This is a genomic window from Aliagarivorans taiwanensis DSM 22990, assembly GCF_000429505.1.
In the GTDB taxonomy this organism is placed as follows: Bacteria; Pseudomonadota; Gammaproteobacteria; order Enterobacterales; family Celerinatantimonadaceae; genus Aliagarivorans; species Aliagarivorans taiwanensis.
The window spans coordinates 1-57,671 of the sequence record NZ_KE386912.1; the positions used below are offsets into that span (position 1 = coordinate 1).

Here is a 57,671-nt window from a genome sequence, read left to right on the forward strand (position 1 = left end):
AGCCGTAGCCTTTTTCAAAATGGTGTTCTCTTCTTCGATACGACGAAGCTGCTTCTTTAGCTCCCGGATTTCGACTTGTTCCGGCGTCATGGGAGAAGCCTTTGGGGATTTGCCCGCTCGTTCATCTTTAAGCTGTCTCACCCACTTATCCATGGTGGATTTACCCACATTCATCGCTTCAGCAGCTTCACGAACACTATAGCCTTGGTCAAGAACTAACTGGGCTGATTCGAGCCGAAACTCGGCACTATAAGTTGGTCTGGTACGTTTTGTCATGGTTCACCTGTATTGTTGCGAGGCGATGATATCACCTCTAATCAGGTGGCCAAATTTAGTGTGCCACTACAATCACCACCTCCATAGGAGGTGGTTTAATACTGATAATAAAAAGGCGTAACCCCAGTTACGCCTTTTTGATACTAACGTCTTCACAAAGCTTTAAGCGTTAGCGTCTTGCTCTTCCAACTCAAGCTGTTCACGTTGAGTATGTTCCAGCGCGCTTTGGGCTTGTCCGCCCAGCAAACGTTGGTCAACATCGATGTTATCAAGCTGTTTACGGGCCGCATCAACCTGCAGGTTTTGCTTGCTCATCTTCATTAGCGCTTCTTCTTCTGCATCGTTGTGAGAGACGATAGTAGAGCGTGAAGATAGCTTGCTGATCAGCTGGTGATAGATCTCGTCAGCCGTAGCGTCGTCAGTATGCATCGACATAATGAAACGAGGATATTGCAGCTTGGTGCCACCGGTACCCGCAAAGGTCGATGTAATCACCCGCGATACGTAAATCTGCGGGTGCAAGGTGGTCACGTGGCTTTGGATTTCCTCAGAGTTCGCATCATGGATGCTGCCGCCAACCCGACGTTTGGTCATCTGAGTCGTACCTTGACACTTAAAGTGGATCAGGGTCGATTCGAACAGGATCTCACTCCAGAACGGATGGCTAAGATTGCTCAGCAAACGACCGAAGGTGGCCAATAGGAAAGCCGCAATCAGCGTATTAAAGAACGCAAAACCATTGCCCACAACGCCTTGGATGAACTCAAACTGTTGCGCATCACTCAAGGTTGAAGGATCAGCCGACGCTTCATAGGTGTTGATTGCCTCAACCAAGCTATGGGTACCCCAGAACACGGCAACCCCAGCAATGAGCAACAGAGCTTGTGACAGGCTAGTTGCCACAATGCGCAGCTTCTTGCCCAAAGGCTCGTCGTTCTTAGCCAGTACTTCAGGCTGGATCTCTTGCAGGGTATCGCCGCGGAACTCACCGGTTTGCTGATTCTGCTGTGGAGCAAGTGGCTTATAGATACGGTTTGGCACCCCAAACTTACGGCGCTTCTCCATAATCTGCTGGCTAAACTCGGTGAAGATATCTAGCGGCTTAGCACGGATCGACTCGGCAGCAGGGCGTTTTTGCGTGACTTCGGTAATGGGGTTCGCTTCACGGGTGCGCAGACCAGTCAGGGTTAGCAACAAACCACAGCTCGCCACCACCAGTACGAACAACAGCGCCAACCAAGGGCCATTACTGTAGTTCTGGTTGGCCGCTTGGATAAACTCGAAGCCAATATCCACTTGGCTGAAGTCTTGGCCTTTTAGCAGGGCTGCAATATCTTGTAGCGCCTGTTGCTCGCGTTGAAACAGCGACGATACCCCGCTAATAATAAGCGCTGGAACGATCGCACAAAAAGCGATGGCCTTAGCCAAACCACCGGCACCAATGGTGTCGATGCTGCGCGCTTGAGCGCGGTTAATTGGGCGGCCCGCTTTGCGCCAAACCAGAATCAGATACACCAGCAAGCAGAACGAGAACAGCGGCATCATTACCGTACCGGTTGCTCCCACTAAACCCACAGACGTGGTAAACAGCAGCAAAGCAAAACATAGCAATGCCACAGCAGTCTGAATGAACGCCCCAGTCAGTCGTTGCGCCAAGTTAATGATGGGGTAAGGCACAAAGGTGATCTTAGGGAACAGCGTATGCAGCAGTCGCGCAGCCAGTCCTTTAGGCTCAAGGAAGGTGTAGTTCTTGCTGCTCTCCAGCATCGACTCCATCTGCTCTTGGTTAAAACCTAGGTCGCTTTGCTCTGCTCGGGCACTGTCTTGGTTACTTTGATGATGGTTGTAACTCAGCGATGTTGGCGCAGAGCGACCGACCATAAAGCGGGTCAGTTGCATCAAGCCGCGGCCTAGAATCCACAAACCATCGGCTAAGAACGTAAAGCCCAACAGGGCATAAGTCCAACCGGTCATCGGATATTCTTGCACCCAACCAGCAACGTTGGTCAGCAAGTAGATCCCCAGCAAGCTGGTTAGTGCACCGCGCACTGCGCGCAAGCTACCTTCAAATTTAAAGGGATTCTTGATCCCCAGGCTCTGGGAGCCGTGTTCAAAAGACATCTAGTTATCCTTACATCATTGGCTGGAAGCCATCCTGGCTTGCCGGGGTTGGTTCAGGGCTTGCCGAAATACCGAGATCAGCAGGGCTTGCCACCATAGAGCGATCAATTTGCGTACATACCTCGCGGATATGATCGGCAAAAGCGGCGTTCGCCGCTGCTTTGGTTTTGGCCACCGGGAGGTTGTAAGCGAGTTTAGAAATCACATACCCGACACCGCCACCAACAAAACCGTGCCACACACTGCCATAACGGAGATCGAAGAAATTCGTAACCAGATGGACGGTATCCATCAGGATGTAAGGCAAGGAGGTGATAAAGCCGAGTACGTTGCCATATAGCAAAGCCTCCCCCGCCCAGGTGCTCCACCAGAATGCCAACAAAGTGGTAAGGAAAGTAAGTAATCCGCTAAAACGCTTCACAAAGCCCACGTAGCCAGAAAGCTTTAGCATGCGGAATGCGCCATTTTCCTTGGCGTACTCACTGGTGTAGCCCATAAAGTCGTTCGAATGCAGCATGTAGAGCATGTTGTAGATGCCGCCATTGTTACCATCTACACCCTCAATGAGGGTGATCTCACGCGTTGTGGGTGGAATATCAGCATTGAAATCAGTTTTGATGGTTTCAACTTTGCCGCCAGCTTTCTCTAAATAAATAGTCTGGCGACCATCGAACGTTTTTGCTCCACCAAAAAGCCCAGTAATGGTGTTGAACTTAATCTGGTACTCTTTTTTGCCAACCTTGAGCAAAGAGGTATGTGTTTTTTCCATGTTTTCACGCTTTAAAATTATTGGAATAGAAGAATTATTTTTATTAGCCACGCTGGGTTTTACTAAATGATAAAAGAGGATTCAAGTAGATAACGGCTTATTCACCACAATGCAGCCGCCACCTGATATATACGTCACATATATTTGATTTACATGGCGATTTTACAGTCAGCAACGGGAAGGTAGGGAGCGAAAATAGTGGTGTAGCGGCATGCGCTTATCAGTAACCACTTACTTCAATGGGTAACCGCGAAAACTAAAGCAAATAGGAATAATACAACTAAAAAGGTGGCGCTTTAATTAGCCGTTTAAACGCGGCCAAACCAAGGCTAAGGGGAGAATGTTTTATGACATTTTCACTTCTTTACAATTCTTGACAGCACTAGACCTGCCCCCCAAGTACAATATCCCAGCATTCACTTTCAGCGGTTCAAACTATGTGGTTACGATTTGCCATCCCGCCAGTTCTGGCGCTCTCACTTATTGCCCTACTTTGGTACAACGCCGACTCAGAGGCTGCGCCGCAGCGTCGTCAGGCGCGGGTACTCAATGTGCTGACCGAAGAGGTGCAAAGCCACCAGCTAAACCAGCAGCTCAACCTGATCGGCACGCTTGATGCGGCCCGCTCGGTAGAGATTGCCGCGGAGGTGAATGCCAAGGTCGAAACGCTGCCGCTAACATCGAACCAGAGCGCCCAAAAAGGAGAGCTGTTGATTCAGCTGGATGCCACCAAGGCGATGGCTCAGCTCAATGAGGCGCGCGCCTTCCACCAAGACGAACAACGTAAGCTGGGGGAATACCAGTTGCTGCTAAGCCGTAAAGCGATCTCGCAAGCGGAATATGATGCCCAAAAAGCCGCGACTGATATTGCCCTGGCGCGTTTGGATGTGGCTAAGGCCGAGCTGGAAGACTACAGCCTGCGCGCCCCCTTCGATGGCGTGATTGGCTTGATAGATATCAGCGAAGGCAGCTTGGTTAATGCCAACCAAGGGCTGCTGAGCTTCGATGACCTGTCCAAACTGCACCTCGATCTCAACGTCCCCGAACGTTACCTAAGCCAGCTACATATCGGTATGCCGATTCAGGCCACCAGCAGTGCATGGCCGGGCCGCCACTTTAGCGGCGAGATGCAAGCCATCGACCCACGCGTCGACAGCGACAGCCTGAACCTGCGCGTACGTATTGCCTTTGATAACCCAGAGCAGCTTCTCAAACCGGGTATGCTGCTCTCTGCCACGCTGGCGCTCCCCACTGCCGAACAGCCGATGGTGCCGGTGCAAGCGATTGAGTACTCGGGTACCCGCCGCTATGTGTATGTGATTGACCAGCAGCAAACTGCAGTGCGCACCGAGGTGGAACTGGGCCAGCGCATCGACAACGCAGTACTTATTCAGCAAGGCCTACAAGGCGGCGAGCGAATTGTCGTGCAAGGCTTGGTGAATATTCGTGATGGCGCGAAGGTCGACGACTTAGCAATCGCCGCTGAAGGCGAACCAAGCGAGCGTCAACGCCCAGCACAAGGAGCGCGAGGCTAATGCTGCTTTCCGATATCTCGGTTAAACGCCCTGTTGTTGCCATCGTACTCAGCCTGCTGCTGTGTGTGTTTGGCTTGGTCTCGTTTAGCCAACTGCCGGTTCGGGAGATGCCCGATGTAGAAAACCCGGTAGTCACCATTACCACCCGCTACAGCGGTGTGGCCGCGAGCATTATCGACAGCCAAATCACCTCAGTGATTGAAGATCAGCTCACTGGTATCTCCGGTATCGACAAGCTGGAGTCGGTCTCCCGCCCCGGCATGTCGCGCACCACCGTGACCTTTGAGATGGATTATCCGCTGACCGAGGGCCTAAGCGATGTACGTGACGCGGTAGCGCGGGCGCAAAACCGCCTGCCGGATCAAGCCGACAACCCTATCGTTTCCAAAGACAACGGTAGTGGTGAGCCCTCGATTTACCTGAACCTCAACTCCACCCTGCTCGATCGCCAGGAGCTGACCGATTACGCCAACCGTATCCTGATTGACCGCTTAAGCCTGGTCAGCGGCGTAAGCTCGGTAGAGCTAAGTGGCGCGCTTAACCAAGTGATGTACGTGGAGCTGGACCCCATCCAGATGGCTGGCCGGGGCATTACCCCTAGCGATATCGTCAGCGCCCTGAATCGCGAAAACATCGAGCAGCCCGGCGGCGAGATCCGCAACGACGCCACCTCGATGTCGGTTCGTACCGATCGGCTGTACAACCAAAGCGTCGACTTTGAATACCTGCAGATTAATAACGACGGCCGCCAACCGATCTACCTGCGAGATGTGGCGCGGATCTTTGTTGGTGCCGAGAACGAGAACTCAACCTACAAAAGCGATGGCATCCTTAACCTCAGTTTGGGGATTGTTACCCAGCTCGACGCCAACCCGCTGGATGTGGCCAAAGACATCACCCAAGAGGTGGAGAACTTCCAAGAGTTCCTGCCTGCCGACACCGAGCTATACATCGATTACGACTCCACAGTGTTTATCGAACAGGCGGTGACCGAGGTCTATCAAACTCTGGCGATGACCGGCGCACTGGTGGTGCTGATCCTCTATGTCTTCTTGGGCCAAGCGCGCATTACCCTGATCCCAGCGGTCACCGTGCCGGTATCACTGATTGCCGCCTTTATCGCCGCACAAAGCTTTGGCTTCTCGGTCAACCTTATTACTTTAATGGCGCTGATTCTGGCGATTGGCTTGGTGGTGGACGATGCCATCGTGGTGGTAGAGAACATCTATCACCATATCGAGCAGGGCCAACCGCCGCTGCTAGCCGCCTACTACGGCACCCGCGAGGTGGGCTTTGCGGTAATTGCCACCACCTTAGTGCTGGTGATGGTGTTCCTGCCGATTGCCTATATGGATGGCATGGTGGGCAAGATCTTTACCGAGTTTGCCGTATTGCTGTCGGTGGCGGTGCTGTTCTCCTCACTGATAGCGCTTACCCTCACGCCGGTGCTGGGCAGCAAGCTGCTGAAAGGCAAATCGCGCCCCAACCCCATCACGTCGGCGGTGGACAAAGCCTTCGCCTGGCTGCTACCGCGCTATCAGCACCTGCTGCGCTGGGTGATTGGCTGGAAGACCCTGGCACCGAGCATTCTGGTGCTGTGTATCGTGGGAAGTGCCTATCTGGCGCAGCAAGTCCCCGCCCAGCTAGCCCCGGAAGAAGACCGCGGCGTGGTGTTTATCTTTGTAAAAGGCGCCGAGGGCACCTCTTACGATCGCATGAACCACAATATGGAAGCGGTCGAGCAGCGGCTGATGCCACTACTCGGCCAAGGGGTAATCCGCTCGTTCAATATGCAGGCACCCGCCTTTGGTGGCCGCGCCGGCGATAACACCGGCTTTATCATTGTGCAGCTGGAGGATTGGACTCAGCGCACCATGAGCGCCCAACAAGCCATGGCGATGCTGAATAAGCAGCTCACTGGCATGCCAGATATCTTCTTCAGAGTATTACCACCGGGCTTTCGTGGCGGCTCCAGCGAGGCGATCCAGTTTGTATTGGGCGGGCCGGACTACAGCCGGATCAACGAGTGGGCGGAGAAGCTGATGCTGGAAGCCGAGCAGCTGCCAGCCATTGAAAGCCTGGAGCTAAGCTATTCCGAGAAAACCCCCGAGTTAGTGGTGAGTATCGACCGCGCCCGCGCCGCCGAGCTGGGGGTGAGCATTAGCGAAGTCTCCACTACCCTCGAGGTGATGCTGGGCGGACGCACCGAGACCACCTATGTGGATCGCGGCGAAGAGTACGATGTGTATCTGCGCGGCTCAGAGCGTAACTTCAACAACGCCAACGACCTGAGCAAGATCTACCTGCGCGCCAACAACGGCACCCTGCTGACCTTAGACAGCGTTGCCCAAGTAGAAGAAGTGGCCAGCTCACGCCGCCTTGAGCGCCTGAACAAGCAGCGGGCAATCACCCTAAAAGGCAACGTGGCCAGCGGCCATACTCTGGGCCAAGCGCTGGATGGCTTGGAAGCACTGGCCGTGGAGATGCTGCCCAACGATATCAGCATCGACTACAACGGCGAGTCCAAGGACTTCCGCGACAACCAGAGCAACACCGTGTTGGTGTTCGGCTTAGCGCTACTGGTGGCTTACTTGGTATTGGCAGCCCAGTTCGAGAGCTTTATCAACCCACTGGTGGTGATGTTCACCGTACCGATGGGGCTGCTCGGTGGCCTGGCCGGGTTGATGATTATGGGCGAGAGCCTGAATATCTACAGCCAGATCGGCATGCTGATGCTGATCGGCATGGTGACCAAGAACGGCATCTTGATTGTGGAATACGCCAACCAGTTGCGCGACCGTGGCATCGATTTTAACGAGGCGATTGTGCAGGCCTCATCACGCCGCCTGCGGCCGATTCTGATGACCGCCTTTACCACCATCGCCGGTTCGATCCCGCTGCTGCTCAGCACCGGAGCAGGCGCAGAAAGTCGTATGGCGGTGGGTGTGGTTATCTTGTTCGGTATGGCCTTTTCCACCGTGGTGACCTTGGTGGTGATCCCAGCGATTTACCAACTACTGGCACGCCATACCCATAGCCCGGGTTTTGTGAGTGAGCAGTTGGCCAAACTGCATTCTCAACAAGAGCAGGTTCAACAAGAACAGTCGCAACAAGAGCAGGCTAAACACGATCGGCCATCACCAGCAATGGATTAACAGCAAGCGCGTTTTGCTATAGAGTTTGAAAGGTGGCTGATGGCCACCTTTTTTGTCTCTCTGAGCGATGTTAAGGATAACGCTATGCTCAAGCTGCTTGCGCGCCTCGCCATGTCTGGCTCGGTGCTGATTGCACTACTGATTCTGATTCAAGGCTGGCTGCCCGACCTGCTGCCCGGCATCGTGATTAGCTATGCACTGGTCTATGGCCCGCGCTGGATTTGGCTGCTGCCGGCAGTGTTGGCGCTGCTGTTGATTGTCAAACTCAAGCCGCCGGCACGTATTCTTAGCGTGTTGAGTCTGGCGGTGATTATCCGCTTTCAGGACCTGCAGCTTTCCTTCCCCAGCCCCGGCTATCCGCAGCTGCGGGTGATCACCTTTAATGCCGGGCAAGGCTCCTTCGCACCCTTCCTTAAAGACTTGGTGGATTGGCATGATGCCGATGTGGTGCTGCTGCAAGAAGCCGGTGAGAGCTTTACCAAGCGCGCCTTTGGCGATGAGTGGTACACCCACTGCCATTTCTGGAAGTGTGTGGCCAGTCGCTACCCGCTAGAGCACACCGGCTTGCTGCACCTTAATGCCGAGGCCGAATGGGGCCACTTTGCCGCGATGTACCAGATCCAATGGCAAGGCCAGATAATTAATCTTGCCAACGTTCACCTGGCCACCCCGCGCCCGGTGTTGGAAACCCTGCTAAACCTCAGCCCCGACCCACAGATGGCCAGCTCACACCACGAGAAGCGTCGCCTGCAAGCCTCATTTCTATCTAGCTGGGCCAAGCAGAATCAGCCTGTGATTGTCGGTGGTGATTTTAATATGAGCGAGCAAGACACGCTGTATCGCGAGTTCTTTAGCGGCTTTGGCAATGCCATCGACCAAGCCGGCAGTGCGGTGAATTACACCAAGTACACCTCATGGCACGGCACGCGTATCGATCATGTATTGTTCGGGGAGGACTTTCGCGCCAATCAGGCTGAGGCACTGGAGGCAATTGGTGGCGACCACCGGGCGGTGCTCGCCGCGTTAAGTTTAAAAGAATAGTCTGCAGCCTTGAGGTCTCAACAATGTGAAAAAAGCCTCCGAACGAGGAGGCTACTCAGTGATGAGCCTTCAGCCAGCGTTTTCCAGCAGGTTTTGCTCGTAGCGGTACAACTCCAACAGTGCCAAACGGTGCTCAACAAAATCGAACACATTATTGGCCAGTGACAACTTAAAGTAGCTGGCCGCCAAATCATACTGCTGGGCACGTTGGGCTTGCTTGGCCAAGTAGAAGTAGGCTTCACACAGGCGCTCAGCCAACTGGCGGTTATCGCCGCCCATCATCGCTGCCAGCTCCAAGAACTCGGTTTGGGTTAGCTCACCGGCGTACATCGCCACAATCTGCCAGCCCCAGTCGTCGGTTTGGAAGGCGCGCAGGCTGCTTTGTAGCTGCTCTAAGGCCGCCGCATCATCCACATCACGGTGAATCAGATAGCGCCATAGCACCCGGTAGGGGTCGCCAAGGTCTTGCTCTGCGTAGGTATCGATATCGGTCAGGGCCAACTGTGGTTTCATTGCATAGCTCAGCGCGACCGAGCGATAGAAGTAGGCAAAGCCGTAATCGGGGTAGAGTTCGATGGCCGAATCGAAGGATTCAAAGGCCGACTCGAAGTCTTCTTGCAAGATAAAGTAGACACCGAGGAAGTTGTACACCTCGGCAAAGTCGGGCTTAAGCTGCAGGGCGCGATTAAAATCAAGCCGCGCCAGTGAGCGCAGGCCGACCCGGTCGAACACCAGCGCGCGCTCGTAGTAAAGCTGAGCGGTTTCCTCTTGGTCATACTCGCCCGAGTTGAGCATCTGGCCCAGTCGCGCCAGCGCCACTTCCGATTGCTGATTAACCTGCAGAGGCGTTGCGAGTACCACCGGCGGAGATTCTTCTTGTCCAGTTAATGTACAGCCTGCCAGCCCCAGCATGACCAAGGCAATGAACAGCCCTTTAAATGGAAGTTGATACATATATCTCCGCTAAGTCCCTAAAAGCTTGAATGGTCTTGGCACTACCCTAGCAAGAGCAGGGGCGAAGTGGAACACCCACTTCGCCCCTGACCAAGTAAAATAGCGCTTTTGTTAGTTTGGACCGGATTGAGCCGACCAGCCGTCTCTGGATGCAGCCGCTCGCCTCGACAGCGATCCTATGCGCGTTTAATAGTTTGCAGTATCCAGATCGTCGAAGGACTTCACCAGATCGTCCAGTGCTTTGATCTGCTTAAGGAAGGGCTCCAACTTGCTCAATGGCAGCGCGCTTGGGCCGTCACACTTGGCGTTATCTGGGTCTGGGTGAGCTTCCAGGAACAGACCGGCCAGGCCAGTCGCCATACCGGCGCGGGCCAGATCCACCACCTGATCACGGCGGCCACCCGAGGCCGCACCCAGCGGATCGCGGCACTGCAGCGCGTGGGTCACATCGAAGATAACCGGCGCGCCGCCGCTAACCTTCTTCATCACGCCCATACCCAGCATGTCTACCACTAGGTTGTCATAGCCGAAGTTTGTTCCGCGATCACACAGGATGATCTGGTCGTTACCGCACTCTTTGAACTTATCCACGATATTGCCCATTTGGTGCGGGCTTAAGAACTGCGGCTTCTTCACGTTGATAACTGCGCCGGTGCGCGCCATCGCTTCGACCAGATCAGTTTGACGCGCCAAGAAAGCAGGCAACTGAATCACATCAACCACCTCGGCCACCGGAGCGGCTTGGGCAACTTCGTGTACGTCGGTGATGATTGGCATGCCGAAGGTCGCTTTCAGCTCTTCGAAGATCTTCATGCCCTCTTCCAGGCCCGGACCACGGTAAGAGTGGATCGACGAACGGTTAGCTTTGTCGAACGAGGCCTTGAATACGTAGGGAATGCCCAGCTTGTTAGTGACTTCCACATAGTGCTCGGCAATCTGCATCGCCAGATCGCGCGATTCCAGCACGTTCATGCCAGCGAACAGGGTAAAAGGGGCATCGTTGGCGACCTTGATGTCGCCAATAGTAATGACTTGCTGCATAGCTTATCTCTTAATGTAAGGTGGCAGGGCTGGAATCCAGAGAGCTTATCTGCGCTTTTAACAGCTTCGATAGCGGATCATCCGGGCACTGCTCTATAAAATATTCAAAGTCGTTGACCGCAACGCTGTTACATTCTAACTGCTGATAGATAAAACCGCGATCCCGCATTTCGTGTGGGTCACCGGGTTTAATCTCCAGTAAGCGCTGACTCACTCTCAGCGCCAGCTCATAGTTGGACTCGCGCAGGTAGGCCAGCTTAAGCTCTTCCAGCCAGCGTTGGGAGATTTGCTTGTTGTTCAAGGTGGTCAGGCTTTGATTTTCCAGCCGGGCAGCGTTGCCTTCGTGGCCACGATAGAGCGATTCCAGCTGCTCGTAGCCCAGCTCTTTGTTGCTGAAGGGATCGAAGTAGACAACCTTTAAATCCAGCTCAAAGCGCAGCAGGGTCTGTCCGGGAAAGTTACTGAACTCGCAGGGAATGTCTAACTTGGCGGCAAAGTAGCGCAGCAGCAGTGCCAGGCTAGTCGCGTTGCCACTTTTGGTCGAGAACAGTTGGGTGGGCAGCATACATTGGCTTTGGTAGTGCTGCTGCCAGTCGCCGCGAAAGCCCATATCCTGATAGAACAGGCGGCGCAGCAACTCAAAGCGCTGCGTGATATCGTCGGGGATCGGGTTGAGCTTGATCCAATCCAGCCACATTCGTTGTAGCGCCTGTTTGGCCTTCGCTCCATCGCTTGCCGTCAGCTCTTGTTCAATGCCAAGAATAGTGAACAACACAATAACTACCTCACCTGATTGAGCTCAGGGCTTGGGCCACCACTGAGCACCTGTAACGCGGTCTAATCCGGCATAGTCCTGGCTCGTAAAGCACTGAACAAACCCAGCTTTTTCCAGCAAACTTTGTACCGCTTGCGCTTGTTGGTAGCCATGTTCGAACAGTAGCCAGCCTCCGGGGCGCAGATAATCGGGTGCTGTTGCTATAATCGCACGAATATCTGCCAGACCGTGTTCTTCCGCCACCAGTGCCGTTAAGGGCTCGAAACGCACATCACCTTCCCCAAGGTGGACATCTTGTGCGTCGATATAGGGCGGATTACTTACAATAACGTTGAACTGCAAACCGGCGAAGGGGGCCAGCCATGAACCTTGGCGGATATCCACCCGCTCTAAGCCTTGGCGCTTTGCGTTGCGTGTTGCCAACTCAACCGCCTGTGCCTGCAGCTCTCCTGCGTACACCGTGGCTTTGGGCAACTCACTCGCTAAAGCCAGGGCGATGGCCCCGGTTCCAGTCCCGAGATCCACAATAGAACTATCGGCAGGATCCTCGACTCGCTTTAGCGTTTCTTCAACTAATACTTCGGTATCGGGACGGGGTATCAAGGTGGTGGAGTTTACTTCCAACAGCATCGACCAAAACTCGCGCAACCCGGTTAGGTGAGCCACCGGATGACCTTGCTCTCGCTGTTCGATAAGTTGTTGGAAGGTGTGCCACTGGGCGGGCGTTAACTCGCGTTCAGGCCAAGTAAGCAGGTAGCTTTGCTCGCAATCGAGTACGTGTTGCAGTAGCACTCGGGCGTCGACGGCGGGAGACTCGCCCCCTTGGAGTTGTTGGCGTGCCCAGGCTTGCGCCTGGGCGATAGACGGCTTACTCGTCATTGGCAGCCAGGGCCGCCAATTGGTCCGCCTGGAATTCTTGCAAGATAGGGTCAAGCAGTGCGTTTAGCTCGCCTTCCATCACCTCATTGAGGCGGTACAAGGTCAGGTTGATGCGATGGTCGCTGACGCGGCCCTGCGGGTAGTTGTAGGTACGAATACGCTCACTACGGTCACCACTGGCCACCAGCTCACGGCGCATCGAGGTCTCTTCGGCGCGGCGCTTCTCATCTTCAGCCGCTTGCAGGCGCGCAGCCAGTACCGACATCGCCTTGGCGCGGTTTTTGTGCTGCGAACGTTCTTCCTGACACTCCACCACAACGCCAGATGGCAAGTGGGTAATACGAATGGCTGAGTCGGTTTTGTTTACGTGCTGACCACCAGCACCCGAGGCGCGGAAAGTATCGATACGCAGGTCGGCCGAGTTAATCTCGATCTGCTCCGCCTCTGGGATCTCAGGCAGTACCGCCACAGTACAGGCCGAGGTATGGATACGGCCCTGAGACTCGGTCTCTGGTACACGCTGTACTCGGTGACCGCCAGATTCGAACTTCATCAGGCGGAACACGTCTTCGCCGTCGATCTTCGCGATAAGCTCTTTGTAGCCGCCCATGTCGCTTTCGTTGCAGCTAACGATGGAGATCTTCCAGCTTTGCGATTCGGCGTACTTGCTGTACATGCGGAACAGGTCACCGGCAAAAATCGCCGCTTCATCACCGCCCGCACCGGCACGAATTTCCAGGTAAACGCTGCGCGAGTCGTTCGGGTCGCGCGGCAGTAGCAACAGTTGCAGGTCGTCGGCCAGCTGTACCAGCTTCTCTTCGGCTTCAGAGACTTCCATCTGGGCCATCTCTTTCATCTCTGGATCGTCGTCTTGCAGCATCTCTTTGGCCGCTTCCAGATCGCCTTGAGTTTCGCGGTAGTCGCTAAAGCACTTCACCACTTCTTCCAGCTGAGAGTACTCTTTGGTCAGGGCGCGGAAGCGGTCCTGATCAGAGATAATTTCTGGCTCTCCGAGCAAGGCTTGCACTTCTTCGTAACGCTCTTCAAGGGTTTCGAGCTTGGTTATAATCGACGCTTTCATTATTACTCTCTGTCAGGACGCCAGTGGGGGCGCTAAGTCTACTGCTGTTTGTTGCGAAGGCCAATGGCTTTACGGATTACGTCCAGCTCATCATGTTTGCCGTCACGACCAGCTTGATTGATCGCCTCGGTGGGGGCGTGAATCAGCTTGTTGGTTAGCTTAAAGGCTAGCTCACGGACGACCGCTTCGGGGTCTTTGCCGGTGCTTAAGGCTTCTTGCGCCTTGGCAACCAGGTCATCGCGGATTCGTTCACTGTGGCTACGATAGTCGCGGATGGTAGCGACTGAGGCCAGAGAACGCAACCAAGCAATAAAGGCCAGACTGTGTTCATTGACGATGGCCTCGGCTTCGATGGCCGCTTCACGGCGCGAGGCTTTGTTCTGCTCGACGATGCCTTGCAGGTCATCCACCGAGTATAAATAGGCGTCACGCAACTCATCGACCTGCGCTTCGATATCGCGCGGCACTGCAATATCGACCAGGAACATCGGCTGGCGACGGCGCTGCTTCAGTGCCGACTCGACCATCCCTTTACCGATGATCGGCAGCGGGCTGGCGGTGGAGCTGATCACGATATCACAGCTAGCCAGCACCTCTGGGATGTCATTCAGGGTCATGGCGCTACCGCCAAACTCGTCGGCCAACAGCCGTGCGCGGGCGATGGTGCGATTGGCTACTCTGAGCTTGGTTACACCATGGTCGCGCAGGTGCTTGGCCACCAGCTCAATGGTCTCCCCTGCCCCCACCAGCAATACCGACGACTCACTGAGATCGCCAAAGATCTGCTTGGCCAGAGTGACTGCGGCAAAGGCCACCGAGATAGCATTGGCGCCAATATCGGTTTCGGTGCGCACCTGCTTGGCCACCGAGAAGGCTTTTTGGAACAGTCGCTCCATCACGCTGGAGACTGCACCGGCCTCGCGGGCTTCGGTATAGGCCTGTTTGACTTGGCCCAAGATCTGCGGCTCGCCCAGCACCAACGAGTCAAGGCCACTGGCCACGCTCATCAAATGCCCCACGGCTTGCTGCTGTTGATAGGTATAGATGCTGTCGAGTAGCTCACCACGGGAGAGCTGTTTGTACTCGACCAACCACTCCACCAGCTGTTCTGGGACGTAGTCTTTGGGTAGGTGGGCGTAAATTTCGGTGCGATTACAGGTAGAGACGATCACCGTTTCCAACTGCTGGTTAGCAGCCAAGGAGGTCATCGCTTCGGCGCTTTGCTCCGGCGAGAATGCCACCTGCTCACGCAGGGCGACAGAAGCCGTGTTGTGATTGATCCCTATTACCAGCAAGCTCATCTTGATGCTGTACGTACCCGTAAACGCCTATTCATAAAATCGGAAGAATTGTAAGGTAATCTGAGGTCAAATAAAAGAAAGCCGCACACCCGCAGGGCTTGTCAACGGATTGCGACACAGGGATACTTGGCCTTTAAAATGGATTCACATTGAGTAGTAAGTTGCGTTTCTTCCCCATCTTGATCACCGTGCTCCTGCTGGCCAGTTGCGCCACGCCGCCGCCGATTACCGAAGAGTCGACCCAATGGGATAGTTACCAGCAGCAACTGGCAGAGCTGGAGCGATGGAGCCTGCGCGCTCAAATCGCCTTTATCTCCCCCGAGCAACGCCAAAAGGCCAACCTGTGGTGGCAGCAAGACCAGCAGCAAAGCCATACCCGCCTGACCGGCCCGCTTGGGGTTGAGGTGTTCGAGCTGCGCTACCAGCCCGGCCAGGTGTGGCTCAAAGATGACAAGAAAAACGAGTACCGTGGCAACGACGCGCAAGCCTTATTGCAGCGCCTGACCGGTTGGCAACTGCCGGTTGAGCAGCTTCCCCGCATCTTAATCGGCTTGCCAGCCAGTGACCTGTATCAATTAAATGACGCTGATCGCCTCGCCGCGCAGCAAATTGCCCAGCAATGGCAGATTGACTACCTAAACTATGCCAATTACTCCGGACGAGTGCTGCCTCGGCAGATGCAGCTGGTACGCAATGAGATTACCATCAAGATTAATATTGTAGATTGGCAAATAAATGATTAACCAAGTCCCCAGTGGCCCCTGGCTGTCGCCGGCTAAGCTCAACCTGTTCCTGTATATCTGCGGACGCAGGAAAGATGGCTACCACGAGCTGCAAACCCTGTTTCAGTTTATCGATTGCTGCGACCAGCTCTATTTCACCGTGCGTAAAGACACCGAGATAACCCTCAGCAGCAACATCGACAATGTCGACCCAGAAGACAACTTGGTGGTAAAAGCCGCTCGCCTGCTGCAGCAACACTGCCTGTTTAAATGTGGCGCCGACATTCAGCTCGAAAAGCAACTGCCGATGGGCGGCGGGATCGGCGGCGGCTCGTCCAATGCTGCCACCACCTTGCTGGTGCTTAACCGCTTATGGAAGTGTGGCTTGAGCCTGGAGCAGCTAGCGGATTTAGGACTGCGCTTAGGCGCGGATGTACCCATCTTTATCCAAGGCGTGGCGGCCTTTGCCGAAGGCGTGGGCGAGAAGCTCTACCCGGTTAAGATTGCCCAGCCTTGGTATGTAGTACTGCACCCCGATGCGCATATCTCCACCGCCGAGGTATTTGGCCACCCAGAACTACCCAGAGATACCGCCAAACGTAACTGGGCCGAGTTAGAAAATGCCAGTTGGCACAATGATTGTCAGGATATTGTGGCGAAACTTTATCCCGAGGTTGCTAACGCATTGAGCTGGTTGCTAGAATACGCGCCGTCGCAAATGACCGGAACCGGTAGCTGCGTATTTGCAGCCTTCGATTCGGAGCAACAAGCACGGGATGTGCTCGAAAACTGCCCTGAACATTGGGCCGGGTTTGTCAGCCAAGGGCTTAATCGCTCGCCACTGCACAAACAACTCGCGGAATTTGCCACTTTTTAGCATGGATAGTTAAGGCCTGACTTTTGTCCAGCTTCAACTATTCTGTTTACGACCAACGCTCTTTTACCTGTTAAAATCTGAGGTTTTCATCGTGCCAGACATGAAACTTTTCGCCGGCAATGCCACGCCAGAACTCGCCCAGCGTATCGCAGATCGCTTGTACACCAGCCTTGGTGACATCGCTGTAGGTCGCTTCAGCGACGGCGAAATCAGCGTACAAATCAACGAGAATGTACGCGGCGGCGACATCTTTGTAATCCAATCAACCTGTGCCCCTACTAACGACAACGTCATGGAGTTGATTGTGATGGTAGACGCGTTGCGTCGTGCCTCAGCTGGTCGTATTACTGCGGTAATCCCTTACTTCGGTTATGCCCGTCAGGACCGTCGTCCTCGTAGTGCCCGTGTGCCAATTACTGCACGTGTTGTTGCAGACTTCCTATCTAGCGTAGGTGTTGACCGCGTTCTGACCGTTGACCTGCACGCCGAACAGATCCAAGGCTTCTTCGACGTACCAGTAGATAACGCCTTCGGTAGCCCAGTGCTGCTGCAAGACATGCTGGACAAAGACCTGGAAGCGCCAGTTGTAGTATCTCCAGACATCGGCGGCGTAGTACGTGCCCGTGCGGTAGCGAAGATGCTCAACGATGCTGATCTGGCAATCATCGACAAACGTCGTCCACGCGCTAACGTTGCTCAGGTGATGAACATCATCGGTGACGTTGAAGGCCGTGACTGCATCATGGTTGATGACATGATCGATACCGGCGGTACCCTGTGTCAGGCAGCGGCAGCCCTTAAAGAGCGTGGCGCCAAGCGTGTATTCGCTTACGCAACCCACCCAGTATTCTCTGGCAACGCCGTAGAAAACATCCGTAACTCAGCGCTGGACGAAGTGATCATCACCGACTCTATCCCACTGAGCGAAGAGATGAAGAAACTAGACAAAGTGAAGCTGCTATCACTGGCACCGATGCTGGCTGAAGCAATTCGCCGCGTGAGCAACGAAGAGTCTATCTCTGCGATGTTCTAAGATGCTTTAAGCATTCAGCAAAAAGCGCTGCCAAGGCAGCGCTTTTTTTATACTCGTAATTTGGCCTTCACTCAGGTTTCACCCTTTAGGATGTACTGGCACTGCGCGGCTTAAACGCTCGCTGGGCAAGGAACATCGCCACCGCCAGGCCGATGCCGATAAGGTCGGTCACCAAGCCGCCGGAGATCATCAGCAGCGCCGCAACCACCAGCACGCCGCGGATCAGCAGGTTGGCGCGAGCACCGACAAACCAGCCCTGTACCGCTGAGGCCAACAAGAAGATCCCGAACACCGCAGTGATGCCAGCGCGCAGCACCGATACGGTGTCACCGTCCATCAGCAAGGTCGAGTTATAGAAGAACATAAACGGCACCACAAAGGCGGCGATGCCAATCTTAAACGAGGTGATGGAGGTGCCCAGCGGGTTGGAGCCGGAGATCCCAGCCGCCGCAAACGAGGCCAACGCCACCGGCGGGGTGATGGCCGAGACCACCGCAAAATAGAACACAAAGAAGTGCGCGGTAAGCAGCGGTACGCCCAAATCAATCAAACCCGGCGCCACCACCGAGGCGGCAACCGCATAGGCCGCCGTGGTGGGCATGCCCATCCCCAGCAAGATGGCGATACACATGGCAAAGAACATCGCCAGTAGCTGCGAAGCAGCGGCCAGATTGAGCAAGACATTGGAAAAGCGCGCGCCAACCCCGGTGAGAGAGATTACCCCCACGATAATCCCGGCGCAGGCACACACCGCGATAATCTGAATCGACATATGCCCGGCAATCTCGAAGGCATCGAAGATCCGCCGTAGGTTCATCCGATAGGGAGTAAACCAGCTCACCACCGCCGCAGCCGCGGTGGCCAAAGTACCGGCTCGAATCACCGAGTAGCCCATAAACAACGCCACAATCAGGATCAAGATGGGGACAAACAGGTAGATCTGCTTGATCATCGCCGCCACCTTCGGCAGCTCTTCTTCGCGCATCCCCTTCATGCCCATCTTGGCGGCTTCAAAGTCCACCATAAAGTAGATGGAGACAAAGTAGAGCACCGCCGGAATAATCGCCGCCACCGCAATCTCGGTGTAGGGGATCCCGGTTACCTCGGCCATGATAAAGGCCCCAGCCCCCATAATCGGCGGCATGATCTGCCCACCGGTCGAGGCGGCAGCTTCAATCGCCCCTGCGGTATTCTTCTCGTAGCCGACCTTTTTCATCAGGGGAATGGTCAGCGAGCCTGTGGCCACTACGTTACCGGCTGAAGTGCCGTTGATCATGCCCATCAGGCCCGAGGCGAAGATCGCTACCTTGGCAGGGCCCCCGCGGGCACGCCCTGCCACCGCAAAGGCGAAGTTAACAAAATACTCGCCCACCTTGGAGGCCTGCAAAAACGCCGCAAAGATAATAAACAAGATGATGTAGGTCGACGATACCGCGGTGGTTGGCCCAAGCACTCCGGCATCGGTATAGACCTGACTAAAGAAGCGCTGCCAGGTAATCGCCGGTGAATTCAAGAAGCCCGGTAGGTGCTGCCCAGCAAACACGTAACCCAAGAACACGATGGCAATCACCACCAAGGCCAAGCCAGTCAGCCTGCGGGTCAGCTCCAAAATCAGCACCGTGCCCGCCACCGCCGCCATGGAGATGCCAATCGGCGCAAACGGGGTGCCGGTGGAGTTACGCATCAGGGTGCCGTAGATGGTAATGAGATAGGTGGCCACCGCAAGTGCCGCCACCGCCAGTACAAAGTCATGGGGCGCAAAGCGTTGTCGGCTTTGCTTATCGACCCACGACAACACCACCGAGCAGCCGGTGGCAATCCACAGCGGTAGCCCAAACAGCCAGATCTCATTGAAGCGAATGCCCTTGTCCATGCCATTCCACATCTTGCCGGCTGCGATCTCCCAAGCAAAAAAGACTGCCATCCCCAAGGAGAACAGCGCACAGGCTAATAAGGGATAGGCAGAGTAGCGCACCAGCTTAGAGCGAGGCTCGCTGGTCTCGTTAAAGGATGTCGCCGAGAACATTAAAAAGCCCAGCACCAAGGCGCCGGCTACGTGCGAGATGCGAAAATTCCAGGTTTCCAGCGGGAAGTTGGGCAAAAAATCGATGTCGAGCAGGCCAAAGGTGATGGCCTGAATGCCCACACCATTTAGTGCCAGCATATGAAAGGCGGCATAGGCGGCAGCGAACACCGTCACTATCACTAAAGCAGAGCCGGTATAGAGACGCCGATTCGACTCAACCTGCTCGTCGTCCACACCCGCTGCGATAAGGTTCGCATCATCAGGATGGGTGGTTTTGTTCTCAGTCATAAAAGCTCCCTGCCCTTACTCTTTCAGTCCCGCTTACTATTACCGCGTTTACCAATGCAGTGGTTGCCAGTCCAGCCGCTTATAAACGCACACAGCGATCTACCCTGTCGGTAAGATCGCTGTGTGATTGCCTGCAATACTGTTTACTGATGGATCAAATCGCTGGGAATGCTCGCGCCGTTCTCGTTAAACCAGCGCGCGGCACCGGGATGCCAAGGCATAAAGTTGTTTTTATCCCAGTTCTCAACCAGTGTGCTGCGGGCCGCTTTGTGGGCCTTCACCATCCGCTCGTTATCGCCCATCACTGCTTTTACCGCTTCGTACACAAAGGATTCAGGCAAGTCACAGTTGGCAATGGCGAAGTTCCACATGGATACCGAACGCGCTGGCGCATCTAGGGTTGAGTAGATGCTCGCGTCGATATCAAACTTGGATACCGGGAAGGCCGCCAGGATCTTGGCCTGCTCTTCTTCAGTAAACTCAATGATGTTGATATCGGTTTGCACCTCAAGCTGGCTCACTGCAGGCACCGGCACACCCGCGGCGAAGGCAATCACATCCAGCAGGCCGTCTTGTAGCTGGCCGCCTAAATCAGACCAACCGCCATTACGACGCTCAAAGTCCACCCCTAGCGCTTCTGCCATCATCCGTGGGAAGTAGGTATCGGAGGTCGAGCCCGCCGGGCCAAAACCGATCTTGGCGCCTGCAGGGATATCAGAGATAGAAGCAATGCCGGAGGATTTGAGTGCAGTGACCGAAAATGGCGTTTGATACATCGGGAACATGGCACAGGCACCGGTCATCTGCAGGCCCGGTGCAATCGGGTTAGTGCCATCCATCGACTCGCGCGCAGGGCCCAAGGTGGTCATGCCAAAGGCGTTGTCACCGGTGTGTACCAGCGCCATATTCTGCATTGGACCGCCGGTGACTTCCGCCCCGCCAGTAACCCCAGTCGCTTCGGCCACAATGTTGGCCCACGCGGTGCCATAGCCAAAGTAGGTGCCCCCCTGCGACGCCGTGCCAACAGTAAAGCTCGATGGCCAACCGGCCTTGTCATCGGCGCTCACCGACATCGATACGGCCAATGCCACAGATAGACTAACTGCCTTTATTGCTTTCATACTCGCCTCCAAAAAAGCGTGCTAATTGCGGGGCTTACCCCTGTTCCCTGGCCCGATGGAGGGCCTGCATGTCGCTGAATAATAGACAATAAATGTCTGAAAAGAGGCGTTCTAGATACTAGACCAAAGTACTAGGAACGGCTGGAATCAGCCTTGTGTTTTGCAAGGGGATCTTGGCTAGAAGCAAAAAACCAACATGTTAACAAAAGGTTGACAGCACGCTGTTGCACTCATTGGTGTTGAATACGACGAATTCCGATCGGGCGGGTTGAGCCGAAAACTGTGAGCGCGCTCCGCTAGAGGCAGACTTTCATCGCGGACCGCGCCCTGTTGCAGGGTAGTCAGTAAAGGCTTGAATACGCGCTTGAAGATGCTATCTTGCCAGCGCCAAAAAGAGCCGCTGTTTATTCCACCATTTCGTTTGGCAACGACGGCCAGCAATGGTAGAATGCCGCGCCTTTTTCGACCAAGTGGATCATTTCACTGGTGTTAAATGGTTCCAAACCCGCATCTGGTCGCAAGTTGCGGGGACATTCATTTTTTGGAGATTACCATGTCTACTATCAAACTAAACGCTGAACTGCGTACCGACCTGGGGAAAGGTGCGAGCCGCCGCCTACGTCACGCAGAAAAAGTTCCTGCAATTGTATACGGTGCTGACAAAGAGCCAGTTTCTATCACCCTAGCTCACAACGAAGTGATCAAGGCGCAAGAAGTTGAAGCTTTCTACTCAAGCATCATCACTTTGGTTATCGACGGCAGTGAAGAGCAAGTTCTTGTAAAAGACATGCAGCGTCACGCGTTCAAGCCAAAAGTACAACACATTGACTTTCAGCGTGTAGATAACTCTCACGAGATCCACAAGAACGTACCTCTACACTTCGTAAACGAAGAAACTGCTCCTGCTGTTAAAGAGCAAGGCGGTAAGGTACACCACTTGGCTTCAGAAATTGAAGTAAGCTGTCTGCCAAAAGATCTTCCAGAGTTCGTTGAAGTTGACGTAGCTAAAGTTGAGCTGGGCCAAACTCTGCACTTGTCAGATCTGACCCTGCCTGCTGGCGTTACTTCAGTAGAGCTTGCTAAAGGCGAATCTCACGACCAAGCAGTAGTGTCTATCACTGCAGCTAAAGGTGGTGCTGACGATGCTGAAGGCGAAGCTGAAGGCGAAGAAGCTGCTGAATAATCACAGTGGCTGACATTCGCTTACTCGTGGGCCTGGGTAATCCAGGCCCCGAATATGAAAAAACCCGTCATAATGCCGGTGCTTGGTTAGTCGAACAGCTAGCCGCTAATCACCACACCCCTCTGAAAGCTGATCCGAAACACTTCGGTAAGACCGCCCGCATTCAAGCGAACGGTCAGGAAATGCGCCTGCTTATCCCCACAACGTACATGAATCTAAGCGGCAAAGCCGTTGCCAGTCTTGCACGTTTCTACCGCATTGAGCCTGAGCAGATCATGCTGGCCCACGATGAGTTGGACCTTCCTCCCGGTGTCGCCCGTTTTAAACAAGGCGGCGGACACGGTGGTCACAACGGCCTGCGCGATACCATTTCCAAGCTGGGGAACAACAAGAATTTCTACCGCTGCCGCATTGGCATCGGTCATCCAGGACACAAAGACCGGGTCTCCGGCTTCGTTCTGGGCAAAGCACCTAAAAATGAGCAAGAATTGATCGACGCCGCCGTTGACGAAGCGGTTCGCAGCATCGACATTCTGCTAACTGACGGTTTGAGCAAGGCGATGAATCGCCTGCATACGTTTAAAGCCTAAGCCAAGCAGCGCTTGGCCCGACTACAGGTAAGATTATGGGATTCAAATGTGGCATCGTTGGTTTGCCTAACGTAGGTAAATCCACCCTATTTAATGCACTGACCCAAGCGGGTATTGAAGCAGCAAACTTCCCTTTTTGTACTATTGAGCCAAATACCGGCGTAGTACCTGTGCCAGATCCACGCCTCGACGCGCTGGCCGCCATCGTAAACCCGCAACGCGTACTGCCAACTACTATGGAGTTCGTAGACATTGCCGGTTTGGTTGCGGGCGCCTCTAAAGGTGAAGGTCTGGGTAACAAGTTCCTGGCGAACATCCGTGAGACTGACGCCATCGGCCACGTAGTGCGCTGCTTCGAGAACGACAACATCGTTCACGTTGCCGGTCAGGTTGACCCGGCTGCCGACATCGAGGTTATCAACACCGAGCTGGCACTGGCTGACATGGAAACCTGTGAAAAAGCCATCATCCGCGTAGGCAAAAAAGCCAAAGGCGGTGATAAAGACGCCAAGTTCGAGCAACCGGTTCTGCAAAAGATCCTCGCTCACTTGGAAGAAGGCGAGATGATCCGCAGCCTGGAGCTGAGCAAAGAAGAGCTGGCCGCCATCGGCTACATGAACTTCCTGACCCTCAAGCCAACCATGTACATCGCTAACGTGAATGATGATGGCTTCGACAACAACCCCTACCTCGAAACAGTAAAAGAGATTGCTGCCAACGAGAATGCCGTGGTTGTAGCCGTATGTGCCGAGATTGAAGGCGAGATCGCCGAACTCGATGCCGACGAAAAAGCCGAGTTTATGGAAGAGATGGGTCTGGAAGAGCCTGGCCTTAACCGGGTAATTCGCGCCGGTTACGAGCTGCTTACTCTACAAACCTACTTCACCGCTGGCGTAAAAGAAGTACGCGCCTGGACCATTCCGGTAGGAGCGACCGCGCCACAAGCGGCCGGTAAGATCCACACCGACTTCGAACGCGGCTTTATTCGCGCCGAAGTCATCGCCTACGACGACTACATCCAGTTCAACGGTGAGTCGGGCGCCAAAGAAAACGGTAAGTGGCGCCAAGAAGGTAAAGGCTACGTGGTCTCCGACGGCGACGTTATCCACTTCTTGTTTAACGTTTAATCGCTAAACCTTGAGTGAAAACCGGTGCTTGCACCGGTTTTTTTGTATTTGGCGTGGCCAACTACCACTTATATAAAGAACTCGCTGCGCCTATATAGAGAAATCGCCGCACATATATAGAGATACCGCTGCGCTAGGCAGCCGAACCATCACTCGGCCACGGCGCAATTTTGGCTTTAGCAGTTAAACGCCAAGCCTCGCTAAGCACGCTTTTTAGCCACATGGCCAAGGCATTGCTCTACGCGTCAGCAAACCCGCTTTGACAAAGGCTGTTAATTTGCGGCGACAGCGCCCTCAGCCAAGGTAATTATACCAATCCACATAAGTAACTGATCACTCTTGCTGGTTAAAATCATTGATGACTGCGTCAGCGCTTTTGTAATTAGTCCACTAGTTACGGCAAGCACTTCCTCGTCCTCAATGATTTTTCCTGCGCAATACCTGACCACTTACTTATCCGGATTGGTATTACAATAAAAACAGTAGGCTAGCGCATCCGCTGCAACAGAATAATCTGGGGAGTTAGCGAGTTTTTGGCCAATCTTTGGTTAAGGTCACAGCTGTTTGTACAGGCTTTAAGCAAACAAACTAAATTGCACTTTTTTGGCAAAAAAACGGTTGACGCTCTAGGGGCGGATAAGCATAATACGCGCCGCAGCAACGGAACAGGGGCTGCTTCTTACGAGAGCATTGATTGCCTTGTAAGGGTATTGCAAGAGCAATGCAAGATGGCTATGTAGCTCAGCTGGTTAGAGCACAGCACTCATAATGCTGGGGTCGCAGGTTCAAGTCCCGCCATAGCCACCATCTTCTCTTAAGGTGTAAACCCTAAGCGAAGTGCTCAGTAAGTCGCGGGAGTGGCGGAATTGGTAGACGCGCTAGATTTAGGTTCTAGTATCGCAAGGTGTGAGAGTTCAAGTCTCTCCTCCCGCACCATTCTTACTGAGATTGCAAAAACACTTGCATGAGTGTGACTCACTCATAAAATAACAGGTCGACGCTGTAGGGGTATCGCCAAGCGGTAAGGCAGCGGCTTTTGATGCCGCCATTCGTTGGTTCAAATCCAGCTACCCCTGCCACTTTCTTCGAGAGACCAACTCGAATTAATTGCGCAAGCAGTTAAACAACAAAAGGTCACGCTGTAGGGGTATCGCCAAGCGGTAAGGCAGCGGCTTTTGATGCCGCCATTCGTTGGTTCAAATCCAGCTACCCCTGCCACTTTTATTTAGCTTCGGCTAAATGGCTATGTAGCTCAGCTGGTTAGAGCACAGCACTCATAATGCTGGGGTCGCAGGTTCAAGTCCCGCCATAGCCACCATTCTCTTGTTATGAGAGAATTAAAACTACCTTTGCGGGAGTGGCGGAATTGGTAGACGCGCTAGATTTAGGTTCTAGTATCGCAAGGTGTGAGAGTTCAAGTCTCTCCTCCCGCACCATCTTCTCTTGAAGATTGAGTTTAATCTGACTCACTAAACACAGGTTACGCTGTAGGGGTATCGCCAAGCGGTAAGGCAGCGGCTTTTGATGCCGCCATTCGTTGGTTCAAATCCAGCTACCCCTGCCACCTTAGAAAAGCCCGATAATCGCAAGATTGTCGGGCTTTTTGCTTTTCGGCGATCCACGGCTTGGCTTATACCTATCAACATCAGCTGCGGCATAAGCGACAGCCGTCACAGCCACCAGCATTTACAGCCCGCCTACTGACATGTTATTTGTTGCCTTTGCGCTTCACTTAGGACAACACCATGGAACTTCAACTCTGGCTCACCTTTGTCGCCGCTTGCATCATCTTCAGCTTCGCCCCCGGCGCAGGCATGGTAGCCACCGTTAGCAATGCCCTGAATCGCGGAATGAAGGTCGCCTTGGTGAATATCGTTGGCCTTCAGTTGGCCTTAGTGGTGCACCTACTGGTTGTCAGCCTTGGCCTCGGTGCTCTACTCGCTCAATCCGCCACCGCCTTTACCGTGGTGAAGTACTGCGGCGCCGCGTACTTGATCTACCTGGGTATCACCCAGTGGTTTAGCAAAGCCCCCGCCACGCAAACCGACGCCGACAACGGCCAGCATGCCTTGCTGCCCATCATGCGCCAGAGCCTGTTAATCAACCTCAGCAACCCCAAGTCGATCGTGTTCTTGGCCGCCTTCCTGCCACAGTTTATTGACCCGGCTGCTGCGGCAACCAACCAATATCTGATTTTGGGAAGCACTGTGGTGGTGATCGATTGTTTGGTGATGGTGGTGTATGCCTTGCTAGCAACGGTGATTCGACCGCTGTTGAGTAAGCCACGGTTTGTGGCGATGCAAAATAAGGTGTTTGCTAGTTTGTTTGTCGGCTTAGGTATCGCTCTGGCGAAAGCAGAAAGATAGCCCTTGTAACCCGCAGGCGACTTCGCGAACACACCAGCAAGCGAAGTCGGTTGCTGTGACCCATCCAATGCTCAGGTTTACGCCCATGTGGCCAAGTCAGGAGAAGCCGATGTTTAAACACCCTACCTCCCTGCGGTGCCTGCCTAGCGCAGCTCTGCTAGCGCTAGCATTTTACGCATTCGCAGATACCACCTGCCACGAAGCGCGCACAACGCTAACCTACCTAGTCAATGAGCGCCAGATGCTGGAACTTGAGATAGATGAGCTGCAAACCCGAATTACCCAAGGTAAGGCTGAGCTGGCGCAAGTCCAGCCGGAAAGTACCGCTTATCAGCAGCTAAGCGCCGACATCGAATATTTCAAAGAGAGCCACAGCGCCAGACTTCCTTACTATCAGCATATTAATGCCCTGCATAGCGATGCGCTTGTTCGCTATCAAGCTGTTTGCTTGGAGGAGCCTCAATAGAGTTGGGGGGAATCCTGACGGCTGGTTTTTGATCTTGTTGCTGTTGGCTTGGTGTTTGGGGTTTTCTTTTCTTTGGTGTGGGTTGTCCGTGTTTCGCCTTGACGGCGCTGCTGCGCGCGCACCTACTTTCTCTTTGCTTTGCCAAAGAGACAAGTAGGCAAAGAGAAAGGCAACCCCGTTGCACAGGCCTGCGGCTTCACTGCGATGCTCGCTCCACCCTGAGCCGAAATAACTCGCTTCGCTCAAACAGGATTTCGGCCTTAACCGGGCTCCACTTGTGCTTCTCGTCTGTGCAGAGGGGCCCGAAATTGTGCCTCACTTCAGTATTTGTCGATAAAGTGACCGCATGCTAGCTTAATTACTTACTTAATCATTATTAAAGTTTCCGCTAGGATGCACACATGTATCTATATAAATTTCAATCACTTAATGAGAACAACCTCGCAGCTCTCAATGCTCACTCACTTTATTTTGCACCGCTGGATAGACTAAATGACCCTACTGAGAACATGTTTGATCTCCAAGCACAGCATCTGGAAACCGCAATCAATCAAGAGCAGCGAAATAATTTAGAGAAAATAAAGCAATATGGGGTGCTTTCTACAGCGATAGGGAAAGACTTAGAGACAGATTTACTTATGTGGTCTCATTATGGAGATGGCCTAAAAGGCTACTGCTTGATATTTGATAAATCTGTTTTGATAGATCACTACTACTGACTGATGATAACTTAACGGTCGTAAAGCCTGAAGAAACTAATTACAGCTTCCCGCGAGTACCATCTGATTCTCCAATTAGACAAGGCTGTGCCCCAATTCCGGGAATCGACGAACCAGACCAAGAGTGTCAGTTCCTAACTAAGCAACTCCTCTACAATAAGCCAAATTGCTTTAGTTACGAGAAAGAGTTTCGCTTCGTCAAACTTCAAACAGGACTGTTTCAGTACCCTACTCAAGCACTGCAGCAAGTGATCATTGGCGACAAAATTCCGGAAGTTAATCAAGCTCTTATCCAAAAATTGGCCAAATCTACTTTTCCAAATATCACTATCAAGCGAGCCTATGTAAAACCCAATAGTTTCCAAATTCACATTAAAGAATGGCGTCACTAACTGTTCACTCATCGCTTGCAACAGGCGCTACTCCCCCTCTGCACAGACGAGTAGCGCAAGGGGGCTATTGATCAGGTCGAAATCCTGTCTGAGCGAAGCGAGTTATTTCGGCCCCATAGACACCGAGCAACGCAGTGAAGCCGAAGGCCTGTGCAGCCGGGGGTGTCTTCTCTTTTGCCTACTTTTCTCTGGGCAGGCAGGAAAAGAGGTGCGCGCGCAGCAGCGCCGTCAGGGCGAAATACGGACTACCCACACCAAAGAAAACAAATCCCAAACCACCAAACCCACACCACCAAAGAACAAAAGGCAAAGAGGGCCCGCTAGCCCTCACCACGTCGAAAAGCCTGTTCAGCCGAATCCACCTTCTGCAAATACCGCCGCGATTCAGCAGCCGGATGCTGGGTCGTCAACTTCTACTACCGCTATAGCTACCAAAAACGAGTCAGAATATTTAATGCGTATATTTTTACTCATTAATTGAAAGCATGGAATTTAATGTAAATATTTGTACTCATTAATTGGCAGCTTGGCTTTTAATGAGTATATTTGTACACATTACCTTTCCACGAGTGGGAACTTAGAATGCAGGCTTTAACCCTTCAAGCAAACATTGCGTCCAAGTGGGTGAACATCGCTTTGATTCAGTTTCCAGACGAAGAGCAGCTCAATATCACCGAACTGGAGTACTTCGGGGAATACGTACAAGAACACTTTGGGGTAGACGATTATCACGCAGCCACACTGAACTACCCAGTGAACATGTTCGTGGACAGAGACGGTCCCGGTTGGATGCGATTTCTAGATGACATTATACCCTCAGGGGCCAGCCGCCGATTCTGGGTCAGTTATCTTGGGATAGGCGATAAAAGCAAAGCTGAACAGGACTTTGAGTTACTCAAGCACGGAACAACTGCCCCTGTTGGCAATCTGCGTATTTTAGAATCGCTACCGCCAGAAGATCCTGATCCGCATGCAATGGCCAGAACATTTAGGGTCGAGGAGGTTAAAGAGCGTGCAACCGACTTTCTTGAATATGCTCAGCGCCTCGGCGCTGCGGCTGGTGGCGCAACTGGGGCCGGTGGAGAAGCCCCAAAGTTACTTTTGCGCTGCACCAATAATGGCAATGTGTGGATAGACAGTTATCAGGATGACCCAACTAATCTAGATAGCTTCTACTTAGTTAAGTACCCTCGCAACGAACGGCGGGACATCGACTGTGACGTACTCCGCGCCGAATACCACTTTTACCACGAGCTTGAGGCGATGGGCTTCGAGGCCATCCAAACTCAGGGAATGCGACTGATTGAAGGAGATCGCTATCCTTCTTTGTGGTTGCCACGGTTTGATGTGGTGACCGTTGATGGCCAAGTCGAACGACTCGGACTCGAGTCTGTTTACTCAATCTTGCAAAAGCAGCCAGGGGATTTTCTCGATCACAAGCAAACCCTCGTCACATTGGTGGAAGCTATCAGCCAAAGCCACATGGTGACAGTTCAAGGCTTCAAGTTTGATGCTGAAGCATTTGTGATTGAGTGGGTGCAACGGGATCTGCTCAATATTGCCTTTGGTAACTCCGATAACCACGGAAGAAACACGTCATTCCTAAAAGGAAAAGGTTGGATAGAGCTTGCGCCAATTTATGACTTCGCGCCGATGAAAGCTGATCCTGAAGATGTCACTCGAACTATCACGTGGGGGGCGGGCCTAGAAATTGGAGGCGAGTTTAACTTTGCACAGATTGCGGCTGAGCTTGCCGAACTTGCCGACTCCAGCAAACTACTTACGGAGTTAAAAACGACAGCCGGCAAGTTAGTCGGGCTTAAGCAGCGTCTGGCGGACCGAGGGGTGCCAAACACGATACTCGACCTACCAAGTATCGGCTTTGATTATTTAGATGAGAAACTCACAAGGTGGAACTTGCTATGACTAAGTCCACAAATGAAACGCTATTGCCAGGTATCGCTACCGATCGCGAGCGTGTCGGACATAGAACAAAAACGAAGCTCAATAGCAGCCGAACGCAAGCCATTAGGCTGGTTACAACCGCTTTGCTAAAAGGCGAGATGACTCAGGGGCAAGCGCTAAAACGTTTGCGCATAGATGTGTTAGGCCTTAAACAAGAGGAGTATGCCAAGATGGTTAAACTATCACGCAAGATCCTTTCTGACATCGAGAATGATAAGGGCGCCGGCAGTATTGAAGTACTAAATAAGGCATTTAAACCCTTTGGCCTAGAGGTCGGTATAGTTCCTGTGTCGAATAGCGCATTTAACGCATTACTCGAAGCGGCGAACAATGATCGGTGAATAAGGGAGAGCTGTGACGCCTGATACTGGCGGCAGTATGTAGCGCTCTTGAAGAGGGCCCGCTAGCCCTCACCCTTCCGAAAAGCCTGTTCAGCCAAATCCACCTTCTGCAAATACCGCCGCGATTCAGCAGCCGGATGCTGGGTCGTCAGCTTCTGATACACCGAAGCGGGACTCATCCCATTAATCGCCTCAGGCGCCCTATCGCGATTCGAGTGAAAGGTCTTAAACACATTCCCTGCCCCGCCGTTGTAGGCCGAGATCACCGAGTAGTGCCGCGAGGTAGGATTATCAATCGCCTTCAGATAGCGGGTCTCCAGCAAGTGCAGGTAGGCGGTGCCGACATCGATATTGTTCTCAGCGACAAACAGGTACTGCTGGGTTGGCTGGCCCGGTTTGCCTTTTACTTTATCGAACACGTCGCGCCCTGCGGTGCTTGGCACCACCTGCATTAGGCCGAAGGCGCCGGCGTGGCTAACGGCGTAGGGGTTGAAGCTGCTCTCGGTTTTCATTACTGCGTAGATCAGGCTCTCTGGCACGTCGTAGTGTTTAGCGTACTTCTCAATCAGCGATTGGTAGCGATACTCACGCAGTTGCTCATGCTGGCTGACTAGCGGAAACTGCACTGCCAAGAGCGGGAACTTGCCCACCTGTTTACGCTCTAGCTTATGCTCGCTTAAATAGCTGGCGTAGCGCTTGGCACGCCACTCCCAGCGGATCGGCTGGCCCTGATCATCCACCACTTGCTGGTATAAGAAGGGCTCGCCTTGGCTGGGGCCGAGGGGCTTGTCGGAGAAGATATCGACCTTGGCCGGGTCGTCGGGGGTGAGCAAGGTGGTGACAATCGCCTCTTCCAGCTTGGCGATTTCGCTCTCGCCAGCAAGGGTTTCGACCCGTACCCAGCCCTCTTCAAAGTTAATCTCGGCGCGGCTGCGGTAGTTGTCCCAGTACTTCACGAACACCTTGGTGCCGGGGTACTTGGCGTCTTCCTCCCAGGTTTTATCCACCGCTTGGCGCAGCTTGCTCAGTAGCTCGGCAATGCCTTTTAGGTCGGTTTCTATCTTGCCGGGGTTGGCGGCATATTCAGTGGCTTTGTCCTTGGCCCAGCTTTCGGCGGCGGCGGAGGGGTCGCCTGCGGTGACTACCTTGGCCAGTTGATGAACATCATTGCTGGTACATGCGATCAGTGCGGCGCTCAGCGTAAGCCCGAGCATCAGCGCCTTCCACATCCTTGTCATTGCTACTTCTATTTGCTGCTGTTGATGGGCTCATTATCTTCGCCCGGCTTGGCTCAAGGCAAGTGTCTGTTTTGCTTAACAGCACGCATTTCTGGTTTTTGCGGGTGTTATTGAAGCGTCATCCGTGGCGGTTATGCTGGACAGGCTCTGTCACTAATCAAGGAAGACCGATGAACAATCCAGTCGCGTGGTTTGAGATTTATGTAGATGACCTAGATAAGGCGAAAGCCTTCTATCAAACGGTGTTTGCCGCCGAGCTGATGTAGCTCAGCGATGGTTCCGATGGTAAGCCAGAAATGTGGGCCTTTCCCTGGCAAGAAGGCGGCATGGGTGCTGCCGGTGCGATTTGTAAGATGCGCGGGGTCGAGCCGGGAGGCAATTCAACCCTTGTGTACTTTAGCTGCGAAGATTGCGCAGTAGAGGAAGCGCGCGTTAACGGTGCTGGGGGTAAAGTGATTAATCCCAAAATGAGTATTGGCGAGCATGGCTGTATACCCGAACTACCTCAATATGCATGATTCAGAGGTACTCAATGTCCATAGGGCAAGGCGAAAGAGTGCAGGAATGGCAACCCCTTTCAAACTCTTTCAACGCAGAACTATGGACATTGAGTACCTCCCGAAGGGCGAGTTTTTCGGGCCCTCATACTGCGTTGTTACTTTTTGATTTAGACCACTAGATCTGCAAAGCAATGCCTTGTCTGAGGGCCTGAAAAATCTCGCTGAACAAGCATATTGAGGTAGTTCGGGTATAACGCATTGCCACCGATCCCGATGGCAACTGCATTGGCCTGCACTCACAGGCGTAAGGCTAGTTACTGCCGGGCATTCCCAAGGCATAACGCAGGGCCCAGTCTTTCAGCTTACCGCTGTTCTGGGCCGCTTTTAGCCCTAAGCCGCGTAGCATCTTCAACGGTGCAATATCGTTAGAAAAGCCCAGATAGAAGGCATCCATGGCACCTTGCATCAGCAGGTTGTCGGGCATGCGTTTGGCTTGGAAGGCCTTAAGCGTGGCGCCTGGGGCGCGCAGGCTATCTTGCGCCGCCAGAATAGTCAGCAGCGTTGCCACATCCCGGTAGCCTAGATTCACGCCCTGCCCGGCTAGGGGGTTGATGGTATGGGCGGCATCGCCGATTACCACGGCACAGCCTTTGTGGTAGCTCAGGGCGTGGCGGCGGCGCAGCGGGAAGGCCGCGCGAGCGATAATCGTGAAATCTCCCGGTAAGGGCGGAAAGTTATCGATAATCGCTTGTTTGAGCTGGGCATCGCTGAGTGCCTGCAGGCGCTTGGTAGTTGTGGCGCTGTCGTACCAAATCAGCGCAGCGTGCTGCTCGGCCAGCGGCAACAAGGCGCGTGGGCCGCTAGGGGTGAATTGCTGCCAGGTAATGTCTTGCTGTTCGGCGTCGAGCTGGATATTAATGGCAAAGCAGCGCTGGCGATAGTCCCAGGCCGAGATCCCGATGCCCAAGGCCTCACGCATCTTGGATTCACCGCCATCGGCCACTACCAACAGCTCAGCCGTAATACTCTGCTCTTGCCAGTGTAGTTCGACCTGCTGGTCTTTATTCTCCAGCGCATTATTCGCAACTAACTGAGGCGCATCGCCCACCGCCACGGTAACGCCAGCTTGCTCGCAGGCCTGCCACAGACCGAGCTGCACCACACGGTTCTCCAGCATAAAGCCCAGCTCTGGCAGACCAAGCTGCTCGGCGCTAAAGCGTAGCTTGTTGTCGGGCTGCTCCCAGGTGTGCAACTCGCGGTAAGGGCACAGGCGCATCGCTTCGATATATTGCCAAGCGCCCAGCTCCCGTAGCAGCGACACGCTGGCCATGCTCAGGGCACTGACTCGCAGGTCGATGGCTTGCTCGGGGGCAAAGGCCTTGGGGTGGTGGGTTTCGAACATCACCACCCGCTTGCCTTGCTTAGCAAGCCCTAAGGCGGCGGCAGCGCCCACCATACCGCCACCTACTATGGCTACCTCAAAATGGGTGCTATCAAGGCCTTGGGCTTGCTCTAAGTTATCCATGAAATTCAGCCGGTTATTGTTCCTGTGCGCAGTGTAAACCAAAGCGTGTCGAGAGGCGATGCCACAAGGCCTTGGCTGTGATTCGCGAGCCCTTACAGCAGCGGTGAAAAAAGCGTCATGCGCCATCTGGTAAGCGACAGGCAAAACCGATAAAATACGCCACCTTTTGAAACTTGAAGTAAGCACACGAGACCTACATGGCGAACAAACTGCATATTAAAACCTGGGGCTGTCAGATGAATGAGTACGACTCATCGAAGATGGCAGACCTGCTAGATGCAACCCACGGCTACCAAGAAACCGAGAATGCCGATGAGGCCGATGTGCTGCTATTAAATACCTGTTCGATCCGCGAAAAAGCGCAGGAGAAGGTGTTCCACCAGCTGGGTCGCTGGAAGACTCTCAAGCAGAAGAAACCAGGCCTGGTGATTGGCGTCGGCGGCTGTGTAGCCTCGCAAGAAGGTGATGCGATCCGCCAGCGTGCGCCATACGTTGATATCGTATTCGGCCCGCAAACCCTGCACCGCCTGCCTGAGATGATCAAGCAGGTGCAAAGCGGCGAGAAAGCCGTGGTGGATGTGAGCTTCCCTGAAATCGAAAAATTCGACCGCCTGCCCGACCCACGCGCAGAAGGTGCTACTGCATTCGTTTCAATCATGGAAGGCTGTAATAAGTACTGTACCTTCTGTGTGGTGCCTTACACCCGTGGTGAAGAGATCAGCCGCCCGCTCGACGACGTGCTCTACGAGATTGCGACCTTGGCCGAGCAAGGCGTACGTGAAGTGAACCTGCTGGGTCAGAACGTAAACGCCTACCGCGGCGAAACCCACGATGGCGAGATCTGCCGCTTCTCGGAGCTGCTGCGCTATGTAGCCAGCATCAACGGTATCGACCGCATTCGCTTCACCACCAGCCACCCGATTGAGTTCACCGACGACATCGTAGCGGTCTACGAAGACACCCCAGAGCTGGTGAGCTTCCTGCACCTGCCGGTGCAAAGCGGCAGCGACCGCGTGCTGAACATGATGAAGCGCGGCCATACCGCCATCGAGTACAAGTCGATTATCCGCAAGCTGAAAAAAGCCCGCCCGGATATCGAGATCAGCTCTGACTTTATCGTTGGCTACCCGGGCGAAACCGAAGAGGACTTCCTCGATACCATGAAGCTTATCGAGCAGGTTAACTTCGATATGAGCTTCAGCTTTATCTACAGCGCACGTCCGGGCACCCCAGCGGCCGACTTGCCGGATGATGTGAGCGAAGAAGCCAAAAAGCAGCGTCTTTACGTACTGCAAGAGCGTATCAACCAACAAGCCATGCAGGTGAGCCGTCGCATGCTCGATACCGAGCAGCGTATCTTGGTGGAAGGCCCATCCAAGAAAGACCCGATGGAGATGCGTGGCCGTACCGAGAACAACCGCGTGGTGAACTTTACCGGTCGCCCCGATATGGTCGGCAAGTTTGTTGACGTGAAGATTGTTGAGGTATTCCCCAACTCGCTACGCGGCGAAGTGGTACGCGAAGAAGCCGAGATGGGATTGCGTGTTGCGGTAGCACCGAATACCATTTTAGATAATACCGACGGACAAGCGAACGAACTGGGAGTGGCAACCTTTACCCCCTAGTTCACCCTAACTGAATAAGGAGCCGGGCTGGCCCTGCCAGCCCCACATTACTTTGAGTCAAAAAATCACCTCTATCGAAATCTATCTTGAGCCTGCCTCAAGCCAACGTTTGGCCAGCCTGTGTGGCCCCTTCGACGACAACCTGAAGCAACTAGAGCGCCGCATGGGCGTCGAGATCACCCACCGAGACAACTACTTTCAGATCACCGGCCGTCACGCCCTGTGTCTGGCGGTTAGCAAGATCCTGCGCAGCCTGTACGTGGAAACCGCACCAGTGAAAGGCGGCAGCATCCCTGATCTGGAGCCGGATCAGGTGCACCTTGCAATCCAAGAGAGCAACGCGCTGGAGCAAGACGCGGAAGACCAGCCGGTTTACGGCAAAGAGGTCAACATTCGCACCAAGCGTGGTGTTATCAAGCCGCGCACCCCGAACCAAGCCAGCTATATCGCTAATATGCTTGGCCACGATGTGACCTTTGGTATTGGCCCGGCGGGTACCGGTAAGACTTATCTGGCGGTAGCGGCAGCAGTCGATGCGCTAGAGCGTCAAGAAGTGCGCCGCATTTTGCTAACCCGCCCAGCGGTGGAAGCCGGTGAAAAGCTTGGTTTCTTGCCCGGCGATCTTAGCCAAAAGGTCGACCCTTATCTGCGCCCGCTCTACGATGCGCTGTTCGAGATGCTCGGCTTTGAGAAGGTGGAACGCTTAATCGAGCGCAACGTGATTGAGGTAGCGCCGCTGGCCTATATGCGTGGCCGTACCCTAAACGATGCCTACATCATCCTCGATGAAAGCCAGAACACCACGGTGGAGCAGATGAAGATGTTCCTGACCCGGATTGGCTTTAACTCACGCGCAGTGATCACCGGTGATATCACCCAGATTGACCTGCCGCGTCATCAAAAATCGGGCCTGCGCCATGCCATCGAAGTGCTCTCTGAGGTCGAAGCGCTAAGCTTTAACTTTTTCCAGGCCGCCGACGTGGTGCGTCATCCTGTTGTAGCAGCCATCGTGCAAGCTTACGAAGTACAAGATGAGAAAGACCGCGCCGAAGAAGCCCAGCGCAAAGCCGCCCGTGATGCGAGTCGCGAAGCCGCCGCTGGCGACAACGCTGCCAAAAGCAGCTAACGCGATGATGGCACTGAAACGAAGGTAGAACTGTAACGATGGTAGAACTTGATCTACAGATTGCTTGTGCGTCCAGCGAGGGGCTACCCGCGCAGGACGTTCTGCAACGGGTACTGGATACCGCATTGAGCGAGCTCAAGCCCGAGGCAGAGCTGACCGTGCGGATTGTCGACGAAGCCGAGAGCCAGTCACTCAATCACCAGTACCGCGACAAGGACAAGCCCACCAATGTGCTGAGCTTTCCCTTTGAAGGGCCTCCGGGCATCGAACTACCACTAATTGGCGACTTGGTGATTTGTCGTCAAGTGGTTGAAAGGGAAGCAGAACAGCAGGGAAAAACCGCCCTAGACCATTGGTCGCATATGCTTGTGCATGGCGCCTTACATCTGCTAGGTTATGATCATATCGATGATCAGCAGGCAGAGCAGATGGAAAGCATGGAAATCGCGTTGCTGGCCAAGCTTGGCATAGCGGATCCTTATAATTAACTTAACTAAAAGACAATGAGCGACGACAACCCCCACTCGAGCAACGGCTCGGCTAAAAAAGGCTGGATCAGCAGACTGATGCAGCTGGTACAAGGCGAGCCGCAATCCAAAGAAGAGCTAGTCGAAGTGATCCAGGAAGCCAACGAGCGCTCCCTTATCGATCACAACACCAAAGAGATGATTGAAGGCGTATTAGACGTCTCTAACCAGCGAGTGCGCGACATCATGATCCCGCGTTCGCAAATGGTCACCGTCGATGTCAATCAAACCATCGAAGAGACCGTCCCGCTGCTGATCCAAGCCCGTCACTCGCGCTTCCCGGTGATCAACGAGGATAAAGACCATATCGAAGGGGTCTTGCTGGCCAAAGACCTGCTGCCCTACGCCTTTAATCAAGATGACGCCACCAAGCCACTGAGTGAGATATTGCGCCCGGCGGTGGTGGTGCCAGAAAGCAAGCGCATCGACAAGCTACTCAAAGAGTTTCGCTCCGAGCGCTACCACATGGCGATTGTGGTAGACGAATTTGGCGGGGTATCGGGGCTGGTGACCATTGAGGATATTCTGGAGCTGATCGTTGGCGATATCGAAGACGAGTTCGCCAAAGAGAGCAGCTTGCAGGAAGATATCCGCAAGATCACCGAGAAGACCTTCGCGGTAAACGCCCTCACCGAGATCGACGACTTCAACGACTACTTCGGCTGTGAACTCAGCGACGAAGAGGTCGACACCGTAGGCGGGCTGGTCACCTTGGCCTTTGGTCATCTGCCCGATGCTGGTGAAACCATCACCATCGATTCATTTCAATTCAAGGTTCGGTCTGCCAGCCGGCGACGTTTGCTGCAGCTGCAGGTAACCGTTGACGAGGCAAATATTCCGGGTCTGCAAGTTCAGGAATAACCCACCCTATGTCTGCTAGCATGTTCGGCCGCAAGCCGCGTAAGCCCATGGCGCCTTTGTTTCTGGCGCTATTGCTCGGGTTGATGGCACCCTTTGCCTTCGCCCCCTATGGCTACTGGCCGTTGATGCTGCTCTCCTTTGCTGGACTGTCGGCGCTGATGCTGCGCTCTCAGCGCCCCTTCTTGCTGGGTTTTTGTTACGGCCTCGGTTGGTTTGGCTATGGCATCAACTGGGTGCATGTGTCGATGGCGCAGTTTGGCGGAATGCCGCTGATTGCCAGCCTGGCACTAATGGCGCTATTGGCGGCCTACCTGTCGCTCTATCCGGCGCTGGCTTGCTGGCTGGCGGCGCGCTGGCGTGGGCCGCGTAAGACGCTGTTCTTATTGCTGTGGTTGCCCGGCTGTTGGTTGTTCGCAGAATGGCTGCGCTCTTGGGTACTCACGGGCTTCCCGTGGCTGCAGTTTGGCTACAGCCAAATCGACTCCCCTCTGTCGGGCTTAGCGCCAATCGGCGGGGTATTTTTGGTTACCTGGCTGGTGATGCTGCTGGCCAATAGCCTAGTGTTGCTAGCCGTTGGCAGCAACGCTAAGCGGCTGCTGGCAGCGCTGGTGATTGCAGCCGCACTGTTAGGTGGCCACCAACTCAAAGGCATTGATTGGACCGAAGACCAAGAAACTATTGAGGTGGCCTTGGTGCAGGGCAATATCGACTTAAACATCAAGTGGCTACCGGAGTACCGCTGGCCAACCCTCAACCTCTATCAACAGGCAAGCTTCGCCCATCCCGAAGCTGATGTGATTATCTGGCCGGAGTCGGCGATTGCCGCGCTAGAGTATGAGGTGCTGGACTTCCTCCATCCGCTCAATGAGGAGCTGCTGGCCAATCAGCAGGCGCTGATTACTGGGGTGATCAGCCACGACCTGCAAAGCGATGAGTACTACAACGCGTTGATCACACTCGGTCGCTTCAACGACGACGACCCACGTGGCTATGTGTTTGAAAGCCCCAACCGTTACTACAAGAATCACCTGCTGCCGATTGGCGAGTTTGTTCCGTTTGAGGATTTGCTCAGACCGCTGGCCCCGTTCTTTAACCTGCCAATGTCATCGTTTGACCGTGGCAGCGCAAGCCAGCCCAACCTGCAGGTTAACGGCCACGCGTGGCTGGCTGCCATCTGCTACGAGATCGCCTTTGGCGAGCTGCTGCGCGGTCAGTTCAGCGAGCAGACCGATGCGATTATCACTGTTAGTAACGACGGCTGGTTTGGCACCTCCATCGGCCCTTGGCAGCACCTGGAGATTGCCCAGATGCGCGCGGTGGAATTCGGGCGGCCGATTGCCCGCGCCACCAACACCGGCATGAGCGTAATCATTAACAAGTGGGGTGACATTGACCTGCTGCTGGAGCCTTACACTCAGGTAAGTGGCTCAGCTAGCCTAACGCCTGCCACCGGCAGTACCCCCTATCAGCAACTTGGCCGTTGGCCGCTGTGGCTACTGATGGCCCTCGCCGCCTCCAGTTTACTGTTAGGCGGGCGAAAGCAAACTCGCCTGTTTCGCTAAAACGACAACGAGCGGGCAATCCCGCTCGTTGACTGTCACTCATCGTTTTCTGCTATTCCTACAATTACTCCTGCATCGGCTCGGCTGAAGGTGGCAGACGATAGAACTGGGTGCCGCCGCAGTTGTCACAGGCAGCCAGTAACTCTGGGTGCCACACTGCCCGTTTGGTCCCGCACTCGGTGCACTCCACCGTGCCCAACCCTACCAGCTCGCCTTGCTGGTAGACCCCTTGATGCTGTAAGTCGCCGAGTAGCTCGTGCCACTCCACCCGGGTGGTATCGCTCATCTTGGCCAGCCAGTGCCAGATGCTGTCGCTAAGTAGCCGCATTCCCGGTGAGCCTTCAAAGGCGCGGCGGTTGTCGTCTTGCCAGTCGCTAAGGTCGCGCCGCACATAGTTGGCGATCATCTGCCACTCGTCCTTGGTCAGATCGCTGGCCGCCTGCATGTACTTTTGGGTGGTGTCGATAAGGTGAGATAATTCTTCTTGGCTGATCTTACCGGCTTGCTGCAGACGCTTAGACAGGTCCTCAACAAACGCTTGATAGGCTTTAATCCGTTTGGGCATCGCTTCCTCCTGACTGCGCCTTACCTTCTCAAGAATAGCTGCCAGCCGAGTGTTGTGCTGTGCGCTGTCCAACAAGTTATACCAATCTGGATAAGTTAATGATTCAGATATTGCGCAGAGAAAATTATTGAGGACAAGGAGGCGCATGCCGTAACTAGTGGACTAATTACAAAAGCGTTGACGCTGTCATCAATGATTTTAACCAGCAAGAATGATCAGTTACTTATGCAGATTGGTATCACTGGCGATGCTGGTCAATTAGCCCCTGAGCAACCTGCCGATTACGCTCAACCAAGGCGATAAAGGCCTGCAACTGCGGCTCAGTCAGGGCCTCGCCAATCGCCGCATCCACCACCTCACTGGCGCAGTGGCTGAGGTAGTCGAGGGCGAAGTTACCAGCGCTGCCTTTAATCGAGTGAGCGATGCGATGTAGCAGCTCCCAATCGTGCCGCTCAAAGGCGGGCTGTAGCTGGCCCAGATATTCATCGAAGCTAGTGACAATCGCCTCAGCCAGCTCAAGCGCGATATCGGCCTCTTGATCGGCGATGTCCATGAGCACCTGCCAGATCAGCTGGTCCTCGGGAAGCGGCTCGCTGTCATCGTTTGGTGCGCTTTGCTGGGTTTCATTGTCTAGCAGCACGTTGTTGTCATCTAACGCATCGCTACCTACTGACGCGTCGCTATCAACTAAGGCCTCGCTACTAATGAGCGCATCGTCATCAGCAAAGCTATCAAGCGCCGCGATATCATCTTTGCTGAGACTCTCCGCGTCAGATTGTTCATCGCTGTCCGCCAGGACCGGCAAGTCATCGTTGCTGGGCAGTCGGTCGCTAAATAGCGCCAGCGCCTCACTAAAGGCCGTCTCTTGCAGTGGTTTAGTCAATATATGGTTAGCGCCGGCTTCAATAAACTCATCGCGGGCTTGCTCAAACACATCGGCGGTACAGGCGAAAATGAGGATGTCCAAGCCCAGTTGCTGGCGAATCGCGCGTGTGGCATCGACACCATTCATCTCTGGCATATGGTTGTCCATGATGATCAAATCAAAGCTACGCTCTGCCAGTATCTCCAGCGCCAAGCGGCCGTTCTCGACCACCGAGCAGCGATGGCCGAGACGCTGGCAGAACTTGGTCATCACCATGGCGTTGACTCGGTTATCTTCTACCACCAGTATCGACAGCCCTTGCGGCAGCACCTGCACATCTAAACTGCGCTGCTGCAGTTGCTCTTTGGGCAGCTCGGGTAGTGCCACCGAGAAGCGGAACTCACTGCCTACGCCCGTCTCACTGGTCACGCTTATCTCGCCGTTCATCATCACGATCAGGCGGCGCACAATCGCTAGCCCCAGCCCGGTGCCACCAAAGCGGCGGGTGGTGGAGCCTTCGGCCTGTACGAAGGGGTCGAAGATAGAATCCAGTCGGTCGCTTGGGATGCCAATGCCGCTGTCTTTAATCACAAAGTTCAACGTGCGCTTATTCCCAACCATTACCCCTGACGATACCGTAAACAGCACCTCGCCCCGTTCAGTAAACTTGATGGCGTTGCTCAGCAGGTTGTAGACCACTTGGCGCAGCCGCGCCGCATCGCCGAGGTAGCAATACTGCTCATCTACATCCACGTTGAACTGCAGGGTCAAATGCTTCTCTTCAGCCAGCGAGCTAAAGGTGCTGTGGATAGGCGATAGCAGCGCCTTAAGGGTAAACGGCACCTCCTCTAACTCCAGCCGGTTCTGTTCCACTTTCGAGAAGTCGAGGATATCGTTGAGGATAGCCATCAGGTGGTTGCCCGACTCCAGAATCACATCCAGATACTCACGCTGCTGCTTAGCATTGCACTCGCCGGAAGCCATCACCTGAGCGATACCCAGCACACCATTGAGCGGGGTGCGCAACTCGTGACTCATCGACGCCAAGAACAGCGACTTGGCCTCATTAGCAGCATTGGCTTCTTTGGTACGCTGCTCAAGTTCTTCCAGAGTGCCGCCAATCAGCAGCAGCCGCTCGCGGTTGTCGACCAGCAAGTAGATAAAGAGCATCAATAAGGTAAGCGCCAAGGCAAAATCCACATCGCTGGAAGACGCCGCCACCACATCGAACCAGAAGTGCTCGTTTTCATCGATCAAACGAACCAGGTTCTCACCGAGCAAGATTTGATTACTGTCGTTTTGAGATTGTTTTAGCTGGTTATACAGCCCGACATATCGCAGTAGGGTTTGCGAGGCCTCATCGGCGGGGTCGATAACACCTTGCTGCAACAGTTGGGTTAACATCGGCATGTCGGTCAGCTCATCGCTTGATTTACCCGACTCAGCCAACAGCAGGTTCTTAATATTGCGCTCCAAGAATGTGCGGGCCACATTGAGGCGAATATTGTTCTCCATCTCCTCCAACAGCTTGTAGGCCTCGCCGTAGAACGTTTGCTTGATGCGATGCCACTGATGTTCATTGAATAACAGCCGACCTAAACGCGAGTTGATGACCTTCTCCAGGTGCTGCTTGGCTTCGCGGGCACGCAACTGGATCGCCACCAAATCGCTGGAGAGCTCAAGGGCCGGGGTAGACGCATCAATCTGATGAGCCAGGATACGGTCACGTTCGCTGATCAGTGCATGACCGATTTCGACACTAGCGCTCTGGTAGGTAACAGCGAGCCGCCGTTTTAAGTCGGCGGCGCCAATCGCCAGCAGACACAGGCTGATAGCCAATATCAACAGCATCTTGAGCTTGCTGAACTTATCCGCCATTTTCCAGCACCTCCAAAATGGCCGGACGCTGCGAGTTGAGTGAGTGTAGAAACGCACTCAGCTCAACCACCACCAGCGGCTCCAACTCCATGCCCAGTTGCACCCGCGCCATAATTCGAATGGCCTCTTCCAGTTCGGTGACGGTGCCATCGTGAAAATACGGCGCTGTCTTTGCCACATTGCGCAGACTGGGTACCCGAAACACAAAGCGATCACTCTCCAACCCAGTCTCGTTAAAGCGCCCGAGATCAGAGCCAATAGCATCTTCGTTGTAATAGCCAAAGCGCTGCAGCATCGAGCCGCCGATGTTCTCGCCTTGATGGCAGACCACACAGCCAAGCTCCTGGAAGTGCTGCCAGCCTTGCTTAGCGGCAACCGTTAGCGCCTGCTCATCGCCCAGCAGGTAGCGGTCGAAGGCCGAAGGTGGGGTAATCAGCGCCTCCATAAAGCGCGTTAGGGCCAGCTTCACTGAGGCCTCATCGATATCGGCGAGGTCGGCTTGAGCAAAGGCTTGCTTCATCTCGGGCGAGCTAGACAGGTACTCAACTATCTCAGCCCAGCTGCTGTCCATCTCCTTGGGGTGGTGGACCGGCCCATCCATCTGGTCTTGCAGCGTCAAGGCGCGGCCATCCCAGAAAAAGCGATGGTTGTTACTAACGTTAAATACGGTGAGCGAGTTGCGCTCCCCAAGCCCACCCACACCTACCGATAGCGGCAGCGGATCGGAGCCATGGGAGTCCAGATGGTGGCAATTGGCGCAGCTCACCGCGCCATTGGAAGAGAGCTTTGGGTCGTTGAACAGGCGCCAGCCTAGGCGCACCAAGGGCGAGCTTTCTACAGCCACCGGATGCAGCGGTTTAACCAGCGGGGAGGTGATGATTGCCGAGTGATCTGTGCCGTTGTGGTGGACATCGTCATGCTCAGCATGGCCATCGTCGGCATGCTCATCATGATGATGGTGGTCAGAGTGCAAAGGGGGAAAACTAGAGACATAGGCGTGCTGCTGGTAGAAGCGCAGCGCATAGCCGAACCCGACGAGTACCATAATCGCCATTATTGCGGTCCATCGAGCCAGAGTCGGCATTCCCTAGTTCCTTGTTTTATCGGGACTATTAATAACATATGAGACAATAGAAATTGTAGCAAACTCCCTGTTCAATTCTGTCGGCAACGTCAAGATGCTGGCTCGGGTCAATTTAAGCGCCATAAGCGGCCGCTAATCCGCCCGCCGCAGTTGTCGTCCGTGGCCCATCTGGTATGCTATGCGGATCTTAGTGGCGCGTGGTCGCCAAAGTCCCCTTTAATTGATGCTTGGTTGGAAGTAAGCCTACATGCAAGAGCAATATAACCCGAAAGAGATTGAGTCGAAGGTGCAACAGCACTGGGAAGACACCGAAGCGTTTAAAGTTGTCGAGCAGCCTGGAAAAGAGAAGTTCTACTGCCTGTCGATGTTCCCCTACCCAAGTGGCCGTCTCCACATGGGTCACGTGCGCAACTACACCATCGGTGATGTAGTTAGCCGCTACCAGCGCATGCAGGGTAAAAACGTTTTGCAACCAATGGGTTGGGATGCTTTCGGCCTGCCAGCTGAAAACGCAGCGATTGCCAATAAAACCGCGCCAGCCAACTGGACCTATCAAAACATCGAATACATGAAAGGCCAGCTCAAGCAGCTGGGCTTTGGCTACGACTGGAGCCGCGAGCTGGCCACCTGTCGTCCTGAATACTACCGCTGGGAGCAGTGGTTCTTCACCAAGCTGTATGAAAAAGGCTTGGTCTACAAGAAGATGTCTACCGTGAACTGGGATCCGGTTGATCAAACCGTACTGGCTAACGAGCAGGTTATCGACGGCCGCGGCTGGCGCTCAGGTGCGCTGGTTGAGCAAAAAGAGATCCCGCAGTGGTTCATCAAGATCACCGACTACGCCCAAGAGCTGCTGGATGACCTGGACCAACTGGACGATTGGCCAGAGCAGGTGAAAACCATGCAGCGCAACTGGATTGGCCGCTCTGAAGGCGTCGAGATGCAGTTTGGCCTGGCAGACTCGGATGAAACCTTCACCATCTACACCACCCGCCCAGATACCGTAATGGGTGTTACCTACGTGGGTATCGCCGCCCAGCACCCGCTGGCTTTAAAAGCTGCCGAGACCAACCCAGAGCTGGCCGCCTTCATCGAAGAGTGTAAGAACACCAAGGTGGCTGAGGCCGATATGGCGACCATGGAGAAGAAAGGCGTGGCCACTGGCCTGTACGCCATTCACCCCATCACGGGTAAGCAAGTGCCTATCTGGGCTGCCAACTTCGTATTGATGGATTACGGCTCTGGCGCAGTAATGGCAGTACCGGGTCATGACCAACGCGACTACGAATTTGCCACCGCTTACGGCCTTGAAATCAAAGGCGTAATCCAACCAAGCGACGGCGAGCTGGATATCAGCGAGCAAGCCTACACCGAGAAAGGCGTACTGTTTAACTCGGGCGAGTTCGACGGGCTGGACTTCCAAGCGGCGGTCGATGCCATCTCTGCCAAGCTGGAGAGCGAAGGCAAGGGCGAGAAGAAAGTGAACTTCCGTCTGCGCGATTGGGGCGTAAGCCGTCAGCGTTACTGGGGCACGCCAATCCCAATGCTGAATCTCGAGAACGGCGATGTGGTCGCAGTTCCTGAAGATCAGCTGCCGGTGCGTCTGCCAGAAGACGTGGTAATGGATGGCGTAACCTCGCCAATCAAGGCTGACCCTGAGTGGGCTAAAACCACTTACAATGGCGAAGCGGCCTTCCACGAGACCGACACCTTCGACACCTTTATGGAGTCGAGCTGGTACTACGCGCGCTACTGCTCAAACAACGACGATATGATGCTCGACCCAGAGCAAGCCAACTACTGGCTGCCGGTTGATCAATACATTGGTGGTATCGAGCACGCGATCTTGCACCTACTGTACGCACGCTTCTTCCACAAGCTGCTGCGTGATACCGGTTTGGTTGATTCTGACGAGCCCTTCAAGCGCCTGCTGACCCAGGGCATGGTGCTGGCCGATGCGTTCTACTACGAGAACGAGAAAGGTGGCAAGGTATGGGTATCGCCACTGGACGCGGTATGCGAGAAAGACGAGAAAGGCCGCATCACTAGCGCCAAGACCGCCGATGGCCAAGCGCTGGTCTACGCCGGTATGAGCAAGATGTCGAAGTCGAAGAACAACGGTATCGACCCGCAGGTGATGGTAGATAAGTTCGGTGCCGACACCGTGCGTCTATTTATGATGTTCGCCGCCCCTGCCGAGCAAACCCTGGAATGGCAAGACAGCGCAGTAGAAGGCTCGCTGCGCTTCCTGCGCCGGGTATGGAAATTCGCCGCCGAGCATATCGCGCTGGGCGATGCCGCTGCGCTTGATGTGGCCAGCTTGAGCCCTGCCCTGAAAGATCTGCGCCGAGAAGTGCACAAGACCATTGCCAAAGTCAGCGATGACATCGGCCGCCGTCAAACCTTCAACACAGCGATTGCCGCAGTGATGGAGCTGATGAACAAGCTGGTTAAAGCCGACCAAAGCATTGATCAAGGCCGCGCCGTAGTGCGTGAAGCACTGAACGCCATCGTGCTGATGCTAAACCCAATCACCCCGCACATCTGTAACCAGCTGTGGGCGGCACTGGGTAACGACAGCGACGTTGAGCAAAGCCCATGGCCAGTGGCCGATGACGCGGCCATGGTGGAAGACAGCAAGCTGATCATCGTACAGGTTAACGGCAAGCTGCGCGCCAAGCTGACTGTAGCGGCAGACGCGAGCAAAGACGAAGTAGAAGCACTGGCGCTGAATGATGAAAACGTGAGTAAATTCACCGACGGCAAAACCGTGCGCAAAGTCATCTTTGTTCCCGGCAAACTGCTGAATATTGTCGCCAACTAAGGCCAATAACCAGTAAGCTAGTAGCCGTATTGTATGACGGCTACATAGATTGAACAGGGCGCGTCATTCGCGCCCTTTATTTATCGGAAATGGAATATGAGCAACGCCTGCAAGCTGCTACTGACTTCGCTGTTTAGCGTACTGATCCTCAGTGCATGTGGCTTTAAGCCCCGTGGCAGCTACCTGATTGATGAACAGCTGAATCAGATTTATGTCTCCTCCTACGATGAGTTCAGCCCGCTCACCCGTGAGGTGGTGCGGCGACTAAAGCTCAGCCACATTGAGGTGTTAGACCAAGCTCGCGAGGGTGTACCGACGCTACAGCTGGGCCGTGAAAACCTCACCAAGCGCACCCTGTCGCTATTCTCCAACGGCCAAACCGCCGAGTACGAGATGAGCTATCGGGTGGAGAGCTTCCTGCTGGTCGCCGAGCAAGAGAGCCAGCCGATCACCGTACAGCTCCACCGCGACTTCCAGGACAACCCCTTGGCGGCATTGGCCAAACAGCGTGAGAGTGAACAGCTCTATGACGAGCTGCGCGTAATGGCCGCCGATCAGATCCTGCGCCAGCTGGCCACGGTTCGCTTTGAATGAAGATCTATCCTGAGCGCCTAAGCGGCCAGGCGGTAGAAGGCATCAACTGCTTTCTGCTGTGGGGCGATGAGCCCCTCATCAAACAAGAATCCACCGACTGGATCCGCCAGCAGCTGCAGCAAAAACAATGCATTGAAGAGCGCCGCCGCTTCGCGGTGGACAACGAGCTAAGCTGGGCCGAGGTCAACGACTGCTTTCAGGCCTTATCATTATTTAGCCAAAGCCAACTGGTCGAGCTGCACTTCGACAAATTGCCCGACAAAGCCCAACAGCAACAGCTGGAGGCCTTGCTGCCCATGGTCAGCGAGGAGACTCGCCTGTTGCTTAGCATGCCCAAGTTGGGCAAGCCACAAGAGCGGCAAAAGTGGTATCAGCAGCTAGAAAAGCAAGGGCTGGTGGTAGCTATCTACCCGCCTGAGGGGCGCCATCTGCAGCAGTGGGTAAGTCAGCGGCTACAGCGCTATCAGCTTAGCCACAGCGCTGATCATGTCTCTCTGCTTGTCCACTACTTTGAGGGCAACCTGCTGGCGTTGGATCAGGCGATTCAGATCGTCCGCCTGCGCTGGCCCGATCAACAGCCTTCGGTGGAGCAGTTTGAAAGCTGTCTCAGCCATGCCAACCGCTTTAGCGCCTTCCAGCTGGCCGATGCCATGCTGGCCTTCGACCTGAAACGTTGCCTGTTAATCCTTGAGCAGTTGCGCTTAGAGGGCGATGAGCCAACTCTGATCAACTGGACCATTGAGCGCGACCTCAAGGTGCTGCTAGCGCTACAACAAGGCGGCCCGCAGCAGCAAGCTACGGTGTTCAAGAAACATGGGATCTGGGCCAAGCGGCAAAACCTGTTTAATCAGGCCCTACCGCGCTGCAGCGAGGCTAAACTCACCCGTGCGAGGCTGCAAGTAGCCGAGGTCGACAAGGCGATCAAAAGCTTCGACAGCACCTTTGCCTGGCTGGAGCTGGAGCGTCTGCTACTCAACCTGATGTCGAGATAACTATGCGGCTGATATTTGGCGGCTCCTTCGACCCGATCCACCAAGGGCATATCCAAAGCGCGTTGGCCTTATTGGCACATCTAAACGCCAGCAGCGTGAGCTTTATTCCCAATGCCCTCTCGCCGCTTAAGCAGCGCCAAAGCCTCAGCCCCGAGTCGCGTCGCGCGCTGTTGGAGCTAAGCCTTGCCCCCTACCCCGCCCTCAGCCTTGATTGGCGCGAGGTGCAGCGCGGCGGCAGCTCCTACACAGTGGATACGCTGCGCCAACTGAGGCGCGAGCAGCCCCAGCAAAGCCTGGTGTTTGTGATGGGCCAAGACTCATTCAATCAGCTACACCGCTGGCGTGAGTGGCAGCAGTTAACCGACTACGCCCACTTGCTGGTGATGGCGCGTCCCGGCTATCAGCCAGAGTATCCCGAGCCTTTGGCGCAGTGGCTGGCACCACGTAAGGTAGAACAAGCCAACAGCCTGAGAGACAGTGACGCCGGTAAGGTCTATTTTTGCCAGCTACCGCCTTACCCGGTCTCTTCCACCGAGCTTCGCGAGGCTTGCGCGGCGGGGAACTGGCAATGGGCAGGCGATTACCTCTCTGCCGAGGTCGTCAACTATATTCAACAACAGGGCTTGTATCAGGGCAGTGCTTAACCTTGTCAATCAGGCCATGTTACAATCAATATTGAACCGCAATTATTAACCGCGTTACAGGAAGGCTTTGTTGCAAAACAGCACACTGATCGACTTTGTAGTCGATAAAATTGAAGATATGAAAGGCCGGGATATTATCCGCCTTGATGTAAGTGAACTCTCCTCCGTCACCGATACCATGGTGATCTGCAGTGGCAACTCTAAGCGCCACGTGAAATCCATCGCTGACAACCTGCGCGAGCAAGCCAAGCACGAAGAGCTTGAAGTACTCGGCGTAGAAGGCGACGACGAAGCCCAATGGGTGTTGGTTGACCTGGGCGATGTGGTAGTACACGTGATGCAGGATGATGCCCGAGACTTCTACCAATTGGAGAAACTGTGGTCTGAGCCAGTGGCTGAGTCTAAAGTCGGATGAAGATCCAGTTACTCGCCGTCGGTACCAAGATGCCCGGTTGGGTGGAACAAGGGTACCAGGAGTACGCACGCCGCTTCCCCAAGGACATGAGCCTGGAGCTGGTCGAGATTGCCGCCGGTAAGCGTGGCAAAAATGCCGACATCAAGCGCATTCTCGACAAAGAGGGCGAAGCCACTCTGGCTGCCATTCCTAAAGGCAACCGCATTGTGACCCTCGAAGTCACCGGTAAGCCCTGGACCACCCCACAGCTGGCCAAACAGCTAGATGGCTGGAAGATGGACGGACGTGATGTCAGCCTGCTGATCGGCGGTCCGGAAGGACTGGCTCCCTCTTGTATTCAGGCCTCAGAGCAGCGCTGGTCGCTGTCGCCACTTACCCTGCCCCACCCACTGGTGCGGGTTATCGTGGCCGAGAGCCTATACCGGGCCTGGAGCATCACCGCTAACCACCCCTATCACCGAGAATAAGCACGAAGCATGGCAAAGCAAAGGGTTGCATTAAGGGATCACCATGCAGAGGCGGCGTTGTTTATGCGCCGCTCTGTGGTATCGCTAACCATTGTGATGGTGATTGTGGCGATACTGCTGGGAAACCTCTACTACCTGCAGGTTAAACAGTTCGAGAACTACGCCACACGCTCCAACGACAACCGCATTCGAGTAGTACCCATCGCCCCTCCACGCGGGCTGATCTACGACCGCAACGGGGTGCTGCTGGCAGAGAACATTCCCAACTTTACTCTGGAAATCGTTCCCGAGAACACCGACAACCTCGAGCAGTTGTTGGATGACTTGGCTGAGCTACTGGAGCTTACGCCCAACGATATCGAACGCTTCCAAAACCAGCGTAAGCAGATCCGCCGCTTCAACCCGGTACCGCTGAAGAGCCAGCTCAACGAGCAACAAGTGGCGCTGTTTAGCGTTAACCAGCACCGCTTCCCCGGCGCCAGTATCGACGCCAGCCTAAGCCGCTACTACCCCTATGGCGCAGCCCTCACCCATGTGCTCGGCTATGTAGCGCGGATCAACACCCGCGATGTAGAGCGTCTGGAAGAGCAAGGGATCCGCGCCAACTATGCGGCCACCCGTAATATCGGCAAGCTCGGTATCGAACGCTACTACGAAGACATTCTGCACGGTCAGGCTGGCTACCAAGAGGTGGAGGTTAACAACCGCGGCCGGGTGCTGCGCACCATGAAGGTGGTGCCGCCGATCCCGGGCAAAGACCTACACCTCAACATCGACATCAACCTGCAGCTCAAGGCCAAACAGCTACTTGATGGCCGCCGCGGCTCAGCGGTGGTACTCGACCCAGTCGATAGCGGCGTGCTAGCCATGGTATCCAGCCCCAGCTACGATCCGAACCTGTTCGTCAACGGCATCAGCAGCAAGGACTACTCCGCCCTGCTGGAATCGCCGCACCGCCCGTTGATCAACCGTGCCACCCAAGGTGTTTACCCGCCAGCATCAACCATCAAGCCGCAACTGGCGGTGATGGGGCTGGAGCTGGGCTTGGTAACGCCCCAAGAGCGCATCTGGGATCCCGGCTGGTTCCAGATCCCTAACACCGAGCGGCGCTTCCGCGACTGGAAACGTTGGGGCCATGGATGGGTAGATGTCTACAAAGCCATCGAGCAGAGTGTCGATACCTATTACTACAAGCTGGCCTATGAGGCAGGCATCAATAACATCCACCAGTACATGAGTGAGTTTGGCTTTGGCGAGTATAGTGGCATCGACATCCACGAAGAGAGCAAGGCCAACATGCCAAGCCGTGAGTGGAAACGCCAACGCCACAAAGAGCCATGGTGGCAAGGCGATACCATCTCGGTGGGCATCGGTCAGGGCTATTGGACCTCTACCCCACTGCAGCTCACTCAAGCGACCAATATCTTGGTCAATCGCGGTAAGCGCACCCAACCCAAGCTGCTGCGCGCGGTGGACGACGGCGAGCACTTCGAGAAGCTGCCCCCACCAGACCAAGAGCCGATTGAGCTAAACAACCCAGCCAACTGGGATGTCGCGCTAAAAGGCATGTGGGGCGTGACCAACAAGCACAATGGTACCTCCTGGAAGGCCTTCGAAGACACCCCTTATGTGGTGGCCGGTAAATCCGGTACCGCTCAGGTATTCTCGCTGGGCGAAGATGAGGAGTACGATGCCGACAGTCTGGACGAGCGACTACGCGACAACGCGATGTTTGTGGCTTATGCCCCTTATGATGACCCGAAACTGGTCACCACCGTGGTACTGGAAAACGCTGGGGGCGGTAGCTCTAACTCAGCCCCGGTGATCCGGGAGCTGTTCGATTACTATTTTCTTGGCGAAGACGCCGGCCAAAGCGCGGGGGCTAGCGAGGAGTAGCCATGAATTACAAACAACAACAACAGTCTTTATGGTGGCGCTTCCACATCGATTGGCCGCTGCTGCTTGGGCTGCTGGCACTGATGGGCCTGAGCTTGGTGGTGCTCTACAGCGCCAGTGGCGAGAGCATGGCCATGGTGCAACGACAGCTGATCCGCTTTGGCGTGGCCTTCTTTGCCATGCTGGTACTGGCGCAGATTCCGCCTGATGTATACCAACGCTGGGCACCACTGGCCTATGGCGTAGGCCTGGCCTTGCTGGTTGCGGTATTGGTGATGGGGGAAGTCGGCAAAGGCGCGCAGCGTTGGCTGAATCTAGGCTTTGTGACCTTCCAGCCCTCCGAGATCATGAAGCTGGCCGTCCCGTTGATGGTCGCCCGTTATATCAGTGCCCAGCCACTGCCACCGCGCTTTAAGTACGTGGCCATTGGCGTGATTATCGCCATGGCCCCGGCGCTACTGATCGCCAAACAGCCCGACTTAGGCACCTGTCTGCTGGTTGCCTGCTCTGGGATTTTCGCCCTGTTTCTCGCGGGCATGAGCTGGAAGCTTGTGGGGCTGGCGGCCGCGTTAGTCTCAGGCTTTGTGCCCATTCTGTGGTTCTTCCTGATGCGCGATTACCAGCGCCAGCGAGTGCTGACCCTGCTTAATCCCGAAAGCGATCCGCTTGGAGCTGGCTACCATATTATCCAGTCGAAGATTGCCATCGGCTCCGGCGGCTTCGGCGGCAAGGGCTGGCTGCACGGCACCCAGTCGCAGCTCGACTTCCTGCCCGAGCGGCACACCGACTTTATCTTTGCGGTGTTGGCTGAAGAGTTCGGCTTTATCGGGGTTGCGGCGATGTTCTGTCTGTACCTGTATGTCACCGGACGCGGCATGTTTATCGCGGCGCAAGCGCAAACCGCCTTTGGTCGCCTGCTGGCCGGTTGTATCACCCTGACCTTCTTCGTGTACGTGTTTGTTAACGTGGGTATGGTGAGTGGCCTGCTACCGGTGGTGGGGGTTCCGCTGCCATTAATCTCCTATGGCGGCACATCTATCGTGACACTGATGGCAGGATTTGGCATTCTCATGTCAGTTCATACTCACAAACGGCTCTACGCCCAATAAGGAAGATTATGCGGTATTTGCTTGCTTTGGTGTTTTTTGTCGGCGTCGCTCACGCCAAGCCCCTCGATGAGCAAGGGCTGCAACGCCTCGAGCAGCTCAGTGAGGAGTTTGCTATCGACATGGCTACCCTGCAGCAGGCCACCGAACAAGCCACCTACCAGCAGAGCATTATCGATGCCATCACCCGCCCGTGGGAGTCGCGTCCCTGGCATCAGTACCGCAACCTGTTTCTGACCGAAGAGCGGCTGGCGGCTGGTCTGGCATTCTGGGAGGAGCACCAGCAAACGCTGGAGAAGGCCGAGCAGGAGTTTCAGGTACCGGCTGAGATCATCGTAGCGATCATCGGTGTCGAAACCTACTATGGCCGCCACACCGGTCGTTACAAGGTGCTGGATGCGCTCTACACCTTAGGCTTTTTCTACCCCAAGCGTAGCGAGTTCTTCAGCAAGGAGTTTGCTCACTACCTGAATCTGGTTGAACAGCAAGGCTGGGAGCTGGATTACATGAAGGGCTCTTACGCCGGCGCCATGGGGCTGGGCCAGTTTATCCCTTCCAGTTACCTGCACTACGGCGTCGATTTCAGCGACACTGGCAAGGTGGATATGCTCAATGACAAAGTCGACGCCATTGGCAGTGTCGCCAACTACTTCCGCCAGCACCGCTGGCGCTACGGTGAGCCGGTAGTACATCTCGTGTCACTTAGCGATGAGCAAGCAGAGCCGTGGCTAAGCAAGGGCTTGGAGCTGCCCCATCAAGCGAAACAGTTGGCAGAGGCTGGCGTTGCGGAGGCGGGCGAGCTGCCAGATGATGCCAAGGTGAAACTGCTTGGCCTCGAGCAAGCCGATCACACCGAATACTGGTTAGTAAGGGATAACTTCTACGTGATTACCCGCTATAATCGCAGCCCGCTCTACGCCATGGCGGTACACCAGTTCAGTCAACAATTAAAACAAGCACGTAATGACAGTTAAGACCCTATTACAAGGGGCAGCGGTGCTCACCACTGCCGCCCTGCTCGCCGCCTGCTCAGGCTCCTCCTCGCGCTATTCGATGCGCAATGACACCGCGCCCACCCAGATCCCCGATCTGCAACATATCGAGTCACTGACTCCGCGCGACGAGCCAATGAGCGCGCAAGGCAATCGCGACTACAAGGTGCGCGGCAAAAGCTATCAGGTATGGCGGGATATCGAGGAGTACCAGCAACAAGGCGAGGCCTCATGGTATGGCAAGAAGTTCCATGGCCATCTCACCTCCAACGGTGAGATCTACGATATGTACTCACTTTCCGCGGCCCACAAGAACCTGCCACTGCCAAGCTATGTGCAAGTGACCAATCTGGCCAACGACAAATCGGTGGTGGTACGGGTTAATGACCGCGGCCCCTTTCATGGCGATAGAATTATCGACCTGAGTTATGCCGCGGCCCACAAGCTCGACATGTTGAAAAGCGGTGTTGGCAAGGTTGAGGTCAAATTGCTGCGCGCAGATCAGAATAACTCCCCTGCCGCACTAGCCTTTATCGAACAACATCAATACTATGTGCAGTTAATGGCAAGCCGCCAGCAGGACAGCCTGCTGGCTCACCAATTGCAACTAGAACAGCTGGGGTTAACCAGCGAAATAATCGAACAAAATGGCTGGCAGAAGCTGCGCCTGGGCCCCTATAACAGCCGTCGACAGGCGGAACAAGACCTTGCTCTGATGCATCAGGGAGAATACGGGCAGGCCTTCATCGTCCAGCAGGATCTGAATTAGTTTGCTTTCGACGAAACCGTGAGGTTTTTGGATCGGGAGTTTAAGTTCACGTTTAACAGCCAAAGAGCGAACAATGAACAAAAGTTTTCTTAAACGGGTTATCGGCGCTTCTGCACTAATCATTAGTGTTTCCAGCGTTGCAGCACCGACACCTCAAGTAATCCCCAATGCACCGCTGATCTCCGCCAAAGCCTATTATCTTATCGACTTCGACTCGGGTCGTGTATTGGCAGCGCAAAACGAACAAGACCGCCTGGCCCCTGCCAGCCTGACCAAGATCATGACCAGCTACATCATCGGCCATGAAGTCAAATCAGGGAACCTGGGTCTGGACGATACCGTGACCATCTCCAAGAACGCTTGGTCGCGTAACTTCCCAGATTCTTCCAAGATGTTTATCGAGGTGGGCAAGCAGGTCAAAGTGTCTGATCTGAACCGCGGCATCATGGTGCAATCAGGCAACGATGCCTGTGTGGCCATGGCCGAGCATATCGCCGGTAGCGAAGATGCCTTTACCTCATTGATGAACTCATGGGCCGAGCACCTAGGCATGGCGAACACCCGTTTTGCCAACAGCCACGGCTTGGATGACGACGACCAATACACCACGGCAGAAGACTTGGCGATCCTAGCCAAGGCCATGATCGGCAACCTGCCAGAGCAGTACGCGGTATACAGCGAGAAGTCGTTTACCTTCAACGGCATCACCCAGCACAACCGTAACTCACTGCTGTGGGACCAAAGCCTGAACGTGGATGGCATGAAGACCGGCCACACCAGCAACGCCGGCTATAACTTGGTATCCTCTGCCACCCAAGATGAGATGCGCCTGATCTCCATCGTATTGGGTGCCGCCTCGCCAAACGCTCGCGCAGCAGAGAGCAAGAAGCTGTTTAACTGGGGCTTCCGCTTCTTTGAAACCGTTAAGCCCTACAGCGCTGGCGACAGCCTGGCGCAACAACGCATCTGGATGGGCGATCAAGAACAGGTCACGCTGGGCTTGGGTGAAGATGTTGCGGTGACCATTCCGCGTGGTCAGGCCGAGAACCTAAAAGCTTCATTTGAGCTGACCGAAGAGCTAAAAGCACCGCTGGCCCAAGGCAGCACCGTGGGTAAGGTATTTATCCAGCTAGGCGATGAAGATATCGCAGAGTACCCGCTGATCACCTTGAACGAAGTGGAGCAAGGCGGCATATTCTCTCGCCTGATGGACTACATCAAGATGTTCTTCGCCAACTTGTTTGGTTAATAGCAGATATTGCTATTAGCAAACGGTGAGATAGCAACGCTTAGTTTTAGAATAATTGCGAAAAACGCGTTAAAATAACGCGTTTTTTGTTACATCCCGACGCAATCACTGCGTCTTACTAGGATCGACTATGCAACATAAGTTTGATGAGCTGATGGAGTTCCCTTGTGACTTCACGCTAAAGATCATGGGCGTCAACAACGACACCCTTGAGCAACAGGTTCTGGAAGTGATTCAGCGACTGGCTCCTGGTGATTACTCACCGAAAAGCAAACCTAGCAGCAAAGGTAACTACGTATCACTGACCCTGTCAGTGCGTGTTACCAACGCAGAGCAGGTAGAAAGCCTCTACCGCGAGGTTGGCGCCATCGAAGACGTGAGGCACGTACTCTAAGATGGCACCACTGATCGTCCGCCATCTCGGCTTACAGGAGTATCTGCCCACTCAGGCAGCAATGAAGGATTACACAGAGCAGCGCGACGATCACAGCCCCGACGAGCTTTGGGTAGTAGAACACCCACCGGTGTTCACCCAAGGCCAAGCGGGCAAACCGGAACACCTGCTACAAAGCAGCGATATTCCGGTGGTACAGACCGAACGGGGCGGTCAGGTCACCTACCACGGCCCCGGCCAACTGGTGGTCTACACCCTGATAGACCTGAAGCGCGCCAACATTGGCGTGCGCGAGCTGGTCAGCCATATTGAGAACTGCTTGATTGCGGTGCTTGGCGACTACGGCATCGAGGCCGCTGCCAAGAAAGACGCCCCCGGCGTTTACGTTGATGGGCAGAAGATCGCATCCCTAGGTCTGAAGATCCGCAAGGGTCGCTCCTTCCATGGACTGGCGCTGAACGTCGCCATGGATTTAAACCCGTTTTTGCTGATCAATCCCTGCGGCTACGCCGGGTTGGTCATGACACAAACCAGTGTGCTCGGTGGCCCCACTTCGGTAGAAGAAGCCGCCCAGCGAGTTGCCGCGCAGTTTGCCAAGCAGCTCAACTACAGTGACGTAACTGAACAGAGAGGATTTCAATGACCGAAACCAAGAAAAAACCTCGCCTTGAGCCCGGAGTGAAACTCCGCGATGCCGACAAAATGGCGTTTATTCCCGTCAAGGTCATCCCCTCGGAAAAAGAGACCATGCTGCGTAAGCCGGACTGGATGAAGATCAAACTGCCTTCAGACAACACCCGGATTAACGAGATTAAGGCAGCAATGCGCAAGCACAAGCTGCACTCGGTGTGTGAAGAGGCCTCCTGCCCGAACCTGGCAGAGTGTTTCAACCACGGTACTGCGACCTTTATGATCATGGGTGATATCTGCACCCGCCGCTGCCCCTTCTGCGATGTCGGCCATGGCAAACCGCTGCCACTGGACCCCGACGAGCCGAAGAAACTGGCTGCCACCATTGCCGATATGAAGCTGCGTTATGTGGTGATCACCTCGGTGGATCGCGATGATTTGCGCGACGGCGGTGCCTCTCATTTTGCCGAGTGTATCCGCGAGATCCGCGCGGCCAGCCCGGGTATCCAGATTGAGATCCTGGTGCCAGACTTTAAGGGCCGGATGGAGCGTGCGCTGGAAGCCTTTATCGACTGCCCGCCAGACGTGTTCAACCACAACCTAGAGACCGCCCCACACTTCTACAAGCAAGTGCGCCCGGGTGCCGACTACAAGTGGTCACTCAAGCTGCTAGAGCGCTTTAAAGAGATGCACCCAGATGTGCCGACCAAGTCGGGCCTGATGATGGGCTTGGGCGAAACCAACGAAGACATCGTTGAAGTGCTGCACGACTTGCGCGAGCACCGGGTAACCATGCTAACCCTTGGTCAGTATCTGCAGCCAAGCCGCCACCACTTGGCCGTTGATCGCTACGTGCCGCCAGAAGAGTTCGACCAGCTCAAAGAGCAGGCCGAAGCCCTAGGCTTTAGCCATGCCGCCTGTGGGCCGCTGGTACGCTCGAGCTACCATGCCGACCTGCAAGCCAAAGGTGTGGAAGTAAAGTAAGCACCGCCACTCATTAAAAAAGCGCCCTTGTGGCGCTTTTTTCAGTTTTAACGGCCGGACACACTAAGCGGCACTGGCTTGGGCTTGCTCCACGATGGCCATATCCCGCCAACGACCGGTACGCCAGCGCCACAGGTTGATTGAGCCGCGGATCACCTCATCCATAGCAAAGCACCACCACAGCCCCAATACACCGTACTGCCATTCGATGCCCA

51 protein-coding genes and 7 tRNA genes (1 of these 58 running past the window's edge) are annotated in these 57,671 nt (G+C 54.6%); 41 read left to right on the top strand and 17 right to left on the bottom strand.

Annotated elements, in window-relative coordinates; translation table 11 throughout:
- The 3 genes from G462_RS0120620 to G462_RS0120630 form a co-directional block, all read right to left on the bottom strand.
- Window positions 1-276, bottom strand: a 276-nt coding sequence (locus G462_RS0120620) for an IS3 family transposase (RefSeq protein ID WP_026960656.1), incomplete at its 3' end; no start/stop codon positions are given.
- A gap of 162 nt (window positions 277-438) precedes the next feature.
- Entirely contained in the window at window positions 439-2,397 is a 1,959-nt protein-coding gene (locus G462_RS0120625) for a hypothetical protein (protein WP_026960657.1), read from the bottom strand.
- A gap of 10 nt (window positions 2,398-2,407) precedes the next feature.
- On the bottom strand, window positions 2,408-3,166 hold the full coding sequence (locus tag G462_RS0120630; protein ID WP_026960658.1) for a hypothetical protein: 759 nt from the start codon (window positions 3,164-3,166) through the stop codon (window positions 2,408-2,410).
- A gap of 437 nt (window positions 3,167-3,603) precedes the next feature.
- On the opposite strand from G462_RS0120630, the gene G462_RS0120635 reads away from it, so the two are divergent.
- The 3 genes from G462_RS0120635 to G462_RS0120645 all read left to right on the top strand — a co-directional run bounded on the left by G462_RS0120635 (window position 3,604) and on the right by G462_RS0120645 (window position 8,897).
- Window positions 3,604-4,701, top strand: a complete 1,098-nt coding sequence (locus G462_RS0120635; RefSeq protein ID WP_026960659.1) for an efflux RND transporter periplasmic adaptor subunit — start codon at window positions 3,604-3,606, stop codon at window positions 4,699-4,701.
- Window positions 4,701-7,856 carry an efflux RND transporter permease subunit gene (locus tag G462_RS0120640; RefSeq protein ID WP_026960660.1) on the top strand — a complete coding sequence of 1,052 codons (3,156 nt, stop codon included), beginning with the start codon at window positions 4,701-4,703 and terminating at the stop codon, window positions 7,854-7,856. The genes G462_RS0120635 and G462_RS0120640 overlap by 1 nt, the downstream gene beginning before the upstream one ends.
- An 84-nt stretch (window positions 7,857-7,940) precedes the next feature.
- Complete coding sequence (locus G462_RS0120645; RefSeq protein WP_169720205.1) at window positions 7,941-8,897, top strand: endonuclease/exonuclease/phosphatase family protein; 957 nt, start codon at window positions 7,941-7,943, stop codon at window positions 8,895-8,897.
- A gap of 69 nt (window positions 8,898-8,966) precedes the next feature.
- Here the strand turns inward: G462_RS0120645 and nlpI are convergent, their stop codons facing one another.
- From nlpI to hemA, 6 genes are all read right to left on the bottom strand, one after another.
- Window positions 8,967-9,851: a lipoprotein NlpI gene (gene nlpI / locus G462_RS0120650; protein ID WP_051326900.1), complete on the bottom strand. Its 885-nt coding sequence runs from the start codon at window positions 9,849-9,851 to the stop codon at window positions 8,967-8,969.
- Window positions 9,852-10,037: 186 nt separating this feature from the next.
- Window positions 10,038-10,892 carry a 3-deoxy-8-phosphooctulonate synthase gene (kdsA, locus tag G462_RS0120655; protein WP_026960663.1) on the bottom strand — a complete coding sequence of 285 codons (855 nt, stop codon included), beginning with the start codon at window positions 10,890-10,892 and terminating at the stop codon, window positions 10,038-10,040.
- A gap of 10 nt (window positions 10,893-10,902) precedes the next feature.
- The gene (locus G462_RS23615; protein WP_051326901.1) at window positions 10,903-11,667 is read right to left on the bottom strand and encodes a SirB1 family protein; all 765 of its coding nucleotides are present in this window, start codon (window positions 11,665-11,667) and stop codon (window positions 10,903-10,905) included.
- A gap of 24 nt (window positions 11,668-11,691) precedes the next feature.
- Window positions 11,692-12,546, bottom strand: coding sequence for a peptide chain release factor N(5)-glutamine methyltransferase (gene prmC, locus G462_RS0120665; RefSeq protein WP_035478620.1), 855 nt, complete (start codon window positions 12,544-12,546; stop codon window positions 11,692-11,694).
- Window positions 12,536-13,627: a peptide chain release factor 1 gene (prfA, locus tag G462_RS0120670; protein ID WP_026960665.1), complete on the bottom strand. Its 1,092-nt coding sequence runs from the start codon at window positions 13,625-13,627 to the stop codon at window positions 12,536-12,538. Before prfA ends, prmC begins: the two co-directional genes overlap by 11 nt.
- 38 nt (window positions 13,628-13,665) lie before the next feature.
- On the bottom strand, window positions 13,666-14,928 hold the full coding sequence (gene hemA, locus G462_RS0120675) for a glutamyl-tRNA reductase (RefSeq protein WP_026960666.1): 1,263 nt from the start codon (window positions 14,926-14,928) through the stop codon (window positions 13,666-13,668).
- A gap of 149 nt (window positions 14,929-15,077) precedes the next feature.
- Between hemA and lolB the strand changes: the two genes are divergently transcribed.
- From lolB to G462_RS0120690, 3 genes are all read left to right on the top strand, one after another.
- A complete protein-coding gene (gene lolB, locus G462_RS0120680) occupies window positions 15,078-15,671 on the top strand; it encodes a lipoprotein insertase outer membrane protein LolB (RefSeq protein ID WP_026960667.1) in 594 nt (197 codons plus the stop codon).
- The gene (gene ispE, locus G462_RS0120685) at window positions 15,664-16,527 is read left to right on the top strand and encodes a 4-(cytidine 5'-diphospho)-2-C-methyl-D-erythritol kinase (RefSeq protein WP_026960668.1); all 864 of its coding nucleotides are present in this window, start codon (window positions 15,664-15,666) and stop codon (window positions 16,525-16,527) included. Before lolB ends, ispE begins: the two co-directional genes overlap by 8 nt.
- 91 nt (window positions 16,528-16,618) lie before the next feature.
- A complete protein-coding gene (locus G462_RS0120690) occupies window positions 16,619-17,560 on the top strand; it encodes a ribose-phosphate pyrophosphokinase (RefSeq protein WP_026960669.1) in 942 nt (313 codons plus the stop codon).
- An 85-nt stretch (window positions 17,561-17,645) separates the two neighbouring features.
- On the opposite strand, the gene G462_RS0120695 is transcribed toward G462_RS0120690, so the two are convergent.
- Together G462_RS0120695 and G462_RS0120700 are read right to left on the bottom strand one after the other, a co-directional pair.
- A complete protein-coding gene (locus G462_RS0120695; RefSeq protein WP_026960670.1) occupies window positions 17,646-19,874 on the bottom strand; it encodes a TRAP transporter permease in 2,229 nt (742 codons plus the stop codon).
- A gap of 143 nt (window positions 19,875-20,017) precedes the next feature.
- Window positions 20,018-20,995, bottom strand: a complete 978-nt coding sequence (locus tag G462_RS0120700) for a TAXI family TRAP transporter solute-binding subunit (RefSeq protein WP_026960671.1) — start codon at window positions 20,993-20,995, stop codon at window positions 20,018-20,020.
- 547 nt (window positions 20,996-21,542) lie between these two features.
- Between G462_RS0120700 and G462_RS0120705 the strand changes: the two genes are divergently transcribed.
- From G462_RS0120705 to G462_RS23620, 15 genes are all read left to right on the top strand, one after another.
- Window positions 21,543-22,178 (top strand): 50S ribosomal protein L25/general stress protein Ctc, encoded by a 636-nt coding sequence (locus G462_RS0120705; protein ID WP_425393740.1) that lies wholly within the window; start codon window positions 21,543-21,545, stop codon window positions 22,176-22,178.
- Between the two features lie 5 nt (window positions 22,179-22,183).
- Window positions 22,184-22,768 (top strand): aminoacyl-tRNA hydrolase, encoded by a 585-nt coding sequence (pth, locus tag G462_RS0120710; protein ID WP_026960673.1) that lies wholly within the window; start codon window positions 22,184-22,186, stop codon window positions 22,766-22,768.
- Between the two features lie 35 nt (window positions 22,769-22,803).
- A complete protein-coding gene (gene ychF, locus G462_RS0120715) occupies window positions 22,804-23,895 on the top strand; it encodes a redox-regulated ATPase YchF (protein WP_026960674.1) in 1,092 nt (363 codons plus the stop codon).
- 730 nt (window positions 23,896-24,625) lie between these two features.
- Window positions 24,626-24,702, top strand: a tRNA-Met gene (locus tag G462_RS0120725).
- Between the two features lie 44 nt (window positions 24,703-24,746).
- Window positions 24,747-24,831 (top strand) — tRNA-Leu (locus G462_RS0120730).
- 68 nt (window positions 24,832-24,899) lie between these two features.
- Window positions 24,900-24,974 (top strand) — tRNA-Gln (locus tag G462_RS0120735).
- Between the two features lie 64 nt (window positions 24,975-25,038).
- Window positions 25,039-25,113: transfer RNA gene (locus G462_RS0120740), tRNA-Gln, on the top strand.
- Between the two features lie 23 nt (window positions 25,114-25,136).
- Window positions 25,137-25,213, top strand: a tRNA-Met gene (locus G462_RS0120745).
- A 33-nt stretch (window positions 25,214-25,246) separates the two neighbouring features.
- Window positions 25,247-25,331, top strand: a tRNA-Leu gene (locus G462_RS0120750).
- A gap of 53 nt (window positions 25,332-25,384) precedes the next feature.
- Window positions 25,385-25,459 (top strand) — tRNA-Gln (locus G462_RS0120755).
- Window positions 25,460-25,640: 181 nt separating this feature from the next.
- Complete coding sequence (rhtB, locus tag G462_RS0120760; RefSeq protein ID WP_026960675.1) at window positions 25,641-26,261, top strand: homoserine/homoserine lactone efflux protein; 621 nt, start codon at window positions 25,641-25,643, stop codon at window positions 26,259-26,261.
- Window positions 26,262-26,370: 109 nt separating this feature from the next.
- The gene (locus G462_RS0120765) at window positions 26,371-26,727 is read left to right on the top strand and encodes a hypothetical protein (protein ID WP_026960676.1); all 357 of its coding nucleotides are present in this window, start codon (window positions 26,371-26,373) and stop codon (window positions 26,725-26,727) included.
- A 401-nt stretch (window positions 26,728-27,128) separates the two neighbouring features.
- Window positions 27,129-27,446, top strand: a complete 318-nt coding sequence (locus tag G462_RS0120770) for a DUF2971 domain-containing protein (protein WP_026960677.1) — start codon at window positions 27,129-27,131, stop codon at window positions 27,444-27,446.
- Window positions 27,447-28,420: 974 nt separating this feature from the next.
- On the top strand, window positions 28,421-29,764 hold the full coding sequence (locus tag G462_RS0120780; RefSeq protein WP_026960679.1) for a type II toxin-antitoxin system HipA family toxin: 1,344 nt from the start codon (window positions 28,421-28,423) through the stop codon (window positions 29,762-29,764).
- Window positions 29,761-30,144 (top strand): helix-turn-helix transcriptional regulator, encoded by a 384-nt coding sequence (locus tag G462_RS23620; RefSeq protein WP_051326902.1) that lies wholly within the window; start codon window positions 29,761-29,763, stop codon window positions 30,142-30,144. The genes G462_RS0120780 and G462_RS23620 overlap by 4 nt, the downstream gene beginning before the upstream one ends.
- Window positions 30,145-30,206: 62 nt before the next feature.
- On the opposite strand, the gene mltC is transcribed toward G462_RS23620, so the two are convergent.
- A complete protein-coding gene (gene mltC / locus G462_RS23625) occupies window positions 30,207-31,382 on the bottom strand; it encodes a membrane-bound lytic murein transglycosylase MltC (protein WP_157378707.1) in 1,176 nt (391 codons plus the stop codon).
- Between the two features lie 170 nt (window positions 31,383-31,552).
- Between mltC and G462_RS25180 the strand changes: the two genes are divergently transcribed.
- Window positions 31,553-31,648 carry a VOC family protein gene (locus G462_RS25180; protein WP_425393738.1) on the top strand — a complete coding sequence of 32 codons (96 nt, stop codon included), beginning with the start codon at window positions 31,553-31,555 and terminating at the stop codon, window positions 31,646-31,648.
- A 544-nt stretch (window positions 31,649-32,192) separates the two neighbouring features.
- On the opposite strand, the gene G462_RS0120800 is transcribed toward G462_RS25180, so the two are convergent.
- Window positions 32,193-33,407 carry an FAD-dependent oxidoreductase gene (locus G462_RS0120800; protein WP_051326903.1) on the bottom strand — a complete coding sequence of 405 codons (1,215 nt, stop codon included), beginning with the start codon at window positions 33,405-33,407 and terminating at the stop codon, window positions 32,193-32,195.
- Between the two features lie 197 nt (window positions 33,408-33,604).
- Here G462_RS0120800 and miaB point away from each other — a divergent pair, with 197 nt between their 5' ends.
- Genes miaB through lnt form a run of 5 tightly spaced genes read left to right on the top strand, consistent with a single transcriptional unit; the run spans window position 33,605 to window position 39,108 of the window.
- A complete protein-coding gene (gene miaB / locus G462_RS0120805; RefSeq protein ID WP_026960681.1) occupies window positions 33,605-35,032 on the top strand; it encodes a tRNA (N6-isopentenyl adenosine(37)-C2)-methylthiotransferase MiaB in 1,428 nt (475 codons plus the stop codon).
- Between the two features lie 52 nt (window positions 35,033-35,084).
- On the top strand, window positions 35,085-36,158 hold the full coding sequence (locus G462_RS0120810) for a PhoH family protein (RefSeq protein WP_026960682.1): 1,074 nt from the start codon (window positions 35,085-35,087) through the stop codon (window positions 36,156-36,158).
- A gap of 38 nt (window positions 36,159-36,196) precedes the next feature.
- Complete coding sequence (gene ybeY, locus G462_RS0120815; RefSeq protein ID WP_026960683.1) at window positions 36,197-36,646, top strand: rRNA maturation RNase YbeY; 450 nt, start codon at window positions 36,197-36,199, stop codon at window positions 36,644-36,646.
- 15 nt (window positions 36,647-36,661) lie between these two features.
- Entirely contained in the window at window positions 36,662-37,546 is an 885-nt protein-coding gene (gene corC / locus G462_RS0120820; RefSeq protein WP_026960684.1) for a CNNM family magnesium/cobalt transport protein CorC, read from the top strand.
- A gap of 8 nt (window positions 37,547-37,554) precedes the next feature.
- Window positions 37,555-39,108 carry an apolipoprotein N-acyltransferase gene (gene lnt, locus G462_RS23635; protein ID WP_051326904.1) on the top strand — a complete coding sequence of 518 codons (1,554 nt, stop codon included), beginning with the start codon at window positions 37,555-37,557 and terminating at the stop codon, window positions 39,106-39,108.
- Window positions 39,109-39,172: 64 nt separating this feature from the next.
- On the opposite strand, the gene G462_RS0120830 is transcribed toward lnt, so the two are convergent.
- From G462_RS0120830 to G462_RS0120840, 3 genes are all read right to left on the bottom strand, one after another.
- The gene (locus tag G462_RS0120830; RefSeq protein WP_026960685.1) at window positions 39,173-39,673 is read right to left on the bottom strand and encodes a zinc ribbon-containing protein; all 501 of its coding nucleotides are present in this window, start codon (window positions 39,671-39,673) and stop codon (window positions 39,173-39,175) included.
- Between the two features lie 238 nt (window positions 39,674-39,911).
- Window positions 39,912-42,416 (bottom strand): hybrid sensor histidine kinase/response regulator, encoded by a 2,505-nt coding sequence (locus tag G462_RS23640; protein ID WP_051326905.1) that lies wholly within the window; start codon window positions 42,414-42,416, stop codon window positions 39,912-39,914.
- Entirely contained in the window at window positions 42,406-43,500 is a 1,095-nt protein-coding gene (locus tag G462_RS0120840; RefSeq protein ID WP_026960686.1) for a cytochrome-c peroxidase, read from the bottom strand. Before G462_RS0120840 ends, G462_RS23640 begins: the two co-directional genes overlap by 11 nt.
- Window positions 43,501-43,747: 247 nt before the next feature.
- Here G462_RS0120840 and leuS point away from each other — a divergent pair, with 247 nt between their 5' ends.
- From leuS to lipA, 14 genes are all read left to right on the top strand, one after another.
- On the top strand, window positions 43,748-46,324 hold the full coding sequence (gene leuS, locus G462_RS0120845) for a leucine--tRNA ligase (protein WP_026960687.1): 2,577 nt from the start codon (window positions 43,748-43,750) through the stop codon (window positions 46,322-46,324).
- A 96-nt stretch (window positions 46,325-46,420) separates the two neighbouring features.
- Complete coding sequence (locus G462_RS0120850; RefSeq protein ID WP_026960688.1) at window positions 46,421-46,918, top strand: LPS-assembly lipoprotein LptE; 498 nt, start codon at window positions 46,421-46,423, stop codon at window positions 46,916-46,918.
- The gene (holA, locus tag G462_RS0120855; RefSeq protein WP_026960689.1) at window positions 46,915-47,910 is read left to right on the top strand and encodes a DNA polymerase III subunit delta; all 996 of its coding nucleotides are present in this window, start codon (window positions 46,915-46,917) and stop codon (window positions 47,908-47,910) included. Before G462_RS0120850 ends, holA begins: the two co-directional genes overlap by 4 nt.
- 2 nt (window positions 47,911-47,912) lie before the next feature.
- Window positions 47,913-48,554 (top strand): nicotinate-nucleotide adenylyltransferase, encoded by a 642-nt coding sequence (nadD, locus tag G462_RS0120860; RefSeq protein ID WP_035478624.1) that lies wholly within the window; start codon window positions 47,913-47,915, stop codon window positions 48,552-48,554.
- Window positions 48,555-48,624: 70 nt separating this feature from the next.
- On the top strand, window positions 48,625-48,969 hold the full coding sequence (rsfS, locus tag G462_RS0120865) for a ribosome silencing factor (protein ID WP_026960691.1): 345 nt from the start codon (window positions 48,625-48,627) through the stop codon (window positions 48,967-48,969).
- A complete protein-coding gene (rlmH, locus tag G462_RS0120870; protein ID WP_026960692.1) occupies window positions 48,966-49,436 on the top strand; it encodes a 23S rRNA (pseudouridine(1915)-N(3))-methyltransferase RlmH in 471 nt (156 codons plus the stop codon). Before rsfS ends, rlmH begins: the two co-directional genes overlap by 4 nt.
- Window positions 49,437-49,445: 9 nt before the next feature.
- On the top strand, window positions 49,446-51,332 hold the full coding sequence (mrdA, locus tag G462_RS0120875; protein WP_026960693.1) for a penicillin-binding protein 2: 1,887 nt from the start codon (window positions 49,446-49,448) through the stop codon (window positions 51,330-51,332).
- 2 nt (window positions 51,333-51,334) lie between these two features.
- Entirely contained in the window at window positions 51,335-52,441 is a 1,107-nt protein-coding gene (gene rodA / locus G462_RS0120880; RefSeq protein ID WP_026960694.1) for a rod shape-determining protein RodA, read from the top strand.
- An 8-nt stretch (window positions 52,442-52,449) separates the two neighbouring features.
- The gene (mltB, locus tag G462_RS23645) at window positions 52,450-53,412 is read left to right on the top strand and encodes a lytic murein transglycosylase B (RefSeq protein WP_035478628.1); all 963 of its coding nucleotides are present in this window, start codon (window positions 52,450-52,452) and stop codon (window positions 53,410-53,412) included.
- Window positions 53,402-54,199 (top strand): septal ring lytic transglycosylase RlpA family protein, encoded by a 798-nt coding sequence (locus G462_RS0120890; protein WP_051326907.1) that lies wholly within the window; start codon window positions 53,402-53,404, stop codon window positions 54,197-54,199. The genes mltB and G462_RS0120890 overlap by 11 nt, the downstream gene beginning before the upstream one ends.
- A gap of 73 nt (window positions 54,200-54,272) precedes the next feature.
- Window positions 54,273-55,448, top strand: coding sequence for a serine hydrolase (locus G462_RS0120895; RefSeq protein WP_026960696.1), 1,176 nt, complete (start codon window positions 54,273-54,275; stop codon window positions 55,446-55,448).
- A gap of 130 nt (window positions 55,449-55,578) precedes the next feature.
- Window positions 55,579-55,842, top strand: a complete 264-nt coding sequence (ybeD, locus tag G462_RS0120900; protein ID WP_026960697.1) for a DUF493 family protein YbeD — start codon at window positions 55,579-55,581, stop codon at window positions 55,840-55,842.
- A 1-nt stretch (window position 55,843) separates the two neighbouring features.
- A complete protein-coding gene (gene lipB, locus G462_RS0120905) occupies window positions 55,844-56,485 on the top strand; it encodes a lipoyl(octanoyl) transferase LipB (protein WP_026960698.1) in 642 nt (213 codons plus the stop codon).
- Window positions 56,482-57,456 (top strand): lipoyl synthase, encoded by a 975-nt coding sequence (gene lipA, locus G462_RS0120910; protein ID WP_035478631.1) that lies wholly within the window; start codon window positions 56,482-56,484, stop codon window positions 57,454-57,456. The genes lipB and lipA overlap by 4 nt, the downstream gene beginning before the upstream one ends.
- Window positions 57,457-57,519: 63 nt before the next feature.
- Here the strand turns inward: lipA and G462_RS0120915 are convergent, their stop codons facing one another.
- Window positions 57,520-57,671 carry the end of an MATE family efflux transporter gene (locus tag G462_RS0120915; protein WP_035478633.1) on the bottom strand. Its footprint extends 1,195 nt past the window's final position, so 152 of the gene's 1,347 nt are visible here — the last part of the coding sequence; its start codon lies off the right edge, out of view; it ends in the stop codon at window positions 57,520-57,522.

What these genes read in the sequence shown, in the direction of transcription:
- lnt (WP_051326904.1), top strand. Translation starts at nt 37,555, where the DNA reads ATGTCTGCTAGCATGTTCGGCCGCAAGCCGCGTAAGCCCATGGCGCCT.
- nadD (WP_035478624.1), top strand. Translation starts at nt 47,913, where the DNA reads ATGCGGCTGATATTTGGCGGCTCCTTCGACCCGATCCACCAAGGGCAT.
- prmC (WP_035478620.1), bottom strand. Translation starts at nt 12,546, where the DNA reads ATGACGAGTAAGCCGTCTATCGCCCAGGCGCAAGCCTGGGCACGCCAA.
- G462_RS0120830 (WP_026960685.1), bottom strand. Translation starts at nt 39,673, where the DNA reads ATGCCCAAACGGATTAAAGCCTATCAAGCGTTTGTTGAGGACCTGTCT.
- ybeD (WP_026960697.1), top strand. Translation starts at nt 55,579, where the DNA reads ATGCAACATAAGTTTGATGAGCTGATGGAGTTCCCTTGTGACTTCACG.
- G462_RS0120800 (WP_051326903.1), bottom strand. Translation starts at nt 33,407, where the DNA reads ATGGATAACTTAGAGCAAGCCCAAGGCCTTGATAGCACCCATTTTGAG.
- holA (WP_026960689.1), top strand. Translation starts at nt 46,915, where the DNA reads ATGAAGATCTATCCTGAGCGCCTAAGCGGCCAGGCGGTAGAAGGCATC.
- ychF (WP_026960674.1), top strand. Translation starts at nt 22,804, where the DNA reads ATGGGATTCAAATGTGGCATCGTTGGTTTGCCTAACGTAGGTAAATCC.
- G462_RS0120645 (WP_169720205.1), top strand. Translation starts at nt 7,941, where the DNA reads ATGCTCAAGCTGCTTGCGCGCCTCGCCATGTCTGGCTCGGTGCTGATT.
- G462_RS0120840 (WP_026960686.1), bottom strand. Translation starts at nt 43,500, where the DNA reads ATGCCGACTCTGGCTCGATGGACCGCAATAATGGCGATTATGGTACTC.
- ispE (WP_026960668.1), top strand. Translation starts at nt 15,664, where the DNA reads ATGATTAACCAAGTCCCCAGTGGCCCCTGGCTGTCGCCGGCTAAGCTC.
- G462_RS0120695 (WP_026960670.1), bottom strand. Translation starts at nt 19,874, where the DNA reads ATGACTGAGAACAAAACCACCCATCCTGATGATGCGAACCTTATCGCA.
- G462_RS0120895 (WP_026960696.1), top strand. Translation starts at nt 54,273, where the DNA reads ATGAACAAAAGTTTTCTTAAACGGGTTATCGGCGCTTCTGCACTAATC.
- G462_RS0120630 (WP_026960658.1), bottom strand. Translation starts at nt 3,166, where the DNA reads ATGGAAAAAACACATACCTCTTTGCTCAAGGTTGGCAAAAAAGAGTAC.
- leuS (WP_026960687.1), top strand. Translation starts at nt 43,748, where the DNA reads ATGCAAGAGCAATATAACCCGAAAGAGATTGAGTCGAAGGTGCAACAG.
- G462_RS0120780 (WP_026960679.1), top strand. Translation starts at nt 28,421, where the DNA reads ATGCAGGCTTTAACCCTTCAAGCAAACATTGCGTCCAAGTGGGTGAAC.
- G462_RS0120765 (WP_026960676.1), top strand. Translation starts at nt 26,371, where the DNA reads ATGTTTAAACACCCTACCTCCCTGCGGTGCCTGCCTAGCGCAGCTCTG.
- mrdA (WP_026960693.1), top strand. Translation starts at nt 49,446, where the DNA reads ATGGCAAAGCAAAGGGTTGCATTAAGGGATCACCATGCAGAGGCGGCG.
- kdsA (WP_026960663.1), bottom strand. Translation starts at nt 10,892, where the DNA reads ATGCAGCAAGTCATTACTATTGGCGACATCAAGGTCGCCAACGATGCC.
- lipB (WP_026960698.1), top strand. Translation starts at nt 55,844, where the DNA reads ATGGCACCACTGATCGTCCGCCATCTCGGCTTACAGGAGTATCTGCCC.
- G462_RS0120640 (WP_026960660.1), top strand. Translation starts at nt 4,701, where the DNA reads ATGCTGCTTTCCGATATCTCGGTTAAACGCCCTGTTGTTGCCATCGTA.
- lipA (WP_035478631.1), top strand. Translation starts at nt 56,482, where the DNA reads ATGACCGAAACCAAGAAAAAACCTCGCCTTGAGCCCGGAGTGAAACTC.
- ybeY (WP_026960683.1), top strand. Translation starts at nt 36,197, where the DNA reads ATGGTAGAACTTGATCTACAGATTGCTTGTGCGTCCAGCGAGGGGCTA.
- miaB (WP_026960681.1), top strand. Translation starts at nt 33,605, where the DNA reads ATGGCGAACAAACTGCATATTAAAACCTGGGGCTGTCAGATGAATGAG.
- G462_RS23620 (WP_051326902.1), top strand. Translation starts at nt 29,761, where the DNA reads ATGACTAAGTCCACAAATGAAACGCTATTGCCAGGTATCGCTACCGAT.
- G462_RS0120635 (WP_026960659.1), top strand. Translation starts at nt 3,604, where the DNA reads ATGTGGTTACGATTTGCCATCCCGCCAGTTCTGGCGCTCTCACTTATT.
- nlpI (WP_051326900.1), bottom strand. Translation starts at nt 9,851, where the DNA reads ATGTATCAACTTCCATTTAAAGGGCTGTTCATTGCCTTGGTCATGCTG.
- G462_RS0120700 (WP_026960671.1), bottom strand. Translation starts at nt 20,995, where the DNA reads ATGAAAGCAATAAAGGCAGTTAGTCTATCTGTGGCATTGGCCGTATCG.
- G462_RS0120625 (WP_026960657.1), bottom strand. Translation starts at nt 2,397, where the DNA reads ATGTCTTTTGAACACGGCTCCCAGAGCCTGGGGATCAAGAATCCCTTT.
- rodA (WP_026960694.1), top strand. Translation starts at nt 51,335, where the DNA reads ATGAATTACAAACAACAACAACAGTCTTTATGGTGGCGCTTCCACATC.
- hemA (WP_026960666.1), bottom strand. Translation starts at nt 14,928, where the DNA reads ATGAGCTTGCTGGTAATAGGGATCAATCACAACACGGCTTCTGTCGCC.
- prfA (WP_026960665.1), bottom strand. Translation starts at nt 13,627, where the DNA reads ATGAAAGCGTCGATTATAACCAAGCTCGAAACCCTTGAAGAGCGTTAC.
- G462_RS0120890 (WP_051326907.1), top strand. Translation starts at nt 53,402, where the DNA reads ATGACAGTTAAGACCCTATTACAAGGGGCAGCGGTGCTCACCACTGCC.
- G462_RS25180 (WP_425393738.1), top strand. Translation starts at nt 31,553, where the DNA reads ATGAACAATCCAGTCGCGTGGTTTGAGATTTATGTAGATGACCTAGAT.
- rlmH (WP_026960692.1), top strand. Translation starts at nt 48,966, where the DNA reads ATGAAGATCCAGTTACTCGCCGTCGGTACCAAGATGCCCGGTTGGGTG.
- G462_RS0120850 (WP_026960688.1), top strand. Translation starts at nt 46,421, where the DNA reads ATGAGCAACGCCTGCAAGCTGCTACTGACTTCGCTGTTTAGCGTACTG.
- G462_RS23640 (WP_051326905.1), bottom strand. Translation starts at nt 42,416, where the DNA reads ATGGCGGATAAGTTCAGCAAGCTCAAGATGCTGTTGATATTGGCTATC.
- rhtB (WP_026960675.1), top strand. Translation starts at nt 25,641, where the DNA reads ATGGAACTTCAACTCTGGCTCACCTTTGTCGCCGCTTGCATCATCTTC.
- mltC (WP_157378707.1), bottom strand. Translation starts at nt 31,382, where the DNA reads ATGACAAGGATGTGGAAGGCGCTGATGCTCGGGCTTACGCTGAGCGCC.
- corC (WP_026960684.1), top strand. Translation starts at nt 36,662, where the DNA reads ATGAGCGACGACAACCCCCACTCGAGCAACGGCTCGGCTAAAAAAGGC.
- G462_RS0120770 (WP_026960677.1), top strand. Translation starts at nt 27,129, where the DNA reads ATGTATCTATATAAATTTCAATCACTTAATGAGAACAACCTCGCAGCT.
- mltB (WP_035478628.1), top strand. Translation starts at nt 52,450, where the DNA reads ATGCGGTATTTGCTTGCTTTGGTGTTTTTTGTCGGCGTCGCTCACGCC.